Origin of the sequence: Prevotella sp. ICM33 (assembly GCF_000517825.1) — a bacterium.
GTDB lineage: Bacteria > Bacteroidota > Bacteroidia > Bacteroidales > Bacteroidaceae > Prevotella > Prevotella melaninogenica.
The window spans coordinates 1-57,671 of the sequence record NZ_JACD01000086.1 but is presented as its reverse complement, the minus strand read 5'-3'; the positions used below and the strand labels follow the sequence as shown (position 1 = coordinate 57,671).

Below are 57,671 nucleotides of genomic sequence, written 5' to 3'. Positions count from 1 at the left end.
GATACTGATAATCTTCATACCCCATTCCTTTGCACGCTTCTGCAAATCAGGCATACGAGCCATCGTACCATCTTCGTTCATAATCTCCATTAACACACCAGCTGGGAAACAACCTGCAAGCTTACAGAGGTCAACAGCAGCTTCAGTATGACCCGAACGACGCAAAACACCATTATCCTGAGCATAAAGTGGATTGACATGTCCAGGACGGCCAAAAGTCTGAGGAGTAGAATTAGGATCAGCCAAAGCCTTAATTGTTTCAGCACGGTCGTGTGTAGACACACCTGTTGAACAGCCTTCCAACTTATCAACCGTAACGGTGAAAGGAGTCCCAAGTACTGAAGTGTTATCAGAAACCTGATGAGGTAAATCTAATTCTTCCGCACGTGATATCGTTATAGGAACACAAAGCACACCTCGTGCATTCTTCAACATGAAGTTAACCTTCTCTGGCGTTATCATTTCTGCAGCCATAATAAGGTCGCCTTCATTCTCTCGGTCTTCATCATCTACTACGATAACGAACTTTCCTTCCCGAAAGTCTTTCAGTGCATCCTCGATGCTATCGAGTTTAAAATCTTCCATATAGTTACTGATTTATATTGTTTTTATCAATAGCCCCTTGCTTCTTCTTTTTCCTTTATACGTTGTATCTCTGCGATAATCGTATCATTACAGCTGATAATAGTACGAAGGTCGCGATAAAGACGTAAGCGGAAACGCCACATTCGGAAGTAGAAGAAAATACCAGCAGGCACTATAACTGCTGCAAGAATGTTCGACCACTTATGATCGAATGGTCTTGTATGTGCCTTTACTGCTAATATTGGGTATTTATTTAATTCTGCCATGATGACTTTATTACGCGTATTGCCTAAGTCTTCTATGACATTTTCAAGTTCATCATTAATCTTCTCAATGACATGATCTGTATGATAGCGGAAGAACACCTTTATAATATTAGGCGCAGACTTCAACCTGCGTGTCTTAGCATACTCCGTAATTCTTACGTTCAAATCATTAAGTTGTTCTGCAGCCTTGCTATAATCAGGGTCATTTAAGATAACCTCCTTGCTGGCCACACTACGTTTCACACGCATTCCAAACATCTTCATCAACATATTCTTATACATATCCGCATTGAACACTGTTGAATCATTGTTCGCCTTGTAGGTAAAGAATACAGCCATTGGGATAAGAACAGCCATAGACAATCCTTTACCAAACCATATCGCCCAGTCTCCCTGACGTGACATTCGATAACCAGTATTATCGAGGATATAAAAAATAATGAATACGATAACGCTGATAATGATAGGAATACCCAATCCTCCCTTACGGATAATCGCACCAAGTGGAGCTCCGATAAAGAAGAAGATAATACATATCAACGACAAGGTGAACTTGTTAATCGTCTCAATATCATGTAGACGGATTAGCCTATCACCATCGCTGGTTATCATACTCTTAAAATCAAGGTCGCTAACTTCTTGCTGAACGGTAGACAACGCTTGGTCAATAACATAACGACGCTGGTCTGCAGGAAGCTTTTTAAATACCGAGTCTACGTTAAATGCCTTTTCTCCCGACAGTTTAATTGTCTGTTTCTTATCTGAAGCTTTAAGATTAGGTTCTCGATAATAAACAGTCTGCGCATCCTTATAAAAAGCATTACCCACACTATCATAAACATGCACTAAGGAGTCTTTGTCGTGCTGTATCTTCTGAATACTCTTCGTACGGGCATCGTTAGAGATACCAGCCATGTCCGTAAGATTGAAGTCACCATCGAAATCAAGAACTATATGCTTGTGTGCAAATGTCTCTCGACGATATGGAACACTGGCACTATTTCCCATTTCCTGTGAGCGCATATTCTCAAACCACTCGCCACTCCATAGGTTCAGAACAAGATGTTTCTTATCCGCTGTAGACTGCAACATACCTGAGTCTGCAAGGATAATAGCCTGATCTTCGTAGCTATCCGTCATTCGGTACACCATAATATTATATAGGTGACCAGTCTTCAAGTCTTTCTTCTCTACATAGAGGTTGGTTTGTGGAATACCATCATAGAAGATTCCTTCTGGGATTTCCAACTCAGGACTCTTCTGCTTCATAGAGATAAGCAGTTGGGCTATATGTTTATGTGCTATTGGTCCTACGTTATTTTGGAAGTAAAAAGAACCAAAAGCAATAAAAATACTAACAACAATCAGTCCTCTAAACGACTGAATCAAAGAGATACCAGCTGCTTTTATTGCTGTCAACTCTGAACTTTCGCCAAGGTTACCATAAGAAATAAGCGATGAAAGAAGAATTGCCAAAGGAAGTGCCTGTGGCACCATCATCAAGCTCATATACCAAAAGAATTGTCCAAGAACATCCATTGACAATCCTTTTCCAATCAAGTCATCAACATATCGCCACAAGAACTGCATCATCAACACAAACAAGCTGATGAAGAATGTTCCCATGAAAAGCATGCCAAACTGCTTGGCAATGAATATATCTAACTTCTTGATTTGAAACATGATATAATAACGAGGTTCTTATCCTCCCTTATTTTATGTGCGAAGCTATTACGAATAAAAGCAAAGAAATCTTGCTTTTTATCTGTAAAATACGACTTACCTTTTGCAAAATTACATAAAAATATCAGAGTAATGGTCTTTTTTAGTATTTTTATTCTTTTACCAGCGTCTTTCCTTTTATAACATCTACCCTCCTCTACCCTTTACTCTTTTGTTTATACATCTTCTCCATAAAGCGCTACAACTTCAAAAGAAGTAACACTGAAAAGGCTCTTTCTTTCTCTATCTGTACAATATACTGAGTAAACAAAGAACATCATTCCACTCTTACAACCTCTCTAAACAACAGAATAGAGTATATGGACGGCTACTTCAACGTCGTGTCATATACCCTATTCCGATTACAATATATTTATAAAAGATTACATTCCTGTTATACGATGTAGGCGGTCTATATTCTGATTCCAAAGTTGTTCCAAACCTTCCACATCATCATCATCAGCGAAGTCAGTAACCAACAGATGATAGTTGCCAGCAATCTCGCTATGAAACATCTTCATTTCCCAATAAGAATCACTATCAGACGAGTCCCAATGAAAACGTATATAATTGTTTTTTACCATTTCGACAACTGTTGCTGTATGTGTATCGTGTTCACGTAGCGGGTCACCCCAAATAAAGGTTGCCACATCTTCATTAATCGTTACTTCATCTGCCAACCATTTCATCAAACCAATTGGTGTGCTAATCAGTGCCCACACAGCACTGCCCGAACGTGTTTTCAATTCGTATTCCAGTTCGATTTTCTTACTCATCTTCAATTATTACGTTTAATATTATTCTTTTTACAACTCTTTTTTTCTGCTATCAACGCTTCAAAAACATTCTATTAAAAGACATTCTTCATACAAGTCAGTTTTTAGCAGTTGTACAAATAGTCCTTAGAAACAACATAGTCTACATCATGTTAGAACTATAATTCTCTTTTCATGCGCCATACAGAAGGACATATCTTTAACGAATAAAGCCCCATTTTATTGCCTTTCAAACAAACTAACAGATAAATCCGTCAGTAATATTACAAGCCAAGAAATACAGTTATCACACAAAATAACAACATGTTATATAGTCGTTTATTCCTATTATCAGGTGCAAATATATAACTTTTTATCGAATATCCGTTAAAAAAACGACTTAATATTTGCGAGTATGATATTTTCTTCATACCTTTGCACCCGCTTTCAAGAACGAAAGTTAAATGGACGGCGGGATAGCTCAGTTGGTTAGAGCGTCGGATTCATAATCCGGAGGTCCGGGGATCGTAGCCCCGTCCCGCTACAAAAAGGTTGATAATCATTATGATTACCAACCTTTTTTGTTTTCTACACAACCCAATGCACGTCTCAACATGAGTTTAAGCAGACAGGAAAGATCTTATTATAAAGCTATTCTTAACTTCATCGTACATACACATATCTTACAAGAATATTTTTATTTCATTTTCCTATCACTTTTAACACTTCGTTTATTCCTCTGTAAAATAACAAGTTAAGCACATACAACAAATGACAGCAGTGACAGCAAATTGAATTTCAACAATTGCCCAAGCAGCTCCACAAACTAAATGTGTATCCACACTAAAAATCTACTGTTCTACGAAAACTTATCAGGAAGTAGCAACTATTCATAGCATTCGCAATAGCTCCTACCAATAATTCCCATTACAAACTATCACAAAACTTACAAGGCGAGCCTTTCGACTCGCCTTGTGAATTTAATCAGTAACAGGTTATAAAACCTTATGGAAGGCTGATAGCCTCACTTGGACAAACTGATGCACAAGTACCACACTCAGTACAAGCGTCTGCATCAATTTTATAGATATCACCCTCAGAGATTGCCTCTACTGGACATTCGTCGATACATGTACCACAAGCGATACAATCATTACCAATTACGTAAGCCATAATATAAATAATTTATAATGTTAATAATGTTCTTGTATTACAAATAGGCTCAATACCTAAATTTGATGATGCAAAGGTAGAAATAATTTTTTGAATACCTAAACATATTGATAAAAATTACAAATATTTAGACGGCATAAAAATAAAAAACATGAAATATATTTCATAGCAACTCACTAACAATCTGACCATTACACAACTTTTTGAAACAATTATAAACAACAGATTAACCTCTATTTAGCCAAAACATCCTTTCCACTCCCTACCTAAAAAGGATGAGAAGGCAGAAAAGTTGGACGAGAACTTTATTAATATAGACAATAAAACCAGTAGAAATACGTTTGAAGATTAATTATGAAAAGAATATTAGTAGCCCTCATCCTATTGGCTTCTGTGCTTACAATCCACGCACAGGAACGAAGAGTGCAGAACCGCCCTTATACGGATCTGCGTGATTTTCATTTCGGAGTGCTCGTTGGTACACATCTGCAAGACCTTGAACTTAACAATGTTGGACCACAGATGGTCGACCTTGATGATGGCAACGGAGTGGTTCAGAAGATTGTTTCAGCCGACCAAGACCGTTGGGATGCTGGATTCACTGTGGGTGTATTGGGTGAGTTGCGCCTCAATTCTACCTTTCAGTTGCGTATGGCTCCTGCTATGTACTTTGGCACTCGACATCTGACTTTCCGTAATATCACAGACCTTAACACACAAGGAGAGCCTACAGAGCAGGTACAAGAACTCAAAACGGCATACGTTTCTTGCGCTTTCGATCTCATTGCAGCCGCTCCTCGCTTTAATAATCATCGCCCTTACGTGATGTTAGGATTAAACCCTATGCTCAACCTTTCAGGTAAGGACAATGATTATATCAAGCTCAAACGTAGCGATGTCTTCGTAGAAGTAGGACTTGGATGTGACTTCTACCTCCCTTATTTTAAACTACGTCCAGAGTTAAAGTTCATGTATAGTCTTATGAATAGTCTTGACAAGAGTCATGCAAAGAACCTCCAAGACAAGAATATGCTCATGTACACCAACTCTGTTAACGAAACACGAGCTAAGATGATAGCACTTACTTTCTACTTCGAGTAGATCCTTTATTTGTCAAGCAAATAGACATGGCATAAAAGATTTATAACGAAGAAAGACTTATCAAAAGCAAACAGAATCTATGCAATTTTGAAGTTGAACTCCAAAATTGCATAGATTTTTTTATTAAAACACACTTTTCGCTTGTACACATGCCTTTTTTTATGTAATTTTGGAGTTGAACTTCAAATTTACATAAACTTATGACCGATTATATACATCGCAAAATAGAGGAAACGATACTTGAGGCATCAAAATACTTCTCCGTGATAGCTGTCTCTGGACCACGTCAATCAGGCAAGAGTACATTGTTAACTCAATTATTCCCACTCTACGAGAAATACAGTCTAAAGGATCTCAACATTCTTGATTACGCAAAGAATGATCCCATAGCCTTCCTTAATCAGACAGATGAAGGAATGTTTATTGACGAGATACAAAGGTGTCCTCAACTATTAGACTACATACAAGGCATTGTAGATAACAATCCCAAGAGACATTTCGCATTGTCAGGAAGTTCGAATTTCGAGGTAATGAAGAACTTATCAGAATCTCTTGCTGGTCGTGCAGGGGTGTTCGAACTGTTGCCAATGTCCATACAGGAGGTTACAGGAAAGGTTGATTTAGACAATCTAAATCAAATCCTTTACAACGGGCTCTACCCTTCTATCTGTGCAAAGAAGAATATTGCTAAGTTCTTTTACCCCTCTTATGTTAGGACATACTTGGAGAAAGACGTAAGAGATCTCCTACAGATAAAAGACCAAATACGCTTCACAAAGTTCTTGAAACTGTGTGCAGCACGAATAGGCTCACTCTTCAACGCTTCTGAATTAGGTGCAGAGGTAGGCGTAAGTTCCAAGACTATCAGCCACTGGCTTTCTGTCTTGCAGGCTTCTTACCTCATAACGCTCCTCCCACCCTACTATGAGAACATTCCAAAAAGACTGGTGAAGAGCCCTAAACTCTATTTCAACGACCCAGGACTGGCCTGTTATCTACTCGACATCGAGAGTCCTCAACAGTTAGACAGGGATAAGATGCGTGGTGCTATCTTTGAGAATATGATTGTAATGGAGGCCATCAAGCATCGATATAACATGGGATTAGAGGGTGGAGTATTCTTCTATCGCGACTCTAATCAGAATGAAGTTGACCTCTTAATCAAGCAGGGAGGGGAACTAACAGCCATTGAAGTGAAGTCTTCTATGACTTATAGTTCATCTTTCGAGAAGGCACTCACGCAGATTGAAGGCTGGATAAAGACCCCCATAAGTAAGAAGGCTATAGTCTACTCTGGCGACTTTGAGAACACGAGTGGCAACATCAACCTTATCAACTATCGCCATATTTCTTCCATTCTCTGAGTCTTTATTATTCAAGACAAGGTACTATTTCTCTGATACAGAGGCTCTCCTCTTCTTTTCTCTATGCCAAACAGGTAGATAATAAAAGATGTTAAAAAATGGAGGATTTAGTTTCAAAATATAAAGAAAACAGTATCTTTGGTGCATTTCTAATCGTAAACAAAAGTAGTTATGAGAAAGTTTATTATCCTTCTTTGTGCACTCCTTGCAAGTATAAACATCAGCGCACAGACTAAAGAAAAACAAGATAGTCTGAACATACCAGTGTTTCTTGTAGATGGAGTTGAGGTACAGAACATCGATAACCTTGACCAAAAAGACATCATTAGTGTGAATGTTATCAAAAACGGTGACTTCAACAAGCTATTTTATCCACGTACTGGCGGCGTGATGCTGATTACAACAAAATCAAAAAAATATCTGAAGCCTATCATTCAAAAGTATCAGGAAAATATGAAGAAAGCAAAGGGCGACAGGAAGCCTGGTGAGATTTACATAAGATAAAGGTGCACACAAACACCTTTCATAATACGAGAACGCTATCAGGCTATAGCTTTTTACATCGTAATCAATGTCCAATAGTAGCTGAATAATCGTAACTGCTACTATTGGGATTGGTTCTTGTAAATAAACGAGATTGATTACATCAAATTAATACCATGCATAAAACAAAAAACAAATAGATACGATAGCTGCTTCAACAAACAACTTGTTCCCTTATTAAACACTATTTGTAAACTATTTTCACGCAAATCAAATCTAATATATGCTCTTTTGGCTTCTAAAAGACGCCTAATTGACTTGCAAAAGGTGCCCTTTTGAAGTTTTACTAACGCCCTTTTGAAGTCCAATTAAGCACCTTTTCTTCTACAGTTTTATAACTGAATGATTTTCTGTTGATTGCAAACTTGTTCTTAATACGTATTTTCTCCCTTATTTATGGAAGTTTTATTTGAATTTATGTAATGATTTTTCAAATCCTTATTTGCGTAATTTTCAACATATTAAAAGAAGGGGGTTTCTGTGTCAAAAGATGATAATAGAATAGACAGTGGACAGTTTTAGCAATGTATTCGCTTAATGATAAACTTTCAATAACGTTTTAGAAAGTATAAAAGACCGTGGGCTGCATCAATAAGATTGCTATTGACAATCATACTGATACAGCCCACATTATTTATATATAGGTCTTATCGATTGAAAGACCTACTTTTTCTTCTTCATATCAAGCACCAACTTACCTACGTAAATAGCATGCTTACCATTCTGATCTTCGCCAACCATCTTGCCGTCAAGGTCTTTCACGTACTCTAACTTTGTAAGATAGGTATGTGAGTGACCACCCAATACAAGGTCAAGACCACGAGTTCCTGCGATAACCTCCTCATCACTGATACCTTCTATATTCCAACCAAGGTGAGAGATACAGATAATAAGGTCGCACTTCTTAGCCTTCAATTCGTTAATAACCTTCTGTGCGCAAGCGACAGGGTCATTATAAACAATTGGCCCATAGTTAGCTTTCACTACCAAACCATCCAATTTTGGAGCAAGACCAAAGACACCAATCTTCAGTCCGTTACGCTTCAAAATGATGTATGGCTTAACCAACTTTGCTAATTCAGTTCCTTTAAAATCATAGTTTGCACAAACGATTGGGAAGTTTGCCTTCTTAAAGAGGCGCACCATATTATCCAAACCAAAGTCAAATTCATGATTACCAATCGTAGCAGCGTCATAGTGCATCTGATTCATCAGTCCCACTTCAACATCACCCTTAAACATTGTGTAATAAGGTGAGCCTTGCGAGAAGTCGCCACTATCAAAGAGTAGCAAGTCAGGGTTCTTTGCACGCTCCTCTTTAAGCATTGCTATACGACGCACAAAACCACCACGATCAGCCTTCATCGTATCAGCAAGATTAGGACTTAGCGGATAAATCTGACTATGTGTATCGTTAGTATGGAGGATTGTCAGTTTCTTGTCCTGTCCAAAACCTACAACAGCTATGAAACAGAACATTATCAATAATATATTTCTTTTCATTTTCCTAACTCCTTAAATATTTATTCCACACGGATACGTCCTTCTGTGTGAGCATTAACCACCTTACCTTGAGCTGTCTGCTCCTTGAAATAGTTCATAATAATAAAACGTGTGTTGTTACTGCTTTCTTGTGGTGAGACAACACTTGTTGCCGACTTAAACGCCTCCATCTTATCATTACCCTGTGCTAAGTAATCGAGCGTAGCAATACGATAACTTGCCTTTGGATCAATCTCCTTACCATGCAAACGAGCAGATTTAAGCTTATGGTCGCGTGTGAAAACAAGTTCTACTCCATGGCTAACAGCCTCACCACCGGTATGAGCCATCTGTGAGAACAGCTCTAAAAGTTTATCACCAGAAAGTGTTACGAAGCAAATTTTGTTCTCGAAAGGTGCGATATCCAACACGTCACCAAAGGTAATCTTACCCTTAGAAAGGGCTGCACGGATACCACCCATATTGTAAACACCAAAGTCAACCTTCTCATTATAATCACGTGCAGCCCACACCATGATGTCTGCCAACAGATTAGAAAGATCGCTCTCTGGGCGGTGTGCCACCATATCGTGGTCAACCTCTCCCACAACAGGTCCCATCACCGAGTCAACCTTGTGCTTAAATGGTTCCATAAACTTTGCTGCCCCAGCGTCAGGAGTAGCATCATATCGATTATCAACCAGCACACGTGTACGCTGAATGCCTGCTAACTCATAATGAGAAGCACAGCCCGTCAACGCCAGTAATGCTGTTAATCCAGACAGATAAACCGTTTTTTTATACATATATAATGACTTTTATAGTTCTCATAACTATTTATCAGAGTAGGAAATAGCCCTACTTTGACTAACTTCGAACGTCGCTCATCCTGTTATGTATAGGTTACATCACAAGCCGACAACGTTCAAAAAGATAATGCAAAAGTAAGAAAAAAAAACGAATCAAATGCTTGTCGCATTATTAAAGATATATTGTCACATGGAAAAATACGTTCAAAATAAAGCGCATAGAACTACATATACCTCATTTTAGGTATTGCACGTTCTATAGAATATAAATACTTTTGCAGAAGTTTATTAACACTCATAGGTTTGTATTTATATGAAGAAAGAAACAATTTATCTATCTCTCGCAATGCTTGCAATTACAAATATCCCTTGTAATGCACAATCAGAAGAGATTAAAGACTCCACATTACATCTCGAAGAAGTAACTATCAGTACCACACGTATGCCTGAAATAAAGCAGAATGCGGCTGCAACAGTTACGATTATTGACCAAAAGCAAATAGCAGAAATGAGCAAATCGGCTCCCGATATCACCCATCTCTTGGGCATGCTCACGCCTGGTATGGCTCTATCAAGTAATACCACAAGCTCGCGCGCACAATCACTTCGTGGAAGAAGTGCACTCATCCTGATTGATGGTATACCTCAATCAACTCCTTTACGTTCAACAGACCGTGATATCCGAACCATCGATATCGCTGCTATCGACCATATAGAAGTGGTAAAAGGGTCTACCGCTCTCTATGGTAATGGTGCTATCGGTGGATTGATAAACATCATAACTAAGAAGAATACTACCAACAGAACTATAGCTGGAGAGACGACTCTCTCGGGTTCAACTTATAACTTCTTCCGTCACGGAAAAGGGCAAGGTTATCGCATCAACCAGCAAGTTTATGGTCGGCTGGGACAGTTTGATTATCTCGTAAATGGAGCTTTCGGACGTACAGGTAGTGCTATTGATGGTGATGGAAAGTTTATCTCTCCACGCTACGGACTCGGTGATACCTATACAACAAACGTACTTGTTAACCTCGGGTATTCCCTATCTTCAAAGAACAGAATCGAATTGATGTATAATTTCTATCGTAGTTTGCAAGATACGAAATTGATTCCTTTCGGTGGAAAATACCTCCAAAGTCCTTCTATAGGTATAATTGGCAGCAAGGACCCACAGGCTGTTGACGAGGGAACAAGATACAATCACAATGCTTACCTCAAGTTTACTTCAAAGGATATATTCAAACATACCGACTTAGAAGCATCTGTTTATGGTTCGGGAATATATACTATCTTTGACTTCCGTAAGGCTAACCCAGCACAGCCAAGATGGGAAGAAACAAGTGGACAGTCGGCTGTTAAAGACCGTAAGTTTGGTTTCCGCACCCAGTTTAACACTCGACTTATATTCTCAGAGAATGCTTTTGCACATTTAGCATACGGTTATGACTATCTCTACAACAAGACTTCTCAACCATTGGTAGATGGTAGATATTGGGTACCATGGTTAACAAGTAACAATCATGCACCCTTTATCCAAGTGAAGACCACACTTTGGCAGCACCTTAACGTCAAACTTGGAGGACGTTACGACTTCATTAATGTGAACGTACCAGACTATGATGTATTGCGCAATAAGCTCTCCGACCCACAGGTTCAGGTCAAGGGTGGAAAGCTAAAGTATAATAATATGTCTTTTAACGTTGGTCTTTCCTATAACAGATATCGCGCATTTCAACCCTTCGTAGCCTACTCTCAAGGTTTTTCTATCTTTGATTTAGGACGTACATTACGTGCTGCCAAGGCTGATGTACTCTCTAAGATATCAACAGAACCAGTAAAAACAAACAACTACGAGGTGGGCGTTTACTCTGATATTAACCATTGGTTGCAGTTGAATGGATCTGTTTTCTACACCTATTCTAAGCTTGGAAGTGACCTCAAGATAGAGAATGGTTTCTGGGTAGTAAACCGTACTCCACAGAAGGTGTATGGCGTTGAATTGAGTGCAGATGCACAAATTCTCCGTAACTTAAAGGCTGGTGCTAACTTCTCATGGTTCGAAGGTAAGCTCAAATCAGCTACTGGTGATTGGGACACATATATGTCAAACATTTCCATCCCAGCTGCTAAGTTGGCAATGTATGTCAACTATGCTCCTGTCAAGAACACCTATCTCCAACTGCAATACATGCACACCGGTAAGCGTGACAGATTTACTCCTAATGCTTCAGGAGTATATAAGGAGGGTGAAGGTATCGTAAATCGTATCAACTTACTAAACCTTACTGCAGGCGTAAAGATGAAGGCTTGCGACTTAAGTTTGGCTGTATCCAACTTATTGAACTACACTTATTACACACCAGCATCTATGATGATGGCACGTAATGCAGAGTATGCACATGCTGATGGACGCAAGATAACACTCACTGCAGTGTTCAAGTATTAATGTTCAAACACTCGATATACTTATTCTCAGGTACTAAAAGGACATTATATAACAAGGTAAAGTTAGGTAAAGTTTACCTCTTATAATTATATAAGATACCCTTCTAAATACAGAAGCAGCCTAAAGTATATCGTAAACTATAAGCAGGGAAGACGGAATACAACAAGTATTCTACCGCTTCCCTGCTTTTCTTTTAGTTCTTCCGTTAAATGTGTAGATTATTAGTAGAATAAGATTAATCCACATACATGGTATGCTTTCATCCAATAAGATTGTTTTATAAAGACTCAACACCCAACAACCATCACCCAACACCGGTATAATTACCCTCAATTAAATGGTTTTACAAATAGGGGTAAACTACATGACAAATGTAATTAGGTGCGATGTCTATCCGTCTTATACAAACAACTTATTCCCTTATTAACCGAAGTTTGTAAATTATTTTCGTGCGATTCAAAACTAATATATGCTCTTTTGGGTTCTAAAAGACGCCTAATTGACTTGCAAAAGATGCCCTTTAAGACCCTTACTAACGCCCTTTTGAAGTCCAATTAAGCACCTTTTATTCTTCTACTTGGTAACTACCTGATTCTCTATTGATTGCAAATCTGATTCTCATATGTGTTTTTGCCGTCCTTTATAAATGTTTTACCCGAAGTTATGTAATGATTTTTCAAAACCTTATCTACAGATTTTCAAAGTCTTAAATGAAATAGTTTTCAATGTCAGAGAATGATAATAGAACAGATAGATGACTGTTTTAGCCATGTTTTTGTTTAATGAGTAACTTCGATTCATCCGTTTACGCAATACGAAAAGTGTCCACACATTTAACGGAAGAATCATTCTCTTACCTCTCAAAAACCTTATTTATCTCTTCACACCCTATTTACTACCAACGTATAGATAACCCTTCATTACTACATGAGAGGCACACTGTCAGGCATTTATACATCAGGAAGCCAATAGTTGCAACCCTACTCAAAGACCACTAACGCAGAATGCAACTATTAAAAAGTCATTAAACTTTTGACAGAAACGCATAATTACTTACTTTTGCAATACATATCAATTAATTCAACAAAACATTTATTATTATGAAAAAGAGTTTGTTCGTTAGCATAGTTATGCTCTTTGTAGGCATGACTGTCAATGCGCAGGATTACAAAAAACAGTCCTTTATACCAGAAGCAGCTATGCCAGATGCAGGTATCTACCTCCCAGCTCCACCTGACACAGCATCTTATCAATTTGATTATGACTTCCGTCAGTATTGGTGGGGTCGAAAGATGAGAGAGGACAAAGAACGTGCTGCACAGGCTAAGTTCGACGCCAACTTCGATGTTGATTCTGTTCTCGTAGGCTTTGCTCCATCTTTTGGTTTGCTTATCACACCAGAAAAGACACCAGAGACCTACAAACTCATGTGCATGATAGGTATTGATGGCAACCACGCTGTTGACCGTGCTAAAGCGAAATATATGCGTAAACGTCCGTTTGCACAATTCCATGAGCATACACTTCAACCACAGTTTGAGGCAGAGTTGATTAACAACGGCTCTTATCCTTCAGGTCATACCTGTCGCGGTTGGATATTCGGATTGACTTTGACAGAGCTGAATCCATCACGTGGCAACGAGATTATGAAGCATGCTTACGAGTATGGTCAGAGCCGAGTGATCTGTGGTTATCACTATCAGAGCGATGTTGATGCAGGTCGTCTTTGCGCAAGTGTAGGCTTTGCTGCCGTACAATCATCTGATGCTTTCCAAAAGCAAATGGCAAAGGCTAAGAAAGAAATAGCCAAGGTGCTTGCAACAAATAAGCATTAAAAAGCTAACAATTACTTTGTTATTTCATTGAAAAGTAGTAACTTTGCACCGCTTTTCGGCGTAACCGCTGATCGTGGAAGAGTCATGGATTACGTTACGTTGGAACGACAAACAATATTTAATTAATAGAAAAATGGATTTAATTAAAGTTGCTGAAGAAGCATTTGCAACCGGCAAGCAGTTCCCAGAGTTCAAGGCTGGTGACACTATCACTGTCGCTTACAAAATCGTCGAGGGTAACAAGCATCGTATTCAGCTCTACCGTGGCGTAGTTATCAAGATTTCTGGTCATGGTGAGAAGAAGCGTTTCACAGTTCGTAAGATGTCAGGCACCATTGGTGTTGAGCGTATCTTCCCAATCGAGTCACCAAACATCGATTCTATCGAGGTGAACAAGCGCGGTAAGGTTCGTCGTGCGAAACTCTACTACCTCCGTGAACTCACAGGTAAGGCTGCACGCATCAAGGAGAAGAGAACTGTTGTTGCAGAGAAGTAAGCCCTTGGAAATCCAAGAAAATAAAAGTCCGGAACTGTTGGTTTCGGGCTTTTTTATTTACCTATTAATAAGCATTCTTAGATATTCATTATTGATAAAGCTAACAAACGAAGGAGAGAAAGAGTTATCATATTGTGTCATCTAAAATGCCTTCTTATCAGTTTTTTGAGGGTAAAGATAAAACTTCTCACCATAAAAAACCATATAAATAATGTTGGGACATATGCTTTGCTTATCTTGTGATAGCTATCACTTATAGATAAACACATCATATGTCCCTACAATCCTTCAGAGATAACCTTTCAGAGAATTCCCCCTACTCAATCTCTCTACAGAGCAATTAATCTTCGTAATTCAACTTTGCATCATTTTCACCATGCAAAGCCGCATTTAAGTCTTTCCAATTCTGGAAACCAGCAAAGAGAGCCAGCCTGTCTAAAGTCTTTTTAGAAGGTTTTTCCTTCCCCTTGAAATAGCCAATAATTTTCTTCAATGAAGCCGATTCCAAGTGAATGTGATAAAGTGCTAACCTACTGGACAATCTTTCCAAGTCAGAAGCCAGTTCTCTGGGGATATTTGCCTTTTGACCAAGCTCCTCGATAATGGTTCTAAGCTTCTTTTTCATTTCTCATTCTTCACTATATATACTAACGTGGTACAAAAGTAATAAAAGAATAAGTAATTAAGTAATATTCAACGACTTTTCTTAAAGTTAAATATGTTAATTAAACTTGTAAACAAGGAGTGTAAATATAAATTACGTACTACGCTATATAAAATCGCTTTGAAATAGAAAATATGTATCAGTTATGGATAAGCAAAACCATAATCAAATAAACATTATTCAGGGTAACATAGCATCTCATTTACCACTTTCTATCCTCTTATAACCAGCCTATCACACAACATTTAGTGCTTCGCACATCATGTGTGAAGCGTTAGCACCCTATGTGCAAAGCATCAACACCACACGTGCGGACCATCCGCACAAAGACAGAAAAGCAATGAAACGATGCATATTTGAATACAAAACAAAAATAACAAGCGTCCTTTTATAAGGATAGAAATAGAATACTACCCATTACAAAAGGACGCTTATATTTCGTCATGTCAACCTAATAGCGCATCAGAAAGCGTATGCTATTAGGCAAATCAAACCAACTTACTTCACAGCAATGCACTCAATCTCAACAAGCGCACCCTTTGGCAAAGCCTTTACAGCGAATGCAGAACGTGCTGGATAAGGTTCCTTGAAGAACTCGGCATAAACTTCATTCATCGCAGCGAAGTTCTCCATATCAGAAAGGAATACTGTTGTCTTAACAACATGAGACAGGTCTACACCTGCAGAAGCCAACACGTTGCATACGTTAGTGAGCGACTGGCGAGTTTGTTCCTTCACACCACCCTCAACAAAAGCATTGGTAGCTGGGTCAATAGGAAGTGAACCAGATGCGAAAATAAAACCATTGGCTTCAATAGCCTGACTGTAAGGACCTACTGCAGCAGGTGCCTTGTCTGTGTGTAATGCTTGCATATCTTTAAGTAATTTAAAGGGATTAGAGGAGTCAGAGGGTATTCAGCCTGCGCTGGATAGCCCTCCCGCTCCAAAGATTGTTTTCTTTTCGAGTGTAAAAGTACTGATTTTCTTCAAAAGAAACAAACCAACACGCCTAATTTACTTAAAAACGACAAGCGTAACAGCGTATTCCATTATTTTTCCGTATCTTTGCACTACCAATTTACATATACCACATAAGTTATATGAAAGAATTAGCTCTTAAGTACGGATGCAATCCGAACCAAAAGCCTTCACGTATCTATATGGAGGAAGGCGAACTCCCAATCACAGTTCTCAGTGGTCGTCCCGGCTACATTAACTTTCTTGATGCGCTCAACAGCTGGCAACTCGTTAAAGAGTTGAAGGCCGCTACTGGTCTGCCTGCAGCTGCATCGTTCAAGCATGTCAGCCCAGCTGGTGCTGCAGTGGGTCTTCCTTTGAGTGATACTCTCAAGAAGATTTACTTCGTCGATGATGTTGACTTCGAGCTTACACCGCTTGCCAGCGCCTATGCACGTGCTCGCGGAGCCGACCGTATGTGTTCTTATGGCGACTTCTGTGCGCTCAGTGACACCTGCGATAAGGAGACAGCGTTGCTGATTAAGCGTGAAGTTAGCGATGGTGTTATCGCACCTGACTATACTCCAGAGGCTTTAGAAATTCTGAAGGATAAGCGTAAGGGTGCATACAATGTCATTAAGATTGACCCTAACTATGTGCCTGCTCCTATCGAGAAGAAGCAAGTTTTCGGTATTACATTTGAACAGGGCCGCAACGAGGTGAAACTTGATGACCCCACACTCTTCGAGAACATCCCTACAAAGAACAAGACATTCACTGAGAATGCTAAGCGTGATCTCATCATTGCCTTGATTACATTGAAGTATACACAGAGTAACTCTGTTTGCTATGTGAAGGACGGACAGGCGATTGGTATTGGTGCTGGACAGCAGAGTCGTATCCACTGCACCCGCTTAGCTGGTAGTAAGGCTGACGAATGGTGGTTGCGCCAGTGTCCAAAGGTTATGAATCTTCCATTTAAGAAGGGTATTCGCCGTGCTGATAGAGATAACACAATTAACATCTACATTTCTGATGAGTATGAAGATGTGCTGCAGGATGGTGTATGGCAGCAGTTCTTCACAGAATGCCCAGAGCCTCTGACACGTGAGGAACGTAAGGAGTGGATTGCCAAGAATACGGGTGTTGCACTCGGTTCTGATGCATTCTTCCCATTTGGCGACAACATTGAGCGTGCGCATAAGAGTGGTGTAGAATATATAGCACAGGCTGGTGGAAGTATTCGTGACGACCATGTTATTGACACTTGTGACAAATACAACATCGCAATGGCATTTACTGGCGTTCGTTTATTCCATCATTAAAAAGATTGTATATGAGTGATATTGACGATATTATTGAAACCGGAATGGTCTTTCGGGGTGCCTCGAAACCCAAAACCGATGATGGCAAGGTGAAAACCAAAGCCAAGAAAAAGAAGTATATTACTGGTGCACACGGCTCTGGCAGTGCAAAGCAGAAGGCTAAATACCGTCAGCAACGTGCTAACCGACACAAGTAAAGAAAACAACGAACGCCCTCATTTCCCAAGTTCCCTTTGATAGGGACGGACAAATGAGGGCATTTTTTGTTGATTTAATATACTAAGTCACTAATAATAAAGGGTTAACTGCAAAGGAAAAGAAATCCTATTTGATAAATCTATTAACACAAACACGATTAAAATCACAGTCCTTTGCGAATTATTTTCACGAAAATAAAGATTTATCTTCATGAAAGAAAATATTTATTTTCACGACAAGAAATATTTATTTACGTGAAAATAATTCTATGATAAGCATAAATAAACTACTAATGGAAAGTAATTACAAGGTTAAGAAGTAAATTATCTTCTTAATAAACAACTTCATTACAAAATAAGAATATCACTACAAATAATTAAACATTTAGCTTTCTATTCTACTTTCCTCATACCAGCACTTCCATAAACTTACACCCTAATATAACAAGCATAACAACACTTCATTCACAATCTTTTGTTAACTCAGAAACAGCACCACCATATATTTCTATTAGAAATATTTTGTTTTTCTTCATTTTTCTTTATATCTTTGCACATATGATTCTTTCCTAATCACTATATGTACTTTACATGCTGTTAAAGCTACTCTGAAATAGCAGAGGAAGAATAAATTATATCTAGAAACAATAACTATTATAAACCATATAATCTCACAGCTAAATGGCAAATGACATCATTATTAATGTAAAAGATTTACAGCCCAAAGAGAACTATGAGGATGTATATTCTGATTTTTCTTTACCATCTTTAATCCGACCAATAATGAGTGACAAGACGGAGAGCATTATTAAAATGTTCTTTGATACTATACACTTAGGTAGTATATATGAGCAATTAAATCAAAACGAATATTTTCTTAGCTTTACTGAAAAAGTAGAAGCGGGATTAAGAACAGGAAAATATACTCTTGACATGAGAAAAGATGGCTCTGGACTTACTCCAACAGCTCGCGGAGAAAATGGATTCGTAGAACAAGGAGTTGTAAAGAAAGGGACTGATAGTTCAGCTTTATCCCAAGCAATGAGTAACTATGCCATGTATGCCATTCTGCAGCAAATATCAGCTAGACTAGAAGAAGTCGATCAAAAAGTTGATATAATTCGTGAAGGACAAGCAACAGACCGTATTGGAAATATTATCGGTGCCTTTAGAGCTTATGTCATAGCTTATCCAACATTCTTAAACGAACAGGAAAAAAGAAATGCTTCTTTTGAAGTATACAAAACTATCAGCCAAGGTTTACATCAAATGCATTTTGAACTTGACACTATAGCCAAATATCTTGATGATGCACCTACAAGCTATGCAGATATCGGGCTTCAGTTGCTTAACCCGTTTAACTATGTAGCAGATAAGAAAGAAAGGTTATATCATACACTTGTATATGGCTTATACAAATACTATAATATGATTAAACTTTCTGATATCATTCTTTTAGATCGTGGCGCAAATGAAAATGTTATATCAAGAAATCACGAAGCTATTGAGTCGTTTTGCACTAGGGTCTTGAATAAGGAGTTAGACGAAAAAGCTAAGTTCTTAACAGGAGGAAACATAAAAGATTACTTAGATATCCAATATAACATCTGTGAATATAATGATCAGATACAAAAAGTACTAATTCCTGCATATAACGAAGCATTAAACCTTGAAATAAAAGTTGATTCTGCAACAATTAAAAAAATAATGAACAATGGAAAATAAAAAGAAACTTCGACCTGCACAAGTAGAGAAAGTAATAAAAGGAACCCTCACTGCAGCTTTAACAACAATAATATTAATTTTTATTCGTAGAAAAAAGTAAAAAAGAAAGAGAGGTTATTATTCTTCCTTTTCAATTTACTATAATAAATATTAGGAATGTAATAACCTCCTTTTGCTCTACTTAGTAGCTTTATCAAATATAAAGTACCGATAACTTATTTCAAGGCTATACCTGTGTAAATAGTGCCGAATCCTTCTTTAAGAATACGTGCTGAGAAGAAATCGGAAGCATTATCATAGGTGCAAATACCAGACTGAAGAATATTAGCTGCTGGCACACCAAGTTCTTCTAATTGAAGTTGATTGCAGAGCGGAAGGTTGATATGCCATTTCTCATACATACGTGCAATGCGTTCCATAGGAAAACCTGCAGCCGAAAAAGCATCATAAACCTCCTGACCTACCTCAAAGTTCTTCAGCGAAATACAAGGACCAACAACCGCCTTGAGTTCTTTTGGGTCAGTATCATATAGTTCTGTCATCTTGCGAAGTGTGTGCTGTGCGATACGCTGCACCGTACCACGCCAACCGGCATGGGCTGCACCAATGGCATGATGAACAGGGTCATAAAAAAGAATAGGAACACAATCAGCAGTATGAACACCGATGCAGACGTTACGACAATCGGTAACGACAGCATCTTTTCCCTCTTCCATCTCGTACTGCTCAGCAGCTGAAAGATGAAAAAACTCATCCGTCACAATCAGACAATGTGTCTCGTGTATCTGATGTAGACGGATAACCTTATCCACCTGAACACCAATCTCTGCTGCTACAGCCTGCAGATTCTCAGCTACAGCAGATGGTTCATCACCCCGATGTGGGTTGATGTTGAGTGTAGCAAGCTTTCCCTTGCTAACTCCGCCATGACGGGTAGTGCTAAAGCTGACTACCTCATCGGCAAGATTAAAGTAATGTAGAACAGGCTTAATCATTCGTATATTCAAAATCTTCGAGGTCTTCTACCTCATCCAATTCGTCTATACCCACCTCTTCAACATCATCAATATCAGCGTCCTCAGCCGCTAACTCGGCAGCAAAACGCGACATATCCTTGTCACGATGAACCAGTGTATCTTCTGAAAGAATACTTTGCAGCTTATTGCTCTCTGCATTAAGTTCTTTCCAAAGAATATCCTTCAAGTCATCAATCCCCTGTCCTGTAACAGCTGATATGAAGACAACAGGAAGGTCTGTTGGCAACGTTTCACGCAGCATCTCAATGAGTTCATCATCAAGAAGGTCGCACTTCGTTACCGCTAAGACACGATGTTTGTCGAGCATCTCTGGATTAAACTGCTGCAACTCGTTTAGTAACACCTCGTATTCGCGCTTGATATCGTCGGTGTCTCCTGGTACCATAAAAAGCAGAAGAGAGTTTCGTTCGATATGACGGAGGAAACGTAAGCCGAGTCCCTTACCTTCACTGGCTCCTTCGATAATACCAGGAATATCAGCCATAACGAAACTTTGGTTATCACGATAGCTGACAATACCTAACGATGGTTCCATCGTTGTGAAAGGATAGTTGGCTATCTTTGGCTTTGCACTTGAGAGAGAAGACAGCAAAGTAGACTTACCTGCATTTGGGAAGCCCACCAAACCGACATCAGCTAACAGCTTCAACTCAAGAATAACAGTCATCTCCTGCATTGGTTCACCTGGTTGTGCATAGCGTGGAGCCTGATTCGTCGCTGTACGGAACTGGAAATTGCCCAATCCACCACGTCCACCTTTCAACAGTAACACCGTCTGTCCGTCATGCATGACATCGCAAACATACTTGCCAGTTTCGGCATCATAGGCAACAGTACCACAAGGAACATCAATATAAATATCCTTACCATCTGTACCATGACACTTATCACGACCGCCATTACCTCCATGTTCCGCATAGATATGACGCTGAAACTTCAAGTGCAACAGCGTCCAATAATTGTGGTTACCACGCAAGTAAACACTTCCACCCTTACCACCATCGCCACCATCTGGTCCGCCATTAGGGTTATACTTCACATGACGAAGGTGCATGGAACCTCTACCACCCTTACCAGAGCGGCAGTATATCTTTACATAATCTACAAAATTACTTTCCATCTTTAAACTTTGAATTTTGAACTTTGACCTTTATGATTTGTACTGTAACTTGAAATATTATTGATTAAGAGAAGAACGAGTTGCCTTAACTATTTTTGTCAAGACCGCTTGAATCTTATGACAATCATCTGATAAAGATTTATACTCACTCTCACTAATATATTCTGCTTCCCTTAATAAATCAATCCAATAGTTTGACTCTGTTGCTTCTTTCAAAGCGATATTCATCTTACTACAGAAGTCTTCACGACTTTGTCCGTTCTTTCCTTCATGAACATTAGCCCCAATACTCGTCCCAGAACGCAGAAGTTGCTTTGACAGGACATACTCCTTATGCTCATTTGTCAGGTATTTATATAACCGTACAACCCTTAGTGCAAAACTTTTTGATAAGATATAGATATCATTCTCTACGATTTTTCTCTCCAACATACGGTACAAATCATAAAGTTCAAAGTTCAAACCTCAAAGGTCAAAGGTCTACAGAGCGTCAATAACAGACTCAATACGTGCGAAAATATCTTCTACAGTACCAAGACCCTCAACATGGTGGTGAATATTCTCACCCTTATACCAGTCAATTAATGGAGAAGTCTGGTTGTTGTAAACATTGAGGCGCTTCTTAATTGTTTCCTCGTTGTCATCAGAACGACCGCTCTGCTGACCACGGAGAAGCAGACGATTCATCAACTCATCCTCTGGAACAAAGAGTTCAACCATAGCTGCCACATTGTGACCACGCTCAGCCAACATCTTCTTCAAAGCCTCTGCTTGTGGGATTGTACGTGGGAAACCATCGAAGATTACACCCTTATGATCCTTGCCAAAGCTATCGTATACGCTTGCAAGAATATCTATCATCAACTCATCAGGAATGAGCTGACCATTGTCAATGTATCCTTTTGCAGTCTTACCAAGTTCTGTACCATTCTTAATTTCATTACGAAGTACGTCACCTGTTGAGATATGACCGAAGCCATACTTCTCAATCATCTTGTCGCTCTGAGTGCCTTTACCAGCACCTGGCGCACCAAAAATTACAATATTCTTCATTATTCTTGTACTAAAGTATAAATATCTCTCAAATTACGACCCTCCTGGTCATAGTCAAGTCCATAGCCAACAATGAAGTCATTTGGGATTTCCATTGCTGCATACTCGATGTTCAAAGGAACAGTAAGCTTACCTGGCTTCAAAAGTAAAGTTGTAATATGCAGACCAGCAGGCTCGCGTGTACCAAGCGTTTCGAGCATACGCTTCATAGTTGCACCTGTATCAACAATATCCTCTACAATGATAACTTCTCTGCCACGGATATCTTCGTTCAAACCGATAATCTCCTTAATCGTACCCGTTGAGGTAACACCTTGGTAAGAAGCCAACTTAACAAAGGAAATCTCACATGGGATAGTGATATGCTTCATCAAGTCAGAGGCATACATGAACGAACCATTCAACACCGCAAGAAAGAGCGGAGTCTTACCTTCAAAATCCTTGTTTATACGATCTGCTACCAGCTTTACTCTTTCCAAAATCTCGGCTTCAGGAATAGAAGTCTCAAACGTTTTGTCCTTAATTGTTACTCGACTCATTCTTCATTATTTATAATTTAGCGCAAAATTACGAAAATAATACCAAACTATCCGCATTTATTTTGTAAATTTGCCATCGTTATGAAGATATTTACAAGTGCCCAGATTCACGAACTGGACAGATACACTATAGAACACGAACCAATCAAGTCGATTGATTTGATGGAGCGTGCAGCAAAAGCCATTACTCGTGCTATCACTGAGGAGTGGTCGACACATACGCCTATTGTTGTCTTTGCAGGACCTGGCAACAATGGTGGTGATGCCCTTGCTGTGGCACGTTTGCTGATAAATGAGGGATATAAAGTGAATACTTTCCTTTTTAATATTACCAATCATTTATCAGAAGACTGTGTAACAAACCGCCAACGTTTGCTCGACAGCAAGCATGCAAAGGATTTTACAGAAATCACTGCGAAGTTTGACCCACCTGAATTAACAGCAGACACATTGGTGATTGATGGTTTGTTTGGCTCTGGACTCAACAAACCATTGGCTGGCGGTTTTGCCTCATTAGTGAAATATATCAATCAAAGTCCTGCTAAGATTGTGAGTATTGACGTTCCATCTGGTTTGATGGCGGAGGACAATACATATAACGTACGTGCGAATATCATTCACGCTACCCTCACATTAACCCTCCACGAGCGCAAATTATCCTTCCTTTTCGCTGACGCACAGCAGTTTATTGGTAGGCTAAAGGTACTTGATATCCGTCTGAATCAGGAGTTTATTCAGAAGACAGAAGCACAATATTACCTATTAGAAGAGAACGATATTCGTTCGCGTTTACTCCATCGTGATGACTTTTCACACAAAGGTGATATGGGTAATGCACTTATCATCGCAGGTAGCTACGGTATGTCGGGAGCAGCTATCCTTGCAACTCGTGCCTGTCTACGCAGCGGTGTGGGTAAGGTTACGGTGCATACTCCTAAAAAGAACTACGATATCATGCAGATATCCGTTCCTGAAGCTATCCTACAAATGGACCACGAGGAAACAGCTTTTACCGAAGCGGTTGATACAGATGATTTCGACGCACTTGCAATAGGTCCAGGATTAGGCAGACAGGAGCCTACTGCCATTGCGATGATAGCCCAGATAAGACGCGCACAATGTCCTATTGTTGCCGATGCTGATACCTTGAATATTCTTGCAAGCCATCGTGCATGGATGCAACAACTACCAAAGGGAATCATTATGACGCCTCACGCAAAGGAACTCGACCGTCTTACAGGCTCTCCTGCTAATGCTGACTATGAGCGTCTCCATCGTACACGTGAGTTAGCAAAGTCTTTACAGGCTTATATCATCCTTAAGGGACATAACAGTGCACTCTGCCTACCTAATGGCAACGTTATCTTTAACTCAACAGGTAACAGTGGCATGGCAACAGCTGGTAGTGGTGATGTACTCACTGGTATCATCACAGCCCTCCTTGCTCGTGGTTATCACCAACAGAACGCTTGTATGGTTGGAATGTACCTCCATGGTCTTGCTGGCGACTTAGCAGCGAAAGAATTAGGTAAGGAAAGCCTTGTTGCAGGAGACATTATCAACTTTCTCCCTGAAGCTTTCAAGCTTTTGGACGATTGATAAAACCTTCCTATTCCAGCTATTGTTGATAGGTAATAAAGCCATCCAAGTATAAGCAACAGCCCCACATGGTTCTCACCATGTGGGGCTGTTGCTGTTCTCTGTCCCAACCTACGAGGCGATGCCTCGTAGAAAGCGGTACAAAAGAAAAGCGGCAGTTCCCTTAAGGAAGCTGCCGCTAATGTTTTATTTAGTCAAGCCGACCTCAACAAATGATTAGTCGAGGTTAGCAAGCTTGTTCTCAGAACCAAGAACGTCTGTAATCTTGTGCTTGTAAAGATCCTCCATGTACTCACGAGCCTTACCACAGTACTGACGTGGGTCGAAGTACTCTGGGTGCTCATCAAATGTCTGGCGAACACCTGCAGTGAATGCAAGACGAGAGTCAGAGTCGATGTTAATCTTACAAACAGCACTCTTAGCTGCCTGACGGAGCTGCTCCTCTGGGATACCTACAGCGTTTGGCATCTTACCACCATGCTCGTTGATGATATCAACATACTCCTGAGGAACTGAAGAAGAACCGTGGAGAACGATTGGGAAACCTGGGAGCTGCTTCTCGATAGCTGCAAGAACATCGAATGCCAATGGAGGAGGAACAAGACGACCAGTCTTTGGGTCACGTGTACACTGCTCTGGAGTGAACTTGTAAGCACCGTGAGAAGTACCGATAGAGATAGCCAAAGAGTCGCAACCTGTACGAGTAGCGAAATCAACAACCTCCTCTGGCTTTGTATAGTGAGAAACCTCAGCTACAACGTCATCCTCAACACCAGCAAGTACACCGAGCTCAGCCTCAACTGTTACGTCGAACTGGTGAGCATACTCAACAACCTTCTTTGTCAAAGCGATATTCTCCTCATATGGAAGAGAAGAACCGTCGATCATTACAGAAGAGAAACCGAAGTCTACACAGCTCTTGCAAGTCTCGAAGCTATCACCATGATCAAGGTGAAGTGCAATCTCTGGATGGTGACAACCCAACTCCTTAGCATACTCTACTGCACCCTCTGCGAGGTAACGGAGAAGAGTCTGGTTAGCATACTTACGGGCACCCTTAGAAACCTGAAGGATAACTGGTGATCTCAAATCAGAAGAAGCCTTGATGATAGCCTGAAGCTGCTCGAGGTTATTAAAGTTGAATGCTGGAATAGCATAACCGCCTTTGATTGCTCTCTTGAACATCTCACGTGTGTTCACGAGACCTAATTTCTTGTAATCTACTACCATAATTTCTTTTATCTTTTAAAATTAATAAGTCTATACCTATTTACACATGCAAAAGTACGGTTTTATTTTCTGATAGCCAAAACATACCACACATTTAATAATCCTAAAGTGTTAAAATCCGTAATAAAAGACAATAGTTTTTGGAATAAAAGACAATTAGGCTTATTAGACATGACTGCCTAATAAGCCTAATCAAACATTTATCTGATAAATGAATTACTTCTCAGCTGGTTCAATAACACGCCAAATTACTGATGCGAGTGCACCACCAGCAAATGGACCTACGATAAAGATCCAAAGATTGCTCAATGCTGTTGCAGGACCGCCTGCAAGCTGTGCGAAGATAGCAGGACCAAAGGAACGTGCTGGGTTTACAGATGTACCTGTATAACGGATACATACAAGGTGAACAAGGATAAGTGACAAGCCGATTGCCAAACCTGCAAACTTACCTGTCGTGCCGTTAGTCTTTGAAGTTGCACCCAATACAACGAGTACAAACACACAAGTAAAGATAATCTCTGCGAGCAAACCACTTGCTACACTAATACCATCTTGCAAACCATTTGCACCTAAGCCAGCACCTGCAGTAGCAAAACCGCTACCTGCGTTGGTTACAAGAAGGAACAACAAAGCTGCGCCAATCAAGCCACCAATAAACTGGAACAACATGTACATAGCACAATCCTTTGCACTCATACGACCGCTCAAGAATACACCGAGTGTAATTGCTGGGTTGATGTGGCAACCTGAGATACCACCAATAGCGTAAGCCATTGCTACGACAGAAAGACCAAATGCCATTGCTGTACCAACTACTGCAGCCTGATTGTTTACTGGGTCACAACCCAAAGACACTGCTGCACCACATCCCATGAGGACTAATACCATTGTACCGATCATTTCGGCTAAATACTTCTTCATAACTCTCTACAATTAATTAATATTATTCTTTTAGTTTAAAACGCCTTTGAAACGGTTAATTCTCCATACAAACGTAAACGTTCACGATTTATTGTATCTACCTTGCACTTTTTAAAACTTATTATTTTATATCAATCAAAACGCTGTCTTTAATCCATAAAAAGCCGTACCTTTGCAGATAGATTAATATTACTTGACAATGATGAGTCGTCACCCACAAGGGAGATTACAATGGACAAAATATTAAAACAACATGAAGTATAAGATGATTGTGCTCGATTTGGATGGCACACTGACCAATAATAAAAAGGAAATTACCCCACGTACAAAACAAGCTCTCATGCAAGCACAGGCTGCAGGGGTACACGTAGTTTTGGCATCTGGACGACCTACATACGGCATCGTCCCTTTAGCTGAGGAATTGAAACTGAAAGATAATAGTGGGTATATCCTTGCTTTCAATGGAGGAAAGATTATCGACTGCACCAACAACGAAGTTCTTTTTGAACAGAAGTTAGACGAACAGCTTGTACCAATCCTCTTTCAAGAAGCCAAAAAAGCAGGAATGGAAATCCTAACCTATCAAGGTGAGGGTATTGCTGCTACTAATAAAGATGACGAATACGTACAACACGAGGCTTTTATCAACAAGATGCCTGTTACGCAATATGACGATTTCCTCAATCAGTTGGTCTATCCTATCAACAAATGCCTGATTGTTGGCGCCCCTACCCCTCTCCACAAGTTGGAGATAAGATTAGCCAAAGAGTTGGAAGGAAAGATGGATGTATATCGTTCTGCCGACTTCTTCCTTGAATGTGTACCACTCGGTATTGACAAGGCGCGCTCTCTCGACCGCCTTATCTCATCGCTCCGTATCAGCCGTGAAGAGGTTATTGCCTGTGGTGATGGTTATAACGACCTTAGCATGATTCGCTTTGCTGGACTTGGCATTGCTATGGCAAACGCTGCAAAAGACATTCAGAGTGAGGCTGACTTCGTCACCTTGTCAAATGAAGAAGATGGTGTTGCACACGTCATTGAACGCTTTATTCTCTCACAAGAGAACATGAATTAAGAGGATGTCTTCTACGAACAACTCATCTGCTTATTAGTCGGATTATAAACTATTTTCACACAGCTCAAAACCAATACATGCTCTTTTAGCTTCTAAAAGACGCCTAATTGGCTTGCAAAAGGTGCCCTTTGGGAGTCTAAGTAACGCCCTTTTGAAGTCCAATTAAGCACCTTTTACTTTACGGTTTTGTAACTAATTGAATACATGACACTTACAAGAGCAACAAAAATAGCCGTTTTTACCCTAAAAATAAGGTAAAAACGGCTATTGGATTGTAAATAAATTTCTAAACGAACAAGCGTTTAAACTACGATCTGAAAGGGGTGTCACTCAAATACGATTGGGGTTTAAGATTCCTTTCAACAAGAATGTAGCATTCTGATTACGTGCTACTCCCTTTGTAATCTTATACGAATAAGTGATATCCTCGCCTAACTCGATCTCAAAACAATAATTATGAAAACGCCCTGCGTATTCCTCTTCCATCTTTGAAAGTTCAAGGTCGTGAGTAGCAATAACGCCTGTTACATTGCGTTCGGCAATATACTGCAAGAAAAGACGAGAGCCATTCAACTTATCGAGAGAGTTTGTTCCCTTCAAAATCTCGTCCAAAATAATCAGACTTGGTACATCATCACGCAACGAGCCTAACAACTGCTTCAAACGAAGTAGCTCTGCATTGAAATAAGAGATGCCATGAGTGAGATCGTCTGTGGTGCGCATACTCGTAAAGAGATGGAATACTGAGACCTTCAACTGCTTAGCAAAGACCGGCAAACCATTCATCGCCAAGAGGTAATTTATACCCAACGAGCGCAGGAAAGTACTCTTACCTGCCATATTCGCACCCGTAACAATATAATACTCATGATCATGGATTGTGAAGTCGTTTGCAACAGCCTTCTCGCCAAGGAAGGGATGATAAAGATTTTTCGCCTCATAAACTACCTTATTCTCCTCGCTGATTTCTGCCTGTACTGCCCTATCTTCATTCAATCGGAAGTTACCCATTGACACCAAAGCATCAAAGAGATTTAGACTATCTATCCACTCATTCGTGCGCTGCTCATAAGTATGTTGCCAACGAAGGAAGAGTCTTACGATAGTAATGTCAATCAAAGCAAAGCTATTGAAGACAAAGACACCCACCTCGTTACTTCTGTTATCAATCTTTTGTAAGATAAGTTCTAACTGTTCGAAAGACTCCTCTGCACCCGCAAGTTTCTGTTTCAAAGCTTGTAGTTCGGCAGACTTAAACTCAGTCTTATTAACCAATTTCAATACACGTAAGTAGCCATCTACCTGCGTATGTACCTTTGCTATCAGTTCAGAAATGACACGCATGTGCTTATGCCCACAAAGAAAAGAGAACATAAAGTTAAATATTCCCCACCATACAGGTAATAAAAAAGGAACCAATCCCACAATGGAAAGCACAATACTCACATAGAAACCAAGTAAATCTGCATAACAGAAATAACATAAAAGAGAGCTATGAAAAAACTTTGGAAAACTCTGGCAATGAACATCCGTCAATGCTTTCAGCACTTCTTCCGTATTGATTCGTTCCTTTACACCTAAAGATTTGAATTCTGACAAGAATGGTTCTGCTTTCCCTAATTCGTCAACAGAAGCCATTCGTTGACGTATCTGCCCAACAAGTACCTCCCTCTTTGCACTGCCCCATTCCGTAGACAGACAGGCTGCCAACTGGTCACTACCACCAGTTGAGATAGTGCGGTTCATCCTTTGAAACAGAGAACCTATACCAAAGACATCCATATCAAAGGTATAAGAATGTTGCGGACTGACATATTGCCCGCCAGCTTCAAAGCCTGAATAGTCACCTTTCTGATAGGCTATCTCGTTTTGGTAGACCAGCAATAAAGCCTCCCCTTTATTTATCTTTCGGTCGTTCAACACGTCACGACGACGAATGTAAAGATAAAACAATAATGCAGCTAAGGCACAGAAAAGTGTCCAAGCTGCATTATCCAATAAGGTGTAGAGAACTACAAAACCAATAGCTACCAAAAAAGAACCGATTTCTGTCAGGATAAAAACACGACTACGGTTACGGAGAGAAACGAGCGTTTTGCTCGTCTCTTCTGCTTTATGCTGATACAAATCAGTCAAATCTTTATTCATACGTAAACAAATATAATATTCAAGGGGTACTAATCCGTCACCACCTCTTTGCTCACACGACCATCGCTGTACTTCACTATGTTGATTCCCTTTTGTGGAGTCGTGATACGTCGACCGTCAAGTGTGTAGCGCTCAGCCTCAACAGCTGTGCGAGTTCCTTCTGAAACAGAAGAGATGCCAGTAGTCTTAAACTCTGAAATACTGCACTTAGCAGCGTTCTCTATTTTACCAGTATTCGTATTAATCAGCAGAACACAGACACGTAGATTTTCCTTCTTCTGTATGACGTTCTTACTTTTAATATTCTTAAAGACATACGTGTGACTCTGTGCTTCATCTGCCTTAATCGGTGCTTTAAGGTGACCTGTTCGAGCAGTCATTACTCCATCTGCAGCAATAGCTACAAAGTTGTTCTCAAGATTATAAATAGTTCCAGGCGCATTGACAAAATAATCGAGTTCATCTGATATGCCATAAAACTGCGTACGATTATTATAAAAGTTAGCTTGTTTCCAGTTGTGGCTTGACATTCCATCCTCTGTCAACACGTAAGCGAAGCCATAAGGAGCTTCTTCTCGGTTCAGCCGGAAGGTTACAGTGGGGGTTACTGTGATATTATTCTTCTCCTTGTCCCACATTGCTGACACTTCTATATCCATATAAGCACCTTTTGATCGTTCCGTTTCAAACTCTGTTTGTGCTATATAAGACCCAAGCGTTAGGTCTCTATTCATAGTCAATGAAGGACGACTCTTGTATTCTGCAGCTTTCCAAGCATAGTCCTCACAGTTTAAAGGTTCATAACCACGTCCCGTATGAATAGCAATACCTATGAAATCATCACCATACTTATGTGCAAGATTCTCCATTAATGCTATACCACGTGGACAGTATTGGCACCACATTCCAGTGTACTCTTCAACGACAACTCTCCTATGAGCCACCTTAGTAACAGTTACTCTCGGAAGCGAAGCATAGTTGATTGTTGCATTATTCCGTTCTCCATTTACTTTCGTAATCGTGAAAATAAGATCATTTTCACCTAACTCTGTATATGGTGGAACATCAACTTCTATCGTAGTATCATCATAACGACCCAATGCTTGGGGCAGAACATAGTGCTTTGAATCTATTTCTTGCCCATTAAAAGAAAGTGTATAATCGAAGTTTCGGACAATAGTTCTACCGTAATTGGAAACTGTCATCCTTCCCTTTACAGTCTTTGCCGAGAGAGGAACATATACCTTCTGCCCTGCAGCAGCAATAAGACTATGGTCTTGTGCATTAACGTTTACCGCATAACAGATGACTGCGATAAACGTAAGAAACTGTATATAAAACTTACTTAACATATCAGATTATGGTTATTAAAGGTGTATGTTCAGCGAACAACGTACTTCTTTGTAGAGGCAACGCCCTTCTGCTTTACGATATAAATACCCTTAGAAAGATTTGACAAAGACGTAATTTGCTTATGTAACAACACACCCTGAGTATTGTAAACATCAAATGTAAGACCCTTCTGCGATGCTACCGAAGCAATACCTGCTGCATTAGTATCAAACTTAATAGTAATCGATGGGCCTTCCTTCTCTTGCTCAGAACCAAATTCTTTTACTTTAAGTTTAAGCGTTATTGAGCAGTTCTCGAATTCTCCATAGAAGTGTTCTATGTCAATAGCTTCCTTATCTGAACCAACAGAAAAAAGCTTATCACCAACCTCGTAACTACCTATTTCTGAATTATTAGTACACTTTTCAAACGCACAAACCTGCACTTCGCCTTCATCTATATTGTTAATGATATAGGAAAGACTTACATTTAAAGACTTATCCGACTTGTTTTGAAGATGCACTTTTCCTACTATTTTATTCCCTTCAAAAGGAAATTCGGATGGAACAGCCTTATTCAAGACAACTACTGTACCGTTAGGAATAACTCTACCTTGCTCATCGAGGAAGGCAACATCATTAGAACTTGTCTGTGCCTGTGCACTAACAAAAAGACTGGTCAGCAGACCAATAAACACGAGTAAACGTAATTTCATATTGATTTTTTTATAATTATATTCTTAATTGATGATGATTCATTGCTTAGAGCGAAACCTTTCGGCGTACAGCCTGCAATACTCCGCTATCATTATAGAAGAAACCTACTATCCATGCGTTCTTTGGAACAATACCTTCTGGGAGTGTATATGTTGTTTTCTCCTTATGAATACCCTTTGTAGAGAGCATTAATTCCGTCCCCCACTCGCCATTAATAGCAGCACGGAACACATGATTATGTACATATTCTTTCTCCACTTTATTGTTTGGAAACATCTGTGGAGCAACGATACTATCCTCAACTAACCACAACTGTAGCTTCCCTTTCACATCATCAGCTAAGGTTTTCAAGTCGGTTTCAATCTCCACCTGATGTGTAGTTGCCTCATACTGGCATTTAAGATCTATACCTATGGTTGTTGTTTGAGCGAACTCATCATAGATTCGTCCTGCCCAAGTATCTTTAGAAAGCACACCTCCACGACGATTGATAATGGCTTTTGGCACATTTGGAACTGCCCAATACTTATAATAGACATCACCCACATCAGTGCGCAAACCAACGAACCCAGTCCCACTCTTGATTGCGAGTGGACCCGCATGAAAGGCAACAGCAATCAGTTTGTCTGCACCATAAAGCTTTTGCTGCTCTGCTATCGCTTCTGAAGCAGCTGGACAGAAGATGCAACGCTGTCCTGTGAAATCCTCTACCAGTACATTCCGCTGAACAGTAGCAGCCGGAACCTCTATCAGTCGCTCGTCAGATCCAACCGAATCGCAGCCTGTCAAAAGCGCAACCACAGCTAAAAGAGATATATAAAAACTTTTCATTTCCTATCAGAAGTTATAATTATAAGAGAGGGTCAAACCCTTTGTTGCTGGGATATAACGACATACGCCACCCGAACAGTTGAAGCCTGCACGTGTCCGACCATAGCCTAATTGCAAGCGATGAGCACCACCACTATAGGTTACATAACCTTGGTAGTAATGCACCCGAGTATTACCAACATTATAAAGGTCACTCAATGTGAACATCCAATGCGGTGCAAGCGACAGTTCACCCAATCCAAACAACCAGTCCTTGTCGCCGTCTTTCGATGCAAGATACTGTGCCTCTACACGCAATGTTGTGTTAGGCGCAAGCTTTTGTTTGACATCTGCCACAAAGATATGCGAATTAAGCATTCCTCCATGTCCTTCGAGTAGCATCTGATTGTAACGCTGATACATATACATCAGATTGAGTTTCGTATCTTTAGCAAGTCGCTTTTCCAACTGTATATCAATATCTTGATAATAGGTAGCGTCTCCCCATGCCCAGAACGGACTGCCATAACCATCTGTTCCGATGTCACCTGCACCATTCTTACGCACGGAATGGACATGTGAGAAGTTCACCTTTGCTGTCATTCCATACTTACCACCTAACAAAGAACCCTTTTTAAAGGTATAAGCTACAGCTGCTTGATATGCCCATTCACCCTCTGGACGTGTGGCATAAGGATAAAGTGCTGCCAAAGTATAGGTATGCTCCATCGTGAATGGGGGCAGATGATTGATGAAAGAGGAGATTCCCTCCATTCCTCTACGGCTTCGGAAACCCATATTTGTACTACGCTTTGCCTGTAGAAGCAGACTCATTCCACGCTTTGAATAGGAACCAGAGAGCATTGCTACATAACCATTACGATAGATATAGCCATTATCATGGGAAGGATCCTGCGACTTCATTGCCACCTCTGCCAATATATTGAACGAGCGATGTTGCACACGTAGACGCATATCAAAGGCATTGACATTAAGTGGAAGGCGCAAACGATGGGTTGGATCAACCATTACCACCTCGTCTCGCTCATGTTTATTAAGATAGGAAGCACCAAACATTAGATAGGTGTTATGCTGTTGTAGGGACTTAAACAACTCATCAATATTCCATTCAACATCAGCCCCAGTCATCCAACTCTTGTTATAACTCCAATATCTACGCTGCCGACCCGTTAGCACTTTCACTGCAACACCAGCACAAGGTTGATAGTTCAGCCGCGCACCTTGTAGGGAATTATCAATTCCCAAGCTGCGTTCTTCATACGAACGGAGAATAAAACCAGAGCCAAACTGCTCGTAGAAGCTACCCAAGGTAAGTTCCGCATTCTTGTAACGACCTTTCAAGTAAGCGTAAGGAACACCCCAACCCTTAAAGTCACTCTCGTATCCAGGAAGCGGATGCTTCAAATACTCCAGTCTTGCACCAGCCTCAACATAACGACTCGATAGCTTTAAGTCGAGATAAGTGTTCGTCAAGAAACGACCATCGGTAGCCTCAGCACCTGTCGTACTGTCCTTTTGAGCCAACAGCATATCACTCTGAATACTTCCAGAAAGGCGCAATTTATCGGACTCCTGTGCATACAGAGATACACCGCTCATACCTATGAGCAGTCCTATCATCATCCATCTTTTCATAGAATTACTTGCCAGCTACCTCTTTCACCTTCTTATATAACTCAGCTTCAGCGCCATCAGTATAGCCGTTGTGCTTATAAACAATCCTACCCTGTCCGTCAAGCAATACGGTATAAGGTACAGACTGGATTCCTAACGAACGACGGAACTCGCCATTAGCATCGAGCAACACATCATAACGCCAGCCATTCTGGTCGACCATAGGCTTTACCTTATTGACATTCTGCGCCTGATCAATAGACACAGCAACGAGTCGAACACCCGTTTCTTGTTGCCAATCGTCATAGACCTCATCAATACTTGTGAGTTCACGATTACAAGGCTTGCACCAAGTAGCAAAGAAAGCTATGATAAGAGGCTTGCCATTGTTTGAGATAGTGTCGGTTTGTACGGTTCTCCCTTCTATGTCTTTGAGAATCACTTTGGATAGACGTTCTTGTGCAGACGCTGCAAAGCTTATCAACAACAAACAAAGGGATAAAAATAATTTATTCATTGTTTTTAATTATATTGCAGCTACAAAAATACTAAAAAAAAGCGATAAAACAAAGAAGAAACTGCCAAAGACTGACAAGACTACATACCTTAATCTATTTTAGATGCCTTTGCTATGCACATTATCTCTACTAAACCCATTTTCTTTGAAAGAAATACTATCTTATCTTCAAATAAGTTTTATATACTTTTTGACATCTGATGTGCTCCCCAAATTAAGTAAATAGAACCTCTTTCTGTAATTGGCACCCTTATATTCAGCCATCCGCACCATCCGTGTTAGTACTCCGCACCACATGTGCGAAGCCTTAGCACCATCTGTGCGGAGCATCAACACAACAATCAAAAACGGTAAGAAGAACCAATTGATAACGTTATTATAATTCATAAATATCCATGAATTACTCATACAAGATTACATTTTCTGTACAAGGCACATATAAAATCCTTCCTAACAGAAACTTATCAACTGCTTAAGACCATCTATATAAACAAAAAAGATTACTTGCCGGCAACATTAAAGCTGCTAACAAGTAATCTTAGATGTATACGTAGCACCTTCAATGAATAGGCTACGTTATGTCATTTCTTCTGTAAAAGCCTTTATGCTTACTTACTATTTTGTTTCTTCTTAGACCCTTTCAGCCACATATAACCTATCAGTAAGATGAAAGCAGCCAAGATACAAAGTAGCTGTACGGCATATTCTTGTGGGTGAACCCAGAACTCCTTAAAGAAATTAATACGTCCGAGAATCTCTACTGGAGTCCAGAATACAATCACAGTAGCGATTGCCATACGGATATTTGCACCCCATGAAGCAATATAAAGCTGCTTTTTCAACATATAAAGTGCGCCGATAAAACAGCCTATACCTACTAAGAAGGTCACTGGATGATGGTCGCCAAGGAAGTTCTTATCGTAACAGAACATCAGTAAGAGGTAAGAAGCCCAAAGAATCATGTTCACCTCCATAAAGGTGACAATAGATGTATGGCGTGTCATTGGTTGGAAAGCAATCTCATTCTTACGCTTTCCGAAAAGCCGTTTCTGAATCCATGTGATAAAGTTACAACCATTGCGCGTACTGAAAATATACATTGTCATCATCATCATCCAGAAACCAAAAGAGGCTGGAAGAATCAGATATTCTGGCTTAGTCACAACCACTCCGTTTTCAATCTCTGGTTGTACACCAAAGCGGTGAGCGTAATATTGGAAGAGAAACTCCACCCAGCCAGTCCAGAAAAGCAAACCACCAATAAGTCCCCAAAGTGTCTGACGAGTATCGCCTTTGACAAACACACCGATAATGACCATTATCAAACCTACGAATCCCATAGTAAAGCCAGCATAATGTACGGCTTCTGTAGTCATGGTCTTTTCCATCATGATCATAAGAGCATGACCCAAAGGCATCGTGAACAACACAAGGATAAACGAGGCGAGTGTTCGCCATAAATAGATTTTACTTTTTCCCATAAATTAAAAACGTATTGAGAGCTTAAAATAGTTTATCAACATCAACTGACATTCCAATCATTAAGTTTGTTCCATCAGTCAATGGACAGTTCAAATAATAATATTCTGGTTTATAATTAAAGATGTTATCAAGGATTACACTTACCTTCACACCCTTACCGATGCGCTGCACCAAGGAGAGTTTGAAGAGTGCATATGCAGGGTAATGTATTGTTTTTATACCCTTAGAGATGTCATAGTAATCAACAAACTCTTCATTGTCGACTGCTGAGAGGAAACGACCATCAAGTCCGATATTCGTTCCATAGTTCTTCAACCACTGATGATCCCAATCGATATGACCTGTCATAGAGTGTTTGCGAGCAGGTATATACTGATTGTTTACAGAGTTGCTATTCTTGTCTTTTGGTAGGCGTTCATTGGTATAAGCATAGCTTAAACGAGCTGTAAGACCATTCGCCCAACGTGCTTGTGCCGTTGCTTCTCCTCCACTAACCGTATAGTTGTCCAAGTTAAGGTAAGGAAGACGTGGGATAATGTCTGATGGATTCTTATAGTAAGGTGCACCAGTTGCAATCTTATTTTCAATCTTGTTGCAATAAGCACTTACTGTAAAGTTATAGCGTCCCTTAGTATAATCAACCGAAGCATTAAAGTTCTGGCTTACTTCTGGCTTCAAAGAAGGGTTGCCTTCAACAATCCATATACCCGACATATCAAAGTTATAGTACTTCTCTTTCAATGTCGGTGCACGGAAACCCATGCCATAACTGAGTCGAACATTTAGGTTTCTTATTGGTTGATAACGTGCACTAACCTTCGGAGTCAGTCTTGAGATGTGTCCATCAGAGAAGTAGTCGTAACGCAAGGCACCGACGACTTCCCACTTCGGACTGATGTTCCAGTCGTATTGTGCAAAGGCATCAAAAGAGTCTTGCTTACGAATTCGCCCCTCCAAGTTGGTATTAAAGAGATAATCATGCATATAGTCTGCACCCACAGAAAGGACGTTTTCCCCATCAAAAGTGTGATTATAAAGCAAGCGAAGACTGTTCTGTACATTTGAATAGTCACGGATATCCAATCGAGTGATGCGCTGATAGTCTGACTTATCATACTGATCAAAAGCATAGGAGAAGTCAACACTATTAACAAGGTCTGGTGTCCATGTTCCACGAAGACCACCTGAAAAGTCACGATAGCGTTCTGGCACCTCTGATGTACGCACCAACTGACGATAGAAATAACCTGCACGCCCTGTCAAACGAAGCTTTTCATTCAACCTAAAAGTGAGCTGTTCCTTAAAGTTCCAAACAGCATCACCATAGATAGTTGAGACAACTCGTGTGATTGGATTGGCTCCATTATGTACATTAAAGTTGTCAGAACTATTCCGATTCACTGTCAGTAAGTTGTTCCACTTGCCTCTTGCGTATTGCCATGATAGTCCATAACGTTGCTCGTTGTGGCGACCAAAGCGCATGTTAAGGTTAAGTGCGCATGGATTTGGCTTTTTCTTGGTGATGATATTGATAACTCCACCGGCAGCATTAGAGCCATAAAGGGCTGAAGCAGCACCTTTCACAATCTCGATATGGTCAACATTATCCATACCAATACGAGTGAAGTCGACATCGTCCATCGTCTCACCAGCAAGGCGTTCACCGTCAACAAGAATCAACATACTCTGTCCACCAAAGCCAGAGAAGTTCATATGTACCTGCTGATTCATGGCATATGAGAACTCAATACCCGGTATTACCTGCTGCAATACATCACGCAGATTGGTGGCATCAGTCTTCATAATATCATCAGCTGTGATGAGTTTCGTCAACACAGGGGTATTGGCAAGTAGCTTCGGTGTACGTGTTCCCGTCACTACAACCTGTTCTAACTCTAAGGATTTGTATATAGAATCAGGCAACTCATCAGCCCACATCGACGTAGGAAGCAGACAAACAAGAGCTGATAGTATAATGGTTTTTTGTTTCATAACCAATCAAAAGATCTCATAACCTTATCCCTATTCTCTGAAAGAGCCGTTTGTGAGATGGTTTTCTGTTGTAGTTAATATGGATATTTATAATTGATTTTCAACCAACATTTGGTTCCATCGGTACCAATATAGTTCTCCAACTGTAGAGCAGCATACTTTCCATTCTTCAGACGAAGAATAAAGACATGACTATTCATGGTAAAAGATGGTGGCATTGGGGGGATTTCGATTTTCAACCAAGAGGAAAGTACCTTATTGATACGTATTCCTTGACAGCCAATCAGACTCATAAGCATCTGCGACTGGTCCTCCCAAACCTCGTTCTCTGTCCATTCATCTTCTTGGAATGTTGCTCCTAAGAAATAGGAACTATTCTTTGGAAGTTCATTCAAAGAGGTGTACTTCGTTTCAAGTACTGCTCCACCGTTTGTTCTTACATTGTTACGATGAAAGGCAATGCTCCACGACTGTGGTTCAAGTTGTGCATCTGTAGCAGTAAAACCACGCTTTTCATTTACCGAGATACCTTTTCCAAAGACATCAAACCAGTAAGTGTACATACCCGTTTTCCCATCACCACTACCCGATGTCAGATTTGTTGGGATGGCATAATGTGTGAAGCTCGTCTGTGCCTTAAGCAATCCTGCAGTGTCTTTACGCTCGATATACATCTGTAAAGAGTCAAAGTCAACATAATACCAGTCCTTCCAACTGGCGGCATTAACAAGGAGTTGACCTTCCGTTGTTACATTTGCTGTGGCTGGAGCCTCATCATATATATCTTCAAAAATGCCGTTACAGGCTGTCACCATCATCATAATGGCACAGCCTGCAAGGGTAGAAATAGGGCGAAATACTCTGTGCATGAGCGTATAACGTTTTACTTAGCCTTCTTACCAGTATAAGTTGCTGAGATTGGGAATGGCATTCTGCCTACCTTATAATTGTTAGTTATGGTCAATGTACCATCCTCAGCAAGTGTAACGGTCATCTTACTTGTTTTTCCAAACTCGTAATTTTCATCCCTTTCCATCGCGCCGCCAGTTGCCTTGAAGTGTACTTTGATGCCGTCTTCACTATAGTCACGACTAAAGCTATTGGTTGCCTTATCGTAAGCAAGGTTCTTTACAGTGTATGTTCCTAATGTTAAGTTATTCATCATAGTAACACCTGTGTACTTCTCTTCAGATGCTGTCACATTGATAGTACCATCATTATTAGCTGTAATCGTATAACCAACAGTAGCTGATACGAAAGGACCCATAGCTGGACCAACCTTCAATGATGTCGTACCAGAATAATTTCCTGCCACCTTTGACGCTGCTGAAGCCTCAGCATAATGCCAAGTAATATCAGTACCACCCATGAGTGATGGGATTGTTATCTTAATTTCTCTCATCGAACCACTCATCGTAGCATCATACTCCTTCGCTGTGCCACCACCATTTGGGTTCGCAATCTTCATCTTACCAGTACCGTTAATTGCGTGCTTATCCATGGTTATCACGAAAGAACCAGTACCCCACTGAGTATCAGAGAACTCTGCAAGGAACTTAGCACCGTCCTGCAACACCTTAATCTTAGCACCAGTGTCAAAACGAGCATTGTCGAGTACTCTGTTCTTTACAGTCAAATAGCCTGCAAACTCGTGTATCAACTTTGGTTGTGAAGGGGTTTCACTTGGCAAGAACTCAATCTTTGAAATATCTGATGCGTTATAAGTTACAACGCTACCATCAGTTTTTGTTACCTTTAATGACTGTGCCTGTACTGCGAGTGCACTCAATAAAGATACGATTACTAAAGTAAAAATCTTTTTCATTTACGTATGAATTTAAATGTCTTAGATAATGATTTAACTACAAAAACGCCTGTTTGTCCGTCGAGAGGAATCTCAACAGAACCACTCTGGCTTACGGTTGCACGACCTACCAACTGTCCGTTGATTGTGTAAACAGCTACTTGGCTACCTGCTTTCAAGCCTTCTCCCTTCAAGGAGTTACCAAAAGAAAAGACAGCATTGTTGCTTTCTACATCCAGCGTTCCAATACCTGTTGGTTGATTAGCAAAGGCAAAAGCACGAAAATCTGTCAAAGGATACTCTATTCTTTGACTTCCAGCAGTCAAAATCATAGCGGTGGAAGTGAAAGTAACAGTAGGTTTCTCAGACAGAGCAAAATAAGTGTCTTTGCCATCTTTGTCACTTACTTTTACATAGTCAGCAGCAGAGGCAGAGAGTGTACTCATAGAAGCTAACAGTGTAACAGCAAGCGAAAGAAATAAAGTTTTAATTCTCATATTACTGATTCTGTTTATATTAATTTCTAATTTGAGTGCAAAGTTATAAGAATCAACATTATAATACAATACCTAATAATTATGATTTTAACCCAAATTAGATAAGCTAACAAAGAAAGATAAAATACAAGACAAATGTAAGATTGGTATGAAAAGTATGCGTCTTATGCAAACAACTTACTCCCATATTATTGACCATTGTAAACTATTTTCATGCAACTCAAAACCTGTATATGCTCTTTTGGCTTCTAAAAGACGCCTAATTGACTTCTAAAAGATGCCCTTTTCAAGTCTAACTAACGCCCTTTTCAAGTCCAATTAGGCACCTATTGCATCACCACTTTATAACTAACTGATTTCTTGATGGTTACAAACCTACTTTTAATACGCATTTTTATCCTTGTTTGTAGGTATTTTATTTGAAATTATGTAATTATTTTTCATAACCTTGTATACGGATTTTCGAAGTATTAAGATGAAAAGTTTTTATGTCAGGGGATGATAATAGAATAGACCATTGAGGGTCTTAGGTATATTTTTGTTTAATGAGTACGTTCGGCTCTTTCGTTAAAGCTATATGAAAAGCATCTACACTTTTAACAGAAGAGCCCACTATAATCTATCAAACATGACCCAAATATCAAGCACAAATCGCATCTCATCTATGTATAACAACAATAAAGGCTGAAATCCACAATCGGATATCAGCCCATTAGTTTTAGGTATTGTAGGAGTGAACCTTACGTTCTTCGTTAGAAAATGAGTGAGACTTACTATGTTAAGATTTGTCTTTGCTTCATTTCCAAGTATTTATTGATAACATCAATACTGAGTTTGTCTGGCGTTGTCAAAACACTATAGATACCATGCTGACGCAGTGTTGATACTATCAAACGCTTTTCATTAGCAAACTTCTCAGCAATAACATGCTGGTAATATTCCTCTGTTGAGTGTTTCGGAGAACGAATATAATCATTCATCTCTGCATCTTCAAAAAAGACAACGAGCACACGATGCCACTGACTAAGCAACTTCAAGTAAGCCAACTGACGATTGAGAGCAGTCATACCAGAGAAGTTTGTGTAAATAACGAACAAACTACGCTTGCTAACTTGTTTATGTACATTGGCACATAAACCACTAAAATCACTTTCGCCAAACCTCGTTTCCTGTGCGTAAAGTGACTCTAAGAGAAGTTGCATCTGACCAGTTTGCTTCGAAGGAGCAACAAACGTGTCCATTTTATCAGCAAAGGTTATCAAGCCAGCCTTATCATCACGGCGCATGGCAACGTATGACAACACCAAAGAAGCATTGATACTATAGTCGAGAAGCGTCATTCCACGGAACGATTGCTGCATAACACGTCCCTTATCAATAACCGAGAATATCTGCTGAGAGCGCTCATCACGATAGACATTCACCATCAACTGATTGCGACGTGCACTTGCCTTCCAGTTTATACTTCGGTATTCATCGCCTTTTACATAGTCTTTTATCTGCTCAAACTCAGTATTGTTACCTGCCCGACGTATACGCTTTATACCCATTTCGGTAAGGTTATTGCTTATCGCAAGAAGTTCATAACGATTCAGCATCATATAAGAAGGATAGACCTTTACGTCTTCTGCGTTACCCAACGTATAACGACGTTCGACAAGTCCCAAGACTGTACGTGTGAAGCAACGAATCTTACCAAAGGAGTAGACGCCACGCTTCATCGGTCTGAGCGTATAACGAATTGTATTCTTACCCATCGCTGTTAGCTGACTCTTATAGCTAATGTCTCTCCGTTGGAACACCTCTGGCGCCTCATCTATTACCGTCAGCCATACAGGGAAGGAGTACTTACTTTCCAGACTTACCTTGACAACATTCTTATCACCATTAGAGAAACGTTCTGAACAGGTTCGCTTCGCTGTTATTCCACGACGATGATAGAGCATAACAGCATCGACCACAACCATAGCAGCAAAGATAAAGAGAAGTATCTTTGCACCCATGAAAAGCTGTGGGAACACATAACCAAAGCCTGCGAGCAGGGTAAGGCTTGCTAATATAAAATAAAACCTTTTAGTAAGGAACATTTCGTCTTTATTTATTTGAGTGCTTCTCGGCTAACCTCATTACTTAGGTACTTCGACCTTGTCAATCAACTTCTGTGCAACCTTCAATGGGGTATATCCCTCCATTTCAGCCTCAGCAGTAAGGATAAGACGATGTTGAAGAATACTTGGCGTAACAAACTTAATGTCTTCTGGTGTTACAAAGTCGCGACCACCCAATAAAGCTGAAGCCTTAGCAGCATTGAGCATAGCCACAGAAGCACGTGGACTGGCACCGAGATAGACAGCCTTTGAGGTACGTGTCTGCTGTACGATGTTTGCAATATAGCGTAAAAGGCTCTCCTCAATGAATACCGTATCAAGCTTCTTGCGCATCTGCAGCAGTTCGTCAATGGTAAGTATTGGCTTAACATCTTCCAACTTGATGAGGTTTCGCTTCTCCTGATGACGCTTAAGGATATTCATTTCCTCATCAACAGAAGGATAACCCATGCTTATCTTAAAGAGGAAACGGTCGAGTTGCGCCTCTGGTAGACGATAAGTACCTTCCTGTTCTACTGGGTTCTGCGTCGCAATGATTGTATAAACATCGCTCATACGACGAGTTGTACCATCAATTGTCACCTGACGTTCCTCCATTACCTCGAAAAGAGCAGCCTGTGTCTTTGCAGGAGCACGGTTGATTTCATCTACAAGAACGAGATCTGAGAACACAGGACCTTCATGGAAGTCAAACTCAGAGGTCTTCATATTGAAGACTGTCGTACCGAGTACATCACTTGGCATGAGGTCTGGCGTGAATTGAATACGACTGAAACGTGCATCAATCAGGCGAGACAACAGACGTGCCAACAAGGTCTTAGCAACTCCTGGCACACCTTCAATCAGCACATGACCATCTGCAAGAATCGCTGTTAACAACAAGGCAACTGCCTCCTGCTGCCCAACAACAACCTTACTTATCTCTCCTCGCAACTGCATCACCTTTTCACTGAATGCAGCAAGGTCGGTTCTTTCTTCTTTATACTCTTCCATCTTATTTATTGTTTGCTCTTCAATTACATTATTCTTTTGCTCATCCATTGCGTTTATAGCTTATTGATTATCATATCCATACCGTCTATTGCCTTTCGCAGAGCAGCATCTTTTAGTTCATCATTACCCTGCAAATAACGATTGACACGGTCAAGTATCATTCGCACTTCAGCCTCTGGCATTCCCGTTCGAATGGCAATCTGTGCTATATTCTCCTTCCTTGACTCAACATCTTCGACATCTATCATCGTCATACGGCGTAAGGTCTCGCCAAAGTAACTATACTTTTTCTGCAGCAAGTCACGATTAATATGCTTCTGATGATAAAGGGTACCAATCAACTTCACGAACTCTAACGAACGATTTGCTGGTTCCTCTACCACTGGGATAACGCGTTGACGTCTACGTGCATAGAACATACAGAAGAGTAATAACCCTCCTAAGGTGAGATAAATAGCCCATCGGAGAGGCTCGTTTTGTAGCCAAAAGCGCAGTGGAGTATCCGTTTCATATTCTGTTTCAGGTCCGTATGCCTCAGTACGAATGATTGGCAAGCCTCGGAATTGGGACATCATACGGAAGATGAGACCATTAGTCTGCGTATCAAGGATACCATAATTGGTCATTAACAATGGACCACAAGATACAAAGAGTTCACCCTTTCCTCGCTTCACTCTAACCATATGTGCCAACCAATAGCCATCTGTAGAATCAGATTCCTCCGCTGAAAGCCAACTGCTAACCAAAGTATCGCACACTGCCTTCCCTTCTACTGTAACATTATTACCAGCCATCGCGGCATAGACAGCGTATTCTTTCTCCTGATAAGGCAACTGTTGAGACCAAACTAAGGTATCATAAGGAATTGACTGATTCACAATTGAGGACGTAACCTCCATAGGAGAGAACCCATATTGCCCATTAATAGCTACCTGCAAATCAGGGTATAGGGAATCAGGTTCGATAGAAGACGCTGCAATAAAAACCTTATTACCAGCTTTCAATAGTCTATCCAGCGCACGAATATCTGTTGCAGAAGGGCGAAAACTAACTGTTTGAATTAAGAAGGCGTGCGGTTTCTTACCATATCCGTCACGTTCCAACTGTGCTATTGTTTTCTTTGTCACCTCATACTTAGCAGGAACAGACTTCTCCATCAGCGAGTCGAACACCGCACAACCAAATGGTTGCTTATCATAATGATTAAAGGTAGGCTCCCAAACAAACTTTGAAGGCGCATTCCACTCTAATAGAAATACAAAGACAAGGAAGCCAGCTACGAAGAACCAAAAGCGCTTGTTCATTCCTTACCTCCTTTCTTTATCTTGCTTTCTAAGTCTAATAGTAGTTCTACGAGTTCTTCAGACGCTTGATAGTTGCCATATCTTACACGCATAAAAGCTGTAGTCATTCTTTCAAATTCTACTGATAGGAACTCACGAGTGTATTGAGTTGGCGTCTTATAGAGCTGCCAACTAATCTTATTACCATCTGATAACCAACGAAGTGTACGCAGATAGACAATTCGAACAGCCTTGTAATAATCCTTCTGTGCCATTGCTTTGGCATAAACAGCATCAAAGTCTACGCCATAGATATTGTCTTCTTCATCATTTTCATTCGCCACCTTACCCGCTCTACCAAAGAGTTTGAATTGATAACGGTACAAAATGAAAGCGATTAGAGCAATAAAAACAAGTGCAATAACAATGTATATCACGATACGGAAGTCCCCCTTACTCTGAATACTAAATAAATCAGAGAGGAACTCGCCTATCTTTGACATCAGCCAATCCCACCAATCAAGTTCAGGTGCCTGTAACTCTCGCGCATAGTTGTACGCTTCATCAGCACGGTACTGATGAAGCAACGCCGAATCACACGACAAAGTATCACTTAATGGCTGTAACATAGAACCGCTTTATCAGAGTTTATCAAAGTTATCAATGTCGGTATCTTTCTCTGCTAACTCCTCAAAGTGCTGTATGTCGTCCTCTACAGAGAAGCCATCTTCCTCCTCTGCGATGCTTCCATAGTGGAAAGCTAAGGCGAAGGTTGAGATTGTCATCGTAAGATACATACCAAAGTTCATAAATACTGATGACAAATAGACAAAGAAACTATATACTGGACTTGCAGCAAAAGAGCTTTGAGTAGTATCAGTAGCCAGCAAAACTGACTTCACAACCGTCAATATATACCAAGGGATTGATGTGAATGAAGACAAGATATTAGTCAAGAATCCTATCACAAACATCAAGCCAAACAATGATCCGAATGAATGAAAACCAAGTTTTAAGCCGCGTAATATAGAGCTAAACAACGTTTCCTTATCTTCAAAAACATAAACAGGTAACGCCATAGAAACAGGCAAGCAGCACACAATCAATGCAAGAATTGGTATTATAGCCAGTATCGGTGCACTTGTGATTGCAGTAAAGAAGATAATAAGAACCAAAACTCCTGCAAACAAAGCAACAAGCACCACGGTCATTAACAACGAGCGTTTAATCACTTGAATGATTATAGGTTTTAAGTCGCTCAGTGTCGTATTACGAAGTCTATTTGGACTCTTATGATAGTATTTCACCATGCTATAGCAGATTCCAGCCAACAAGGTAGAACCTATCAGCAGACAAATACCATATCCCACGTACGAAACACCGAATCTAAGGAGCATCCCCTGTGTCACGTCTACATCCTCTCCGACATCGAAGGTATTGGTATAATAAGGTGCTAAGACCTTCGTCATCATCTCCATAGCGAAACCTTGTACCAAACAAAGTGGCAAGAGTAGATAGGTACATGCACGCAACAAAAACTTAAAGTTCTCACGAATAAACTCAAAAATCGCTGAGAACTTCTCGCCGAAACTACGAACTTTATAAAGTTCAATCTTTGGTCTTTCTATTTGCATTTTCTAAATGATAATTACGCTTATAAGGTAAGTAAATAAAATAATACACGACAAACGCCAATGATACGAGTATGATACCAAGGCGGATAAAGTTGTTCAACTCTGTATGACGAGTAATGAATCCTTCGATAAAACCTGCCAAAATGAAGATTGGTACAGTTCCAACAACGATCTTCATTCCCCTCTTTGCACCTCGCTGAAAGCTAACCAAACGCGAGTAGGTACCTGGGAATAACCAACCATTACCAATTGCCAAGCCTGCAGCACCTGCCACAATAATTGCTGAAAGTTCCAACGTTCCATGCAACATCGTCGCTAAAAGGCTTTCGCCTAATAATCCATGCTGATAAAAGAAAGTATCAAAACACCCTACCATGATACCATTTCGGAACAAAAGAAAGCCTGACATAAAGCTTGTCAATACGCCCGAAACAAACACATTAAACGATACCATGATATTGTTCAGCGTAATACCAATAAACATACCTCCCTCTTCTTCATTGCCATATACGCCCATCGGCTCACCCTTCGCTATATTCTCAAGGGTCATATCCATATAGCTGTCGCCAAGTATCAAGCGTGGGAAGGACTCGTCTCCTAAGGTAGAAACAACGCCTATCAGTACACTCACCATAAAAATAATGAATGAGAGAAGCAGTAACTTACGCTCTTTCCACATCACGTCAGGCACCTCCTGCGTCCAGAAAGTCACCAAACGCGACCACTTCTCCCGTTTATTACGGTAGATTTCATTATGAAGTGCAGAAGCAAGTTTGTTGAGATAGATGGTAATACGTGAATGAGGATAATGTGTCTGTGCAAAAGCGAGGTCGGCTGTAAGCTCAGTATAAGCATCAGCCAACTGGTCAGGCATCTCAAACTTGACATTATCTATCATGCCTTCCATTGCCCGCCATTTCTCAATATTATTGCGTATGAAAAGAATCTCTTTCATGCAAAGTCCACACGTAATTTACACATTATTATCATTTACGCAACAAATTTAGAGTTTTTTTCTTACATTTGCAACAGAAACAACATTTAATTATCAAGAAAATGCCCGAAGCCAATATCATAACAGGCCAGTACGTCCAGATAAGTCAGTCGCCGGCAAGTTTAGGAGAGCGTATCGTTGCACAAATAATTGATGACTTCCTAATTATCTGCTATCTGGTTGGTGTGTCGCTCCTGATAGCTGAGTTAGACTTTTTTTATAGAACGAAAATGTTATTCTTCCTAATAGCCATCTACCTTCCTGCCATCTTTTACCACTTCCTTATGGAACTTTTCAACCATGGGCAAAGTGTTGGTAAGATGGTGATGCGTATCCGTGTTGTGAAGAAAGACGGAACAACACCGGGCATTGGTGACTTTTTTATGCGTTGGCTTCTACAACTTGTCGACCTTGGTTTCTCTGGTGTTGGTGCACTTGTCATTCTTATCTCTAAGAATTCACAACGTCTCGGCGACCTCGCAGCAGGAACAATGGTCATCCAACTCAACGATTATCGCAAGATTCAAGTCTCACTTGACGAGTTCTATTACCTTGATAGAAAGTATAAACCTGTCTATCCACAAGCTGAAGACCTCTCTCTTAACCAGCTTGATGTCATCCAACGTACCCTCAATTTAGAGTACGGATACGAGCGTGAACGTCGTATTGCTTCCCTTGCGAAGAAAGTGCGAACGCACCTCAACATCTCTGATACCAATACTGCTGACGAGAAGTTCCTTTATACTATCGTACGTGATTACCAGCATTTCACGTTGGAAATAATATAAAGAAATAGGGAAAAGAAAGTATAAGGTAGCATGGTAATCTAACAGAACTGTGCTGTATAACTTTGGTATTAGTGCCTTACGATGCCATGTTATAACGACAACAATAAAGCGTTCTACCCATTTTTATCCAACGTATTATTGTTTAGCACATGATGTGCAAATGCCCAACACACATGGTGCTCATGCCTAACACATAATGTGCGGAGCATTAAGCACATCGCTATTGGTTATCAAAACAAGCACGTCTAATCGTTAGAAAAGAGTTATGATGACGTCTCTTAGAAAAAAGATAATAGCTATTGGAGGTGCATTGGCTTACCCTACCATAAGTCTTTCACCTGATATTACAAGAGAACACTTCTCTGGGAAGTGGGTACTTGTGACGGGTGCATCGCATGGAATAGGGAGAGCATTAACCGAAAAACTAATTAGTGCAGGTGCAAATGTCTTCCTCATTGCTCGAAGTGAAGCGGACTTACGCCTCTTATGTGCCAAAGCTAAGCAAATGGGTAGCAGTGCAGACTATTGCGCAATAGACCTAAGAGACAGGGAAAAACTGGAGCAGCTTTGCCAAAAACTAAGGGAAACACTACCGCTGTTGGATTACTTCTTTTGCAATGCGGGTAAATCTATCCATCGCAAGATCAATGATGCGCAGGACCGCCTACACGACTATGACCGTACGATGGACCTCAACTATCGTTCCTTGGTTGCGCTATCATTAGCTATCTTACCTGCCTTGAAAGCAAGTAAAGGGAGTATCATCTATTCTTCATCAGTGAGTACACTCTATCCAATGGCACCGGGCTGGTCGGCTTATCATGCCTCAAAAAGTGCGGCAAATACATGGTGCGAGACGGCAAACAGCGAGTTTGCGCCGTTAGGTGTTCACGTGCAGATAGCTTATTTACCCTTGGTTCACACTGCGATGTCAGATGTCAACGAACAATACAAGCACTTACCTGCATACACACCAGCTGATGCAGCCAATATTCTATTGAAACTTGCTATACGGAAGGTCAGGACTTATAAACCTTGGTGGGCAAAGTTTTCTGCCCCAATAGCCTATCTCTTTGCTCCGATTATTCACCTATATTATAAGCGATTGCTATGAGAAGAAAGAATGAAGCTATCCTTTCTATCCTCTATCGCTTACACATAATCTCACCAAAGGGCATATTTGTGTGGGCTAAAAGCCTCATCTATGAAGGCATCAGCCTAATGGCGTTGCTCCGTTTTGCGGCTCATTTCTATCCGCATCGTTGTGCTATCACTGACGAGAAGCAATCTCTAAGCTATCAAGAACTCTATATCCGTACGCGTCAACTCGCTGAGATTCTTCACACAGAATACCATCTCCAACCTAAAATGAGTGTGGCTTTGCTTGGACGTAACAGTCTTATTTTGACTCTCCTGCTGCATGCACTTTCACGATTGGGCATTCGCACTACCTTATTAAGTACCGACTTGGGAACAGAACAGATAACAGCTGATTTGCAAAAGCATCGTTACCACCTTATTATATACGATTCAGATATCAAACAGATACCTACAGAACTTCCCTGCATAGCTATTACAACTGAGAAGATAAATGACATCCTTTTAGATAAGCATTCTCAAATAAAGAAAAGAAAACTCCCTAAAATCTGGCGAGGGAGAGAAATCGTCATTCACTCTGGAGGAACAAGTGGTAAATTCAAGACCATTGCTCGTCGTCCCTCTGTTACCTCTTTTCTCCCTCCATTGTTTGCCTTACTGCGCGACATCAGAATTTATCAATATGAGCGTGTGCTGATTTCACTGCCCTTCTACCATGGTTTTGGACTTTCAACGCTTATCATCTCCTTGCTTATGGGCAAGAAGATATGCCTACAAAAACGCTTCGATGCTATCAAAACCTTAGAGATTATTCAGCGTGAACAGATAGAGGTCATGCCTATTGTTCCTGCTATGCTCTCACGTTTTTGGCAGATTGAAAATGCAAAGGGGAAGATGAAGAATCTACGTTGTCTTATAAGCGGTGGCGACAGACTGCCTAAAAGCCTCATCGACACGACCCATAAAGAAATAGGAGAGGTAATCTTTAACCTATATGGTACGTCTGAAGCAGGATTCTTTATGCTTGCTAATCCTAAAGAATTAGCTTCTTTCGAAGAGACTACCTTAGGTAAACCCATTCAAGGAGTCGACTGTAAGGTAAAAGACTGTAATCGTCAAGGGATAGGAACACTTTGGGTTCGTTCTCGTTGGGCAATGCGAGGACTGCGAAATCAATGGCAAAATACAGGCGATTTAGTCTCACAGAATAGCGAAGGTTACTTCTTTCATCATGGGAGAACCGACCGAATGGTGGTCTGCGGAGGTGAGAACGTACAGCCAGAACACATTGAGCAGGTTCTTCTCTCCCACCCTATGATTATTGCTGCACGTGCCTTTACCGTTCCCGACCCTAACTTTGGCAATGTCATCCACACAGAAATAGAATGTACACCAAAGGCTACACTAACAGAGGCAACACTCCTCGACTGGCTCCGCCCACAACTGTCACGGGCAGAAATGCCGCATAGCATCCACTTCAAAACCATTGAAATGCTCTCAACTGGTAAGCAGAAAGCCCGCTAACGGCTCAAGATTTTAATTCCAAACACAAGTTGTTCCGATTTCTTTTCATGATAAAAAGGAATTATCTTCATGAAAGAAAACATTTTTCTTCACGACAAGAAATATTTCTTTTCATGAAAATAATTTGAGAAGACACAAAAGATAAAATCAATATAGGAGGACCAAGAGAGTGGAAAAGATCCTTGCTGTCTCTTTCATACACTAACAATAAAGCCATCATCCACAGTCTATTGCCGTAGATGATGGCTTTACTTTTATAGAATCATACCCTCTCTTAGAGAGGTAGCTTATTCCTTTTCCTCTTGAGGAAGCATGATAAGGGCTTCTTGTTTCTTACCATCCATCATAATCTTTAATGGATTTGGGAAACGAACATGGCGTACCCACTGAGTTTCTTCCACAGCTGGAAGGGCATCAAGTACACTGCGCTGATAGAATCCATCTTCCTTATAAGGATTAATTGTGAAATAGCCTACACCGAAAGAGGTGAGATTTTGGAAGAAATGTGTTCCCTGACTTGGGTCTACACGATAGTGTTCCAGTCCCTCCTCAACGATGACACGGGCTGCCGAGATATGTGGCCACTTCACAGGAATACCCAACCAAGGGTCGCTTGAACCCCATCGACCCGGCCCAATGAGTACATAGTTTTTGTCAGTATCAAGGAACTTACGGTTTATCCGTTCTATCTCATCAGCAATAGTTGGGTTGTTAGATGCTGTAAAAGAGCTGTCGGTCTTTACATACACAACATCTTGTACATCGTCTGAAACGCCATGTCCCAAAGAGTTATGACTCCGCAAGAGACATTGATCATCAGGAATAGTCGTGAGATCTTCGTCTAACATCTGCTTAGAATCAACGATTGGACGAATCTGCAGGAGATATAATTCACCCGTTCGGTCATCATTCAGATTAACAGCGAACTCTATCTCCACAGGGCGACGCATAGCCTCAGCACCGTATGTCATTGCCATTTGTAACAACTCTGGTAGTGGAAAGACATTTTGTTGGAGGACACCACAGAAAGAGATAACCTTTCTTCCTCCCTCATAGAGTCCATCATAAATGGCATGGTCTTCGGGAGAATAAGTGGAGGTGATATATTGTAGACTGCCATCTGTCTCTGCATCTTTCACACGTAGTTTGAGGATATTAAAGCCGTCATCCACCTTAAAATCCTCACTGATATGCTTCATGTCGAGAGCATAGAACTGAGTTTGAGTTTCTCGCAAGGCTATTTCCATTTCGCTCATCTGTAAGACTTGATGCGGATGGAACGGACAAACACGCAGCGTCTGCCCACCATCAACAATATACTTACCTAAGCCCAATGCCAAAGAGGCAATACCTTCCTCTGCTTTCTCTTCTCCTATCGGATAATAGTTGAGAGAACGAAGAACGCCAGAGATGTTCGGATAGAAATGATCTCCATACTCCTTACCGACAACCTGCTGTAAAATAACTGCCATCTTCTCCTGATCAATGACGTTACTTGTGGCAGTCATATAGGCTTTGGAGTCACGATAATATACTGATGCATAGACAGCCTTAATCGCACAAGCCAACATTCGGAGCATTTCATACTTATCCTCAAGATAAGGAATCATATAGGTAGAATAGATGCCTGCGAACGGTTGGTAGTGACTATCTTCCAACAACGAACTGGAACGGACGGCTATTGGTGAACGAGTAGCTTCAAAGAAGGTAAAGAAGTCACCTATGAATTCATCGGGCAATTGGGCACGAAGGAAAGCTTGAAGTATCTCTTCATCGCTCGCATCACTCAAAGCAATCTGGTAAAGATTGTTTTGTTCCATAAAGCTATCGAAGACATCCGTACAAAGAACGACTGTCTTTGGTATCTGTACCTTTGCATTGGGGAAGCGATTGAAGTCTGGTCGGAGTTTAATAACATTATCAAGGAAAGCCAAGCCACGTCCCTTACCTCCCAACGAGCCATCTCCAATACGAGCAAAATGGGCATATCGGTCGAATTTTCGTCTATCAAACAGGGCTACAACACCCACATTGCGCATCCTTCGATAGGCGACAATGGCATCAAAGATAATCTGTCGGTGCATATCTACATCCTGCAGTTTATGCCATGTAATACCTTTTAGGAAGGAAGAAACTGGGAAAATGGCACGTGCAGAGAGCCAACGACTCATGTGATTGCGGGAGATATGATAGAGCATAGAGTCACGTGGAATCGTAAAGATATTATCCTGCAACTCTTTCAAGCTTCGAATACGCATCACCTCCTCACGTGTTTCTGGATTACGGAAAATGAAATCGCCAAAACCCATGTGTTCCTCGAGTAGGTGGCGAAGGTCTACACTCATCTTCTTCGAGTTCTTATCGACAAAGTGGAAACCTTCTGCCTCAGCCTTTTCACGGTTCTCACTCTCCGAACTTTCAATAATCAAAGGGAGATATTCATCTTCTTTCCTTATGGCACGAAGTAGTTTTAAGCCTGCCTCTGGATCTTTCTCTACTACAGGAATGTTCCCTTCTGTCGCAGAAGAGCCCTTATCTTCTACATTATTAATAGGGAATCTTACATCGGAGATAACACCCAAACAGTTGTCTTTATAACGTTGATAGATATCCCATGCTTCCTCGTAAGTACGTGCTAAGACAACCTTTGGACGTCCACGCTGGCGCAAAGAGGCATCGTGTCGGGTCAAGGCTTCAGTGGCAAAGTTCTGACTCTGCGTGAGAATATAGCTATATAAGTTAGGTAGAATAGATGAGTAGAAACGGATAGAATCTTCTACCAGCAATATCATCTGTACACCAACCTCATGGATATCATTGTCTATATTCATCTTATCCTCCATCAACTTAATGATAGAAAGAATGAGATTGGTATTTCCCAACCAACAGAACACATAATCAAAGATACTAAGATCTTCGTTTTGTATACGCTTTGTAATACCATGAGAGAAGGGAGTCAGTACCACACAGTGGATGTCTGGGAACTCTGCCTTTACAGCTCTTGCCACATCAAAAGCATCATTATCAGCATTACCCGGCATACAGATAACAAGGTCAATGTCTACGGTATTGAGCACCTTAGAGGCCTCTTCGATAGTAGACACCTGTGTAAAGGTTGGCGGATAACGCAGACCTAATTCCATATACTCATTGTAGATCTTCTCTTCCACTCGTCCATCATCCTCCAACATGAAGGCATCGTATGGATTAGCTACAATCAAAACATTGTAGATTCGTCGCATCATCAGATTGACGAAACTAACGTCTTTTAGGTAAAAATTACCCCATTCTGCAGGAATTTGCTCACTCATAATCCAAAACTTAATATTGGACAAAAATACAAAATAAATACAAGTCAACCTATCTTTTCGCAACTTAAATAATATATTTTTTATTACTTTGCATACTGGTTACCATTTTTTGCGACTTAAGTAGCTTCCAAAAAGAAAGAAAAAAATGAAAAATTTTTGATTTTCATTTGGACTTTTGATAGAATTTGGATATATTTGCCGTACCATTCTGAACTGAATGATACTATCTAACATAAACAAATAAAAGTCAATTTACTATGGAAGTCGAAAAAATCATGCAAGCACTGGAGCAAAAGCATCCAGGTGAGTCAGAGTATTTACAGGCCGTACATGAAGTACTCATGTCTGTAAAGGATGTTTACAATCAGCACCCAGAGTTTGAGCGCGCAAGTATTATTGAGCGTATTGTGGAGCCTGAGCGCATCATCACATTCCGTGTACCTTGGGTTGATGACCAGGGAAAAGTACAGGTAAACATTGGTTACCGCGTACAGTTTAATGGCGCTATCGGCCCATACAAGGGTGGTCTGCGCTTCCACGCATCAGTAAACCTCAGTATCTTGAAGTTCCTCGGTTTCGAGCAGACATTCAAGAATGCACTCACCACATTGCCTATGGGTGGTGGTAAGGGTGGTTCTGACTTCTCTCCACGTGGTAAGAGCGATGCTGAAATCATGCGTTTCTGCCAGGCTTTCATGAACGAGTTGTATCGTCACATCGGTCCTGACGAGGATGTTCCTGCAGGCGATATCGGTGTTGGTGGTCGTGAAATTGGTTACCTCTTCGGTCAGTATCGTAAGCTGACTCACCAGTTCCAGGGTATGCTCACAGGTAAGGGCAGAGAATGGGGTGGCTCTATCCTCCGTCCAGAGGCTACAGGTTATGGTGCACTCTACTTCGTTCACCAGATGATGGAGACTCATGGTCTTGATATCAAGGGTAAGACTGTTGCCATCTCAGGTTTCGGTAACGTTGCATGGGGTGCTGCTAAGAAGGCTACCGAACTTGGTGCAAAGGTTATCACATTGAGTGGTCCTGACGGTTATATCTATGACCCAGAAGGCATTAGTGGTGAGAAGATTGAGTACATGCTCGAACTCCGTAACAGTGGTAATGACGTATGTGAGCCATACGCAGAGAAATATCCTGGTTCACAGTTCTTTAAGGGCCGTAAACCTTGGGAGCAGAAGGCAGAGATCTATTTGCCATGTGCTACTCAGAACGAGCTTAATGGTGAGGATGCCGACAAGATTCTTGCTTACAAGCCATTGTGCGTAGCTGAGGTTTCAAATATGGGTTGTACAGCAGAGGCTGCTGATAAGTTCACTGCAGCGAAGCAGCTCTTCGCTCCTGGTAAGGCTGTTAACGCAGGTGGTGTGGCTACATCAGGTCTCGAAATGTCACAGAACTCTCTCCGTCTCTCATGGAGTCCGGAAGAGGTTGATCAGAAGCTCCATTACATCATGAGCTCTATCCATGAGCAGTGCGTGAAGTATGGCAAGCAGGCTGATGGTTACATCGATTATATTAAGGGCGCCAATATTGCGGGCTTCATGAAGGTAGCGAAGGCTATGCTTGCCCAGGGTGTCGTATAAATAGACCAGTCTATCTATTCCCTCTCCTGCTCTCCAAAGCAGGGAGGGAATAAACTCTATGAGAGAAGGCTGGCGATACTAATAAATTAATATGTATAGAACCAAACTTCTCCTTATAGCGTTATTTGCGCTATGCAACGTCTTTACACTGACTATAAAAGCACAGTCAGATGGTAAAGCTTCTTATTATAGTAACGGATTACACGGTCGCCGAATGAGTAATGGCGAACGTTATGACCGTAATGCTTTTACTTGTGCACATCGCACACTCCCCTTTGGTACACGTTTAAAGATTACGAATCCTCGTAATGGTAAGTCTGTCATTGTCCGCGTAACGGATCGTGGCCCATTTGTTCGTGGACGTGTCGTTGACTTATCATACGCTGCTGCACGCGAATTAGGTACACTTGCCAGTGGTGTGGCTTACGTGAAGGTTGAGCTTGTACGCAAAGAAACTGAGATACCATTCCCTTCTGAGTCAAATGGTACACTTGAAATGCCTGAAATTGAATATGGTACTGCTGGCGTATGCTATGAGTTTATCCCTGAATGGGAAAAGGTTGAAGAGGATAAACCTAAAGAGATCGAGCGCAAAGTTGACACGCGCTTAAATAATAAAAAGAATCTACAGCAAGGCAAGGTGGAGAAAGAAAACATTACTGAGACACGCAAGCAGGTACAAACTTCTACTCCAGCTAACCAGCAGGTTACAAAGACTAAGAGTCAGGCGACAGCCCGTACCACTCCTGCTGCAACCAACCGACAGCAGACTGCGCAGCAGAACAAGTCAGCCACACAACCTACTACTTCAAAGAACAATTCAAGTAGCAGTTGGACCAACTTCTTCAAACGTGTGAAGGATGGTGTGACTGGACTCTTTGAATAGAAAAGAATAAGACATAAGCAAGCTGCCCCTCCCCCTTCCCTTTCCCCATAGGGAGGGGCGTTAATATCGTGATATCCCCACAAAAAAAAAGTTCCTTCTGTTAAATGAGTGGACGCTTTTCGTATTGCTTTAACGTAAGAACCATAGTTACTCATCAAACAAAAACATGGATAAGACAGTTAACTATCTATCCTATTATCATCCTCTGACATTGAAAATCATTTCTTTTTAGACTTCGAAAATATGTAGACAAGGATTTGAAAAATCATTACATAATTTCAAAGAAGACATCTATAACTAACGGTAAAAACACATACACAAAGCAGCTTTGTAACCATCAGCAAGTCAATTAGTTATAAAGTAGTAAAATAAAAGGTGCTTAATTGGACTTCAAAAGGGCGTTAGTAAGAACCTTAAAGGGCATCTTTTGCAAGCTAATTAGGCGTCTTTTAGAAGCTAAAAGAGCATGTATTCAAAATTATGATGTGAAAAATTA

Annotated in this window: 49 protein-coding genes and 1 tRNA gene (1 of these 50 running past the window's edge); 17 read left to right on the top strand and 33 right to left on the bottom strand. The window is 40.7% G+C overall.

What is annotated here, in order from left to right:
• The 3 genes from HMPREF1505_RS10735 to HMPREF1505_RS10725 all read right to left on the bottom strand — a co-directional run.
• Nucleotides 1-585, bottom strand: partial view of a bifunctional 3,4-dihydroxy-2-butanone-4-phosphate synthase/GTP cyclohydrolase II gene (locus HMPREF1505_RS10735; protein ID WP_036925282.1) — the beginning only. 621 nt of this gene lie to the left of the window's left edge; the window shows 585 of its 1,206 coding nt (coding positions 1-585); the start codon lies at nt 583-585; the stop codon falls past the left edge of the window.
• A 26-nt stretch (nt 586-611) separates the two neighbouring features.
• The gene (locus HMPREF1505_RS10730) at nt 612-2,534 is read right to left on the bottom strand and encodes an LptF/LptG family permease (RefSeq protein WP_036925280.1); all 1,923 of its coding nucleotides are present in this window, start codon (nt 2,532-2,534) and stop codon (nt 612-614) included.
• 422 nt (nt 2,535-2,956) lie between these two features.
• Nucleotides 2,957-3,349 carry an START-like domain-containing protein gene (locus tag HMPREF1505_RS10725; RefSeq protein WP_036925279.1) on the bottom strand — a complete coding sequence of 131 codons (393 nt, stop codon included), beginning with the start codon at nt 3,347-3,349 and terminating at the stop codon, nt 2,957-2,959.
• 449 nt (nt 3,350-3,798) lie between these two features.
• Between HMPREF1505_RS10725 and HMPREF1505_RS10720 the strand changes: the two genes are divergently transcribed.
• Nucleotides 3,799-3,872: transfer RNA gene (locus HMPREF1505_RS10720), tRNA-Met, on the top strand.
• Nucleotides 3,873-4,333: 461 nt separating this feature from the next.
• On the opposite strand, the gene HMPREF1505_RS10715 is transcribed toward HMPREF1505_RS10720, so the two are convergent.
• Nucleotides 4,334-4,501 (bottom strand): DUF362 domain-containing protein, encoded by a 168-nt coding sequence (locus HMPREF1505_RS10715; protein WP_004360420.1) that lies wholly within the window; start codon nt 4,499-4,501, stop codon nt 4,334-4,336.
• A 354-nt stretch (nt 4,502-4,855) separates the two neighbouring features.
• Here HMPREF1505_RS10715 and HMPREF1505_RS10710 point away from each other — a divergent pair, with 354 nt between their 5' ends.
• The 3 genes from HMPREF1505_RS10710 (at nt 4,856) to HMPREF1505_RS10700 (ending at nt 7,470) form a co-directional block, all read left to right on the top strand.
• Nucleotides 4,856-5,602 carry a porin family protein gene (locus HMPREF1505_RS10710; RefSeq protein ID WP_036925277.1) on the top strand — a complete coding sequence of 249 codons (747 nt, stop codon included), beginning with the start codon at nt 4,856-4,858 and terminating at the stop codon, nt 5,600-5,602.
• 200 nt (nt 5,603-5,802) lie between these two features.
• A complete protein-coding gene (locus HMPREF1505_RS10705; RefSeq protein ID WP_036925276.1) occupies nt 5,803-6,966 on the top strand; it encodes an ATP-binding protein in 1,164 nt (387 codons plus the stop codon).
• 171 nt (nt 6,967-7,137) lie between these two features.
• Nucleotides 7,138-7,470, top strand: a complete 333-nt coding sequence (locus HMPREF1505_RS10700; protein WP_036925275.1) for a hypothetical protein — start codon at nt 7,138-7,140, stop codon at nt 7,468-7,470.
• A gap of 702 nt (nt 7,471-8,172) precedes the next feature.
• Here HMPREF1505_RS10700 and HMPREF1505_RS10695 read toward each other — a convergent pair.
• Nucleotides 8,173-9,012, bottom strand: a complete 840-nt coding sequence (locus HMPREF1505_RS10695) for a bifunctional UDP-sugar hydrolase/5'-nucleotidase (protein WP_036925274.1) — start codon at nt 9,010-9,012, stop codon at nt 8,173-8,175.
• A 20-nt stretch (nt 9,013-9,032) separates the two neighbouring features.
• Nucleotides 9,033-9,797, bottom strand: a complete 765-nt coding sequence (locus HMPREF1505_RS10690; RefSeq protein ID WP_036925273.1) for a 5'-nucleotidase C-terminal domain-containing protein — start codon at nt 9,795-9,797, stop codon at nt 9,033-9,035.
• A gap of 316 nt (nt 9,798-10,113) precedes the next feature.
• On the opposite strand from HMPREF1505_RS10690, the gene HMPREF1505_RS10685 reads away from it, so the two are divergent.
• The 3 genes from HMPREF1505_RS10685 (at nt 10,114) to rplS (ending at nt 14,580) form a co-directional block, all read left to right on the top strand.
• Nucleotides 10,114-12,249, top strand: a complete 2,136-nt coding sequence (locus HMPREF1505_RS10685) for a TonB-dependent receptor (protein ID WP_036925271.1) — start codon at nt 10,114-10,116, stop codon at nt 12,247-12,249.
• Between the two features lie 1,100 nt (nt 12,250-13,349).
• Complete coding sequence (locus HMPREF1505_RS10680) at nt 13,350-14,084, top strand: phosphatase PAP2 family protein (RefSeq protein WP_036925270.1); 735 nt, start codon at nt 13,350-13,352, stop codon at nt 14,082-14,084.
• Nucleotides 14,085-14,217: 133 nt separating this feature from the next.
• Nucleotides 14,218-14,580, top strand: a complete 363-nt coding sequence (rplS, locus tag HMPREF1505_RS10675) for a 50S ribosomal protein L19 (protein ID WP_013263992.1) — start codon at nt 14,218-14,220, stop codon at nt 14,578-14,580.
• Nucleotides 14,581-14,920: 340 nt separating this feature from the next.
• Here rplS and HMPREF1505_RS10670 read toward each other — a convergent pair whose 3' ends face one another.
• Both HMPREF1505_RS10670 and HMPREF1505_RS10665 read right to left on the bottom strand, forming a co-directional pair.
• Complete coding sequence (locus tag HMPREF1505_RS10670; RefSeq protein WP_036925269.1) at nt 14,921-15,205, bottom strand: hypothetical protein; 285 nt, start codon at nt 15,203-15,205, stop codon at nt 14,921-14,923.
• A 537-nt stretch (nt 15,206-15,742) separates the two neighbouring features.
• Entirely contained in the window at nt 15,743-16,117 is a 375-nt protein-coding gene (locus tag HMPREF1505_RS10665; RefSeq protein WP_013263865.1) for a RidA family protein, read from the bottom strand.
• 218 nt (nt 16,118-16,335) lie between these two features.
• Between HMPREF1505_RS10665 and HMPREF1505_RS10660 the strand changes: the two genes are divergently transcribed.
• The 3 genes from HMPREF1505_RS10660 to HMPREF1505_RS10650 all read left to right on the top strand — a co-directional run bounded on the left by HMPREF1505_RS10660 (nt 16,336) and on the right by HMPREF1505_RS10650 (nt 19,448).
• Nucleotides 16,336-17,526, top strand: coding sequence for a phosphoribosylaminoimidazolecarboxamide formyltransferase (locus HMPREF1505_RS10660; protein ID WP_369758977.1), 1,191 nt, complete (start codon nt 16,336-16,338; stop codon nt 17,524-17,526).
• An 11-nt stretch (nt 17,527-17,537) separates the two neighbouring features.
• Nucleotides 17,538-17,723 (top strand): hypothetical protein, encoded by a 186-nt coding sequence (locus tag HMPREF1505_RS10655; RefSeq protein ID WP_004360409.1) that lies wholly within the window; start codon nt 17,538-17,540, stop codon nt 17,721-17,723.
• Between the two features lie 681 nt (nt 17,724-18,404).
• Nucleotides 18,405-19,448: a hypothetical protein gene (locus HMPREF1505_RS10650; protein ID WP_036925265.1), complete on the top strand. Its 1,044-nt coding sequence runs from the start codon at nt 18,405-18,407 to the stop codon at nt 19,446-19,448.
• A 215-nt stretch (nt 19,449-19,663) separates the two neighbouring features.
• Here the strand turns inward: HMPREF1505_RS10650 and pgeF are convergent, their stop codons facing one another.
• The 5 genes from pgeF to hpt are packed head-to-tail and all read right to left on the bottom strand — an operon-like array spanning nt 19,664 to nt 23,197.
• Nucleotides 19,664-20,443 carry a peptidoglycan editing factor PgeF gene (pgeF, locus tag HMPREF1505_RS10645; protein WP_036925263.1) on the bottom strand — a complete coding sequence of 260 codons (780 nt, stop codon included), beginning with the start codon at nt 20,441-20,443 and terminating at the stop codon, nt 19,664-19,666.
• The gene (obgE, locus tag HMPREF1505_RS10640) at nt 20,436-21,605 is read right to left on the bottom strand and encodes a GTPase ObgE (protein ID WP_036925262.1); all 1,170 of its coding nucleotides are present in this window, start codon (nt 21,603-21,605) and stop codon (nt 20,436-20,438) included. Before obgE ends, pgeF begins: the two co-directional genes overlap by 8 nt.
• Before the next feature lie 57 nt (nt 21,606-21,662).
• Nucleotides 21,663-22,037, bottom strand: coding sequence for a four helix bundle protein (locus HMPREF1505_RS10635; protein ID WP_036925261.1), 375 nt, complete (start codon nt 22,035-22,037; stop codon nt 21,663-21,665).
• A gap of 48 nt (nt 22,038-22,085) precedes the next feature.
• Entirely contained in the window at nt 22,086-22,658 is a 573-nt protein-coding gene (locus HMPREF1505_RS10630; RefSeq protein ID WP_036925260.1) for an adenylate kinase, read from the bottom strand.
• Nucleotides 22,658-23,197: a hypoxanthine phosphoribosyltransferase gene (gene hpt, locus HMPREF1505_RS10625; protein WP_036863725.1), complete on the bottom strand. Its 540-nt coding sequence runs from the start codon at nt 23,195-23,197 to the stop codon at nt 22,658-22,660. Before hpt ends, HMPREF1505_RS10630 begins: the two co-directional genes overlap by 1 nt.
• 81 nt (nt 23,198-23,278) lie before the next feature.
• Here hpt and HMPREF1505_RS10620 point away from each other — a divergent pair, with 81 nt between their 5' ends.
• Nucleotides 23,279-24,796: a bifunctional ADP-dependent NAD(P)H-hydrate dehydratase/NAD(P)H-hydrate epimerase gene (locus tag HMPREF1505_RS10620; RefSeq protein WP_036925258.1), complete on the top strand. Its 1,518-nt coding sequence runs from the start codon at nt 23,279-23,281 to the stop codon at nt 24,794-24,796.
• A 216-nt stretch (nt 24,797-25,012) separates the two neighbouring features.
• Here the strand turns inward: HMPREF1505_RS10620 and HMPREF1505_RS10615 are convergent, their stop codons facing one another.
• Nucleotides 25,013-26,026, bottom strand: a complete 1,014-nt coding sequence (locus HMPREF1505_RS10615; RefSeq protein ID WP_013264593.1) for a class II fructose-bisphosphate aldolase — start codon at nt 26,024-26,026, stop codon at nt 25,013-25,015.
• Nucleotides 26,027-26,242: 216 nt separating this feature from the next.
• Complete coding sequence (locus tag HMPREF1505_RS10610; RefSeq protein ID WP_013263951.1) at nt 26,243-26,950, bottom strand: MIP/aquaporin family protein; 708 nt, start codon at nt 26,948-26,950, stop codon at nt 26,243-26,245.
• A gap of 253 nt (nt 26,951-27,203) precedes the next feature.
• Here HMPREF1505_RS10610 and HMPREF1505_RS10605 point away from each other — a divergent pair, with 253 nt between their 5' ends.
• Complete coding sequence (locus HMPREF1505_RS10605) at nt 27,204-28,028, top strand: Cof-type HAD-IIB family hydrolase (RefSeq protein ID WP_036925256.1); 825 nt, start codon at nt 27,204-27,206, stop codon at nt 28,026-28,028.
• Nucleotides 28,029-28,358: 330 nt separating this feature from the next.
• Here the strand turns inward: HMPREF1505_RS10605 and HMPREF1505_RS10600 are convergent, their stop codons facing one another.
• The 17 genes from HMPREF1505_RS10600 to HMPREF1505_RS10515 all read right to left on the bottom strand — a co-directional run bounded on the left by HMPREF1505_RS10600 (nt 28,359) and on the right by HMPREF1505_RS10515 (nt 47,934).
• Nucleotides 28,359-30,176: a DNA mismatch repair protein MutS gene (locus tag HMPREF1505_RS10600; protein WP_036925254.1), complete on the bottom strand. Its 1,818-nt coding sequence runs from the start codon at nt 30,174-30,176 to the stop codon at nt 28,359-28,361.
• A 29-nt stretch (nt 30,177-30,205) separates the two neighbouring features.
• Nucleotides 30,206-31,528: a hypothetical protein gene (locus HMPREF1505_RS10595; protein ID WP_036925251.1), complete on the bottom strand. Its 1,323-nt coding sequence runs from the start codon at nt 31,526-31,528 to the stop codon at nt 30,206-30,208.
• Between the two features lie 29 nt (nt 31,529-31,557).
• A complete protein-coding gene (locus HMPREF1505_RS10590) occupies nt 31,558-32,223 on the bottom strand; it encodes a hypothetical protein (RefSeq protein ID WP_036925249.1) in 666 nt (221 codons plus the stop codon).
• A 46-nt stretch (nt 32,224-32,269) separates the two neighbouring features.
• Nucleotides 32,270-33,055: an Omp28 family outer membrane lipoprotein gene (locus tag HMPREF1505_RS10585; protein WP_036925247.1), complete on the bottom strand. Its 786-nt coding sequence runs from the start codon at nt 33,053-33,055 to the stop codon at nt 32,270-32,272.
• A gap of 6 nt (nt 33,056-33,061) precedes the next feature.
• The gene (locus HMPREF1505_RS10580) at nt 33,062-34,690 is read right to left on the bottom strand and encodes a DUF6029 family protein (RefSeq protein ID WP_036925246.1); all 1,629 of its coding nucleotides are present in this window, start codon (nt 34,688-34,690) and stop codon (nt 33,062-33,064) included.
• 4 nt (nt 34,691-34,694) lie between these two features.
• Nucleotides 34,695-35,186 carry a TlpA disulfide reductase family protein gene (locus tag HMPREF1505_RS10575; protein ID WP_036863699.1) on the bottom strand — a complete coding sequence of 164 codons (492 nt, stop codon included), beginning with the start codon at nt 35,184-35,186 and terminating at the stop codon, nt 34,695-34,697.
• A 608-nt stretch (nt 35,187-35,794) separates the two neighbouring features.
• Entirely contained in the window at nt 35,795-36,667 is an 873-nt protein-coding gene (locus HMPREF1505_RS10565) for a hypothetical protein (RefSeq protein ID WP_036925242.1), read from the bottom strand.
• Between the two features lie 22 nt (nt 36,668-36,689).
• Nucleotides 36,690-38,660, bottom strand: coding sequence for a TonB-dependent siderophore receptor (locus HMPREF1505_RS10560; RefSeq protein WP_036925240.1), 1,971 nt, complete (start codon nt 38,658-38,660; stop codon nt 36,690-36,692).
• Between the two features lie 74 nt (nt 38,661-38,734).
• A complete protein-coding gene (locus tag HMPREF1505_RS10555) occupies nt 38,735-39,529 on the bottom strand; it encodes an HmuY family protein (protein WP_036925237.1) in 795 nt (264 codons plus the stop codon).
• Between the two features lie 14 nt (nt 39,530-39,543).
• Nucleotides 39,544-40,485, bottom strand: coding sequence for a calycin-like domain-containing protein (locus tag HMPREF1505_RS10550; protein ID WP_036925234.1), 942 nt, complete (start codon nt 40,483-40,485; stop codon nt 39,544-39,546).
• Nucleotides 40,482-40,961 carry a hypothetical protein gene (locus tag HMPREF1505_RS10545; RefSeq protein ID WP_036925232.1) on the bottom strand — a complete coding sequence of 160 codons (480 nt, stop codon included), beginning with the start codon at nt 40,959-40,961 and terminating at the stop codon, nt 40,482-40,484. The genes HMPREF1505_RS10550 and HMPREF1505_RS10545 overlap by 4 nt, the downstream gene beginning before the upstream one ends.
• Nucleotides 40,962-41,734: 773 nt before the next feature.
• Nucleotides 41,735-43,048, bottom strand: a complete 1,314-nt coding sequence (locus HMPREF1505_RS10540; RefSeq protein WP_036925230.1) for a DUF58 domain-containing protein — start codon at nt 43,046-43,048, stop codon at nt 41,735-41,737.
• A gap of 39 nt (nt 43,049-43,087) precedes the next feature.
• Nucleotides 43,088-44,062 (bottom strand): MoxR family ATPase, encoded by a 975-nt coding sequence (locus HMPREF1505_RS10535; protein ID WP_036925307.1) that lies wholly within the window; start codon nt 44,060-44,062, stop codon nt 43,088-43,090.
• Between the two features lie 53 nt (nt 44,063-44,115).
• Nucleotides 44,116-45,366 carry a DUF4350 domain-containing protein gene (locus HMPREF1505_RS10530; protein WP_036925227.1) on the bottom strand — a complete coding sequence of 417 codons (1,251 nt, stop codon included), beginning with the start codon at nt 45,364-45,366 and terminating at the stop codon, nt 44,116-44,118.
• The gene (locus HMPREF1505_RS10525) at nt 45,363-45,974 is read right to left on the bottom strand and encodes a DUF4129 domain-containing protein (RefSeq protein ID WP_036925224.1); all 612 of its coding nucleotides are present in this window, start codon (nt 45,972-45,974) and stop codon (nt 45,363-45,365) included. The genes HMPREF1505_RS10530 and HMPREF1505_RS10525 overlap by 4 nt, the downstream gene beginning before the upstream one ends.
• 12 nt (nt 45,975-45,986) lie before the next feature.
• Nucleotides 45,987-46,979 (bottom strand): hypothetical protein, encoded by a 993-nt coding sequence (locus tag HMPREF1505_RS10520; protein ID WP_036925221.1) that lies wholly within the window; start codon nt 46,977-46,979, stop codon nt 45,987-45,989.
• Complete coding sequence (locus tag HMPREF1505_RS10515) at nt 46,954-47,934, bottom strand: stage II sporulation protein M (protein WP_036925219.1); 981 nt, start codon at nt 47,932-47,934, stop codon at nt 46,954-46,956. The genes HMPREF1505_RS10520 and HMPREF1505_RS10515 overlap by 26 nt, the downstream gene beginning before the upstream one ends.
• Before the next feature lie 101 nt (nt 47,935-48,035).
• Here HMPREF1505_RS10515 and HMPREF1505_RS10510 point away from each other — a divergent pair, with 101 nt between their 5' ends.
• The 3 genes from HMPREF1505_RS10510 (at nt 48,036) to HMPREF1505_RS10500 (ending at nt 51,383) form a co-directional block, all read left to right on the top strand.
• Nucleotides 48,036-48,761: an RDD family protein gene (locus HMPREF1505_RS10510; RefSeq protein ID WP_036925217.1), complete on the top strand. Its 726-nt coding sequence runs from the start codon at nt 48,036-48,038 to the stop codon at nt 48,759-48,761.
• Nucleotides 48,762-49,026: 265 nt separating this feature from the next.
• Complete coding sequence (locus tag HMPREF1505_RS10505) at nt 49,027-49,875, top strand: SDR family oxidoreductase (protein ID WP_036925216.1); 849 nt, start codon at nt 49,027-49,029, stop codon at nt 49,873-49,875.
• Complete coding sequence (locus tag HMPREF1505_RS10500) at nt 49,872-51,383, top strand: class I adenylate-forming enzyme family protein (protein WP_036925215.1); 1,512 nt, start codon at nt 49,872-49,874, stop codon at nt 51,381-51,383. Before HMPREF1505_RS10505 ends, HMPREF1505_RS10500 begins: the two co-directional genes overlap by 4 nt.
• A 287-nt stretch (nt 51,384-51,670) precedes the next feature.
• On the opposite strand, the gene HMPREF1505_RS10495 is transcribed toward HMPREF1505_RS10500, so the two are convergent.
• Nucleotides 51,671-54,694 (bottom strand): PEP/pyruvate-binding domain-containing protein, encoded by a 3,024-nt coding sequence (locus HMPREF1505_RS10495; RefSeq protein WP_036925306.1) that lies wholly within the window; start codon nt 54,692-54,694, stop codon nt 51,671-51,673.
• A gap of 257 nt (nt 54,695-54,951) precedes the next feature.
• Here HMPREF1505_RS10495 and gdhA point away from each other — a divergent pair, with 257 nt between their 5' ends.
• On the top strand, nt 54,952-56,289 hold the full coding sequence (gdhA, locus tag HMPREF1505_RS10490) for an NADP-specific glutamate dehydrogenase (RefSeq protein WP_013263955.1): 1,338 nt from the start codon (nt 54,952-54,954) through the stop codon (nt 56,287-56,289).
• A gap of 91 nt (nt 56,290-56,380) precedes the next feature.
• Nucleotides 56,381-57,175: a septal ring lytic transglycosylase RlpA family protein gene (locus HMPREF1505_RS10485; protein ID WP_036925213.1), complete on the top strand. Its 795-nt coding sequence runs from the start codon at nt 56,381-56,383 to the stop codon at nt 57,173-57,175.
• Nucleotides 57,176-57,671 lie beyond the last annotated feature (496 nt).

What these genes read in the sequence shown, in the direction of transcription:
- pgeF (WP_036925263.1), bottom strand. Translation starts at nt 20,443, where the DNA reads ATGATTAAGCCTGTTCTACATTACTTTAATCTTGCCGATGAGGTAGTC.
- HMPREF1505_RS10690 (WP_036925273.1), bottom strand. Translation starts at nt 9,797, where the DNA reads ATGTATAAAAAAACGGTTTATCTGTCTGGATTAACAGCATTACTGGCG.
- HMPREF1505_RS10550 (WP_036925234.1), bottom strand. Translation starts at nt 40,485, where the DNA reads ATGAAAAAGATTTTTACTTTAGTAATCGTATCTTTATTGAGTGCACTC.
- HMPREF1505_RS10715 (WP_004360420.1), bottom strand. Translation starts at nt 4,501, where the DNA reads ATGGCTTACGTAATTGGTAATGATTGTATCGCTTGTGGTACATGTATC.
- HMPREF1505_RS10545 (WP_036925232.1), bottom strand. Translation starts at nt 40,961, where the DNA reads ATGAGAATTAAAACTTTATTTCTTTCGCTTGCTGTTACACTGTTAGCT.
- HMPREF1505_RS10635 (WP_036925261.1), bottom strand. Translation starts at nt 22,037, where the DNA reads ATGTTGGAGAGAAAAATCGTAGAGAATGATATCTATATCTTATCAAAA.
- HMPREF1505_RS10695 (WP_036925274.1), bottom strand. Translation starts at nt 9,012, where the DNA reads ATGAAAAGAAATATATTATTGATAATGTTCTGTTTCATAGCTGTTGTA.
- HMPREF1505_RS10665 (WP_013263865.1), bottom strand. Translation starts at nt 16,117, where the DNA reads ATGCAAGCATTACACACAGACAAGGCACCTGCTGCAGTAGGTCCTTAC.
- gdhA (WP_013263955.1), top strand. Translation starts at nt 54,952, where the DNA reads ATGGAAGTCGAAAAAATCATGCAAGCACTGGAGCAAAAGCATCCAGGT.
- hpt (WP_036863725.1), bottom strand. Translation starts at nt 23,197, where the DNA reads ATGAGTCGAGTAACAATTAAGGACAAAACGTTTGAGACTTCTATTCCT.
- HMPREF1505_RS10615 (WP_013264593.1), bottom strand. Translation starts at nt 26,026, where the DNA reads ATGGTAGTAGATTACAAGAAATTAGGTCTCGTGAACACACGTGAGATG.
- HMPREF1505_RS10485 (WP_036925213.1), top strand. Translation starts at nt 56,381, where the DNA reads ATGTATAGAACCAAACTTCTCCTTATAGCGTTATTTGCGCTATGCAAC.
- HMPREF1505_RS10560 (WP_036925240.1), bottom strand. Translation starts at nt 38,660, where the DNA reads ATGAAACAAAAAACCATTATACTATCAGCTCTTGTTTGTCTGCTTCCT.
- HMPREF1505_RS10590 (WP_036925249.1), bottom strand. Translation starts at nt 32,223, where the DNA reads ATGAAATTACGTTTACTCGTGTTTATTGGTCTGCTGACCAGTCTTTTT.
- HMPREF1505_RS10555 (WP_036925237.1), bottom strand. Translation starts at nt 39,529, where the DNA reads ATGCACAGAGTATTTCGCCCTATTTCTACCCTTGCAGGCTGTGCCATT.
- HMPREF1505_RS10495 (WP_036925306.1), bottom strand. Translation starts at nt 54,694, where the DNA reads ATGAGTGAGCAAATTCCTGCAGAATGGGGTAATTTTTACCTAAAAGAC.
- HMPREF1505_RS10530 (WP_036925227.1), bottom strand. Translation starts at nt 45,366, where the DNA reads ATGAACAAGCGCTTTTGGTTCTTCGTAGCTGGCTTCCTTGTCTTTGTA.
- HMPREF1505_RS10670 (WP_036925269.1), bottom strand. Translation starts at nt 15,205, where the DNA reads ATGAAAAAGAAGCTTAGAACCATTATCGAGGAGCTTGGTCAAAAGGCA.
- HMPREF1505_RS10730 (WP_036925280.1), bottom strand. Translation starts at nt 2,534, where the DNA reads ATGTTTCAAATCAAGAAGTTAGATATATTCATTGCCAAGCAGTTTGGC.
- HMPREF1505_RS10510 (WP_036925217.1), top strand. Translation starts at nt 48,036, where the DNA reads ATGCCCGAAGCCAATATCATAACAGGCCAGTACGTCCAGATAAGTCAG.
- obgE (WP_036925262.1), bottom strand. Translation starts at nt 21,605, where the DNA reads ATGGAAAGTAATTTTGTAGATTATGTAAAGATATACTGCCGCTCTGGT.
- HMPREF1505_RS10725 (WP_036925279.1), bottom strand. Translation starts at nt 3,349, where the DNA reads ATGAGTAAGAAAATCGAACTGGAATACGAATTGAAAACACGTTCGGGC.
- HMPREF1505_RS10580 (WP_036925246.1), bottom strand. Translation starts at nt 34,690, where the DNA reads ATGAAAAGATGGATGATGATAGGACTGCTCATAGGTATGAGCGGTGTA.
- HMPREF1505_RS10605 (WP_036925256.1), top strand. Translation starts at nt 27,204, where the DNA reads ATGAAGTATAAGATGATTGTGCTCGATTTGGATGGCACACTGACCAAT.
- HMPREF1505_RS10610 (WP_013263951.1), bottom strand. Translation starts at nt 26,950, where the DNA reads ATGAAGAAGTATTTAGCCGAAATGATCGGTACAATGGTATTAGTCCTC.
- HMPREF1505_RS10680 (WP_036925270.1), top strand. Translation starts at nt 13,350, where the DNA reads ATGAAAAAGAGTTTGTTCGTTAGCATAGTTATGCTCTTTGTAGGCATG.
- HMPREF1505_RS10650 (WP_036925265.1), top strand. Translation starts at nt 18,405, where the DNA reads ATGGCAAATGACATCATTATTAATGTAAAAGATTTACAGCCCAAAGAG.
- HMPREF1505_RS10620 (WP_036925258.1), top strand. Translation starts at nt 23,279, where the DNA reads ATGAAGATATTTACAAGTGCCCAGATTCACGAACTGGACAGATACACT.
- rplS (WP_013263992.1), top strand. Translation starts at nt 14,218, where the DNA reads ATGGATTTAATTAAAGTTGCTGAAGAAGCATTTGCAACCGGCAAGCAG.
- HMPREF1505_RS10600 (WP_036925254.1), bottom strand. Translation starts at nt 30,176, where the DNA reads ATGAATAAAGATTTGACTGATTTGTATCAGCATAAAGCAGAAGAGACG.
- HMPREF1505_RS10515 (WP_036925219.1), bottom strand. Translation starts at nt 47,934, where the DNA reads ATGAAAGAGATTCTTTTCATACGCAATAATATTGAGAAATGGCGGGCA.
- HMPREF1505_RS10535 (WP_036925307.1), bottom strand. Translation starts at nt 44,062, where the DNA reads ATGGAAGAGTATAAAGAAGAAAGAACCGACCTTGCTGCATTCAGTGAA.
- HMPREF1505_RS10565 (WP_036925242.1), bottom strand. Translation starts at nt 36,667, where the DNA reads ATGGGAAAAAGTAAAATCTATTTATGGCGAACACTCGCCTCGTTTATC.
- HMPREF1505_RS10525 (WP_036925224.1), bottom strand. Translation starts at nt 45,974, where the DNA reads ATGTTACAGCCATTAAGTGATACTTTGTCGTGTGATTCGGCGTTGCTT.
- HMPREF1505_RS10630 (WP_036925260.1), bottom strand. Translation starts at nt 22,658, where the DNA reads ATGAAGAATATTGTAATTTTTGGTGCGCCAGGTGCTGGTAAAGGCACT.
- HMPREF1505_RS10705 (WP_036925276.1), top strand. Translation starts at nt 5,803, where the DNA reads ATGACCGATTATATACATCGCAAAATAGAGGAAACGATACTTGAGGCA.
- HMPREF1505_RS10710 (WP_036925277.1), top strand. Translation starts at nt 4,856, where the DNA reads ATGAAAAGAATATTAGTAGCCCTCATCCTATTGGCTTCTGTGCTTACA.
- HMPREF1505_RS10655 (WP_004360409.1), top strand. Translation starts at nt 17,538, where the DNA reads ATGAGTGATATTGACGATATTATTGAAACCGGAATGGTCTTTCGGGGT.
- HMPREF1505_RS10500 (WP_036925215.1), top strand. Translation starts at nt 49,872, where the DNA reads ATGAGAAGAAAGAATGAAGCTATCCTTTCTATCCTCTATCGCTTACAC.
- HMPREF1505_RS10685 (WP_036925271.1), top strand. Translation starts at nt 10,114, where the DNA reads ATGAAGAAAGAAACAATTTATCTATCTCTCGCAATGCTTGCAATTACA.
- HMPREF1505_RS10505 (WP_036925216.1), top strand. Translation starts at nt 49,027, where the DNA reads ATGATGACGTCTCTTAGAAAAAAGATAATAGCTATTGGAGGTGCATTG.
- HMPREF1505_RS10585 (WP_036925247.1), bottom strand. Translation starts at nt 33,055, where the DNA reads ATGAAAAGTTTTTATATATCTCTTTTAGCTGTGGTTGCGCTTTTGACA.
- HMPREF1505_RS10540 (WP_036925230.1), bottom strand. Translation starts at nt 43,048, where the DNA reads ATGTTCCTTACTAAAAGGTTTTATTTTATATTAGCAAGCCTTACCCTG.
- HMPREF1505_RS10700 (WP_036925275.1), top strand. Translation starts at nt 7,138, where the DNA reads ATGAGAAAGTTTATTATCCTTCTTTGTGCACTCCTTGCAAGTATAAAC.
- HMPREF1505_RS10595 (WP_036925251.1), bottom strand. Translation starts at nt 31,528, where the DNA reads ATGTTAAGTAAGTTTTATATACAGTTTCTTACGTTTATCGCAGTCATC.
- HMPREF1505_RS10520 (WP_036925221.1), bottom strand. Translation starts at nt 46,979, where the DNA reads ATGCAAATAGAAAGACCAAAGATTGAACTTTATAAAGTTCGTAGTTTC.
- HMPREF1505_RS10575 (WP_036863699.1), bottom strand. Translation starts at nt 35,186, where the DNA reads ATGAATAAATTATTTTTATCCCTTTGTTTGTTGTTGATAAGCTTTGCA.